At 38.2% G+C, this 57671-nt stretch carries 59 protein-coding genes and 2 pseudogenes (1 of these 61 cut by a window edge); 46 read left to right on the forward strand and 15 right to left on the reverse strand.

Going from position 1 to position 57671, the window contains the following annotated elements:
• From citX to CJZ72_RS05130, 5 genes are all read left to right on the forward strand, one after another.
• Positions 1–187, forward strand: partial view of a citrate lyase holo-[acyl-carrier protein] synthase gene (gene citX / locus CJZ72_RS05110; RefSeq protein WP_214280501.1) — the final stretch only. It extends 392 nt beyond the left edge of the window; only the last 187 of its 579 coding nucleotides appear in the window; its start codon lies off the left edge, out of view; the stop codon is at positions 185–187.
• Positions 150–1544 (forward strand): oxaloacetate decarboxylase subunit alpha, encoded by a 1395-nt coding sequence (locus tag CJZ72_RS05115; protein WP_081133682.1) that lies wholly within the window; start codon positions 150–152, stop codon positions 1542–1544. Before citX ends, CJZ72_RS05115 begins: the two co-directional genes overlap by 38 nt.
• Positions 1545–2204: 660 nt before the next feature.
• Positions 2205–3050, forward strand: coding sequence for an aldo/keto reductase (locus CJZ72_RS05120; protein WP_081133683.1), 846 nt, complete (start codon positions 2205–2207; stop codon positions 3048–3050).
• A gap of 37 nt (positions 3051–3087) precedes the next feature.
• Complete coding sequence (locus CJZ72_RS05125; protein ID WP_081133684.1) at positions 3088–3882, forward strand: SDR family NAD(P)-dependent oxidoreductase; 795 nt, start codon at positions 3088–3090, stop codon at positions 3880–3882.
• A 339-nt stretch (positions 3883–4221) separates the two neighbouring features.
• Positions 4222–5250: an FUSC family protein gene (locus CJZ72_RS05130; RefSeq protein WP_081133685.1), complete on the forward strand. Its 1029-nt coding sequence runs from the start codon at positions 4222–4224 to the stop codon at positions 5248–5250.
• Between the two features lie 163 nt (positions 5251–5413).
• On the opposite strand, the pseudogene CJZ72_RS15040 reads toward CJZ72_RS05130, so the two are convergent.
• Positions 5414–5545 (reverse strand): annotated as a pseudogene (locus CJZ72_RS15040) (DUF3788 family protein); the annotation flags it as partial.
• 63 nt (positions 5546–5608) lie between these two features.
• A complete protein-coding gene (locus CJZ72_RS05140; protein ID WP_081133686.1) occupies positions 5609–6451 on the reverse strand; it encodes a helix-turn-helix domain-containing protein in 843 nt (280 codons plus the stop codon).
• Between the two features lie 204 nt (positions 6452–6655).
• Here CJZ72_RS05140 and CJZ72_RS05145 point away from each other — a divergent pair, with 204 nt between their 5' ends.
• On the forward strand, positions 6656–8281 hold the full coding sequence (locus tag CJZ72_RS05145; RefSeq protein WP_095443668.1) for an ATP-binding cassette domain-containing protein: 1626 nt from the start codon (positions 6656–6658) through the stop codon (positions 8279–8281).
• A gap of 63 nt (positions 8282–8344) precedes the next feature.
• On the opposite strand, the gene CJZ72_RS05150 is transcribed toward CJZ72_RS05145, so the two are convergent.
• The 3 genes from CJZ72_RS05150 to CJZ72_RS05160 all read right to left on the reverse strand — a co-directional run bounded on the left by CJZ72_RS05150 (position 8345) and on the right by CJZ72_RS05160 (position 11349).
• A complete protein-coding gene (locus CJZ72_RS05150) occupies positions 8345–9409 on the reverse strand; it encodes a hypothetical protein (RefSeq protein ID WP_095443669.1) in 1065 nt (354 codons plus the stop codon).
• 165 nt (positions 9410–9574) lie between these two features.
• On the reverse strand, positions 9575–10642 hold the full coding sequence (locus tag CJZ72_RS05155; protein ID WP_095443670.1) for a hypothetical protein: 1068 nt from the start codon (positions 10640–10642) through the stop codon (positions 9575–9577).
• Positions 10639–11349, reverse strand: coding sequence for a hypothetical protein (locus CJZ72_RS05160; protein ID WP_081133690.1), 711 nt, complete (start codon positions 11347–11349; stop codon positions 10639–10641). The genes CJZ72_RS05155 and CJZ72_RS05160 overlap by 4 nt, the downstream gene beginning before the upstream one ends.
• Before the next feature lie 160 nt (positions 11350–11509).
• Here CJZ72_RS05160 and CJZ72_RS05165 point away from each other — a divergent pair, with 160 nt between their 5' ends.
• Positions 11510–11731, forward strand: coding sequence for a helix-turn-helix domain-containing protein (locus CJZ72_RS05165; RefSeq protein WP_081133691.1), 222 nt, complete (start codon positions 11510–11512; stop codon positions 11729–11731).
• A gap of 105 nt (positions 11732–11836) precedes the next feature.
• On the opposite strand, the gene CJZ72_RS05170 is transcribed toward CJZ72_RS05165, so the two are convergent.
• From CJZ72_RS05170 to CJZ72_RS05190, 4 genes are all read right to left on the reverse strand, one after another.
• Positions 11837–13672: a beta-glucoside-specific PTS transporter subunit IIABC gene (locus CJZ72_RS05170; RefSeq protein WP_081133692.1), complete on the reverse strand. Its 1836-nt coding sequence runs from the start codon at positions 13670–13672 to the stop codon at positions 11837–11839.
• Between the two features lie 137 nt (positions 13673–13809).
• Entirely contained in the window at positions 13810–15258 is a 1449-nt protein-coding gene (locus CJZ72_RS05175) for a glycoside hydrolase family 1 protein (protein ID WP_081133693.1), read from the reverse strand.
• A 1-nt stretch (position 15259) separates the two neighbouring features.
• The gene (locus tag CJZ72_RS05180; RefSeq protein ID WP_081133694.1) at positions 15260–16054 is read right to left on the reverse strand and encodes a MurR/RpiR family transcriptional regulator; all 795 of its coding nucleotides are present in this window, start codon (positions 16052–16054) and stop codon (positions 15260–15262) included.
• Between the two features lie 1363 nt (positions 16055–17417).
• Positions 17418–17948, reverse strand: coding sequence for a hypothetical protein (locus CJZ72_RS05190; RefSeq protein ID WP_157728884.1), 531 nt, complete (start codon positions 17946–17948; stop codon positions 17418–17420).
• A gap of 196 nt (positions 17949–18144) precedes the next feature.
• Here CJZ72_RS05190 and CJZ72_RS05195 point away from each other — a divergent pair, with 196 nt between their 5' ends.
• Both CJZ72_RS05195 and CJZ72_RS05205 read left to right on the forward strand, forming a co-directional pair.
• Complete coding sequence (locus CJZ72_RS05195; RefSeq protein ID WP_095443672.1) at positions 18145–18603, forward strand: helix-turn-helix domain-containing protein; 459 nt, start codon at positions 18145–18147, stop codon at positions 18601–18603.
• 1596 nt (positions 18604–20199) lie between these two features.
• On the forward strand, positions 20200–20475 hold the full coding sequence (locus CJZ72_RS05205; protein ID WP_081133702.1) for a hypothetical protein: 276 nt from the start codon (positions 20200–20202) through the stop codon (positions 20473–20475).
• Between the two features lie 791 nt (positions 20476–21266).
• Here the strand turns inward: CJZ72_RS05205 and CJZ72_RS05210 are convergent.
• The 3 genes and pseudogenes from CJZ72_RS05210 to coaA form a co-directional block, all read right to left on the reverse strand.
• Positions 21267–21810, reverse strand: a pseudogene (locus CJZ72_RS05210) (transposase); the annotation flags it as partial.
• A gap of 368 nt (positions 21811–22178) precedes the next feature.
• Positions 22179–23744, reverse strand: a complete 1566-nt coding sequence (gene guaA / locus CJZ72_RS05215; protein ID WP_081133703.1) for a glutamine-hydrolyzing GMP synthase — start codon at positions 23742–23744, stop codon at positions 22179–22181.
• Between the two features lie 59 nt (positions 23745–23803).
• Positions 23804–24727, reverse strand: a complete 924-nt coding sequence (gene coaA, locus CJZ72_RS05220) for a type I pantothenate kinase (RefSeq protein WP_016177173.1) — start codon at positions 24725–24727, stop codon at positions 23804–23806.
• 216 nt (positions 24728–24943) lie between these two features.
• Here coaA and CJZ72_RS05225 point away from each other — a divergent pair, with 216 nt between their 5' ends.
• The 12 genes from CJZ72_RS05225 to deoD all read left to right on the forward strand — a co-directional run bounded on the left by CJZ72_RS05225 (position 24944) and on the right by deoD (position 37841).
• On the forward strand, positions 24944–25549 hold the full coding sequence (locus CJZ72_RS05225; protein WP_081133704.1) for a class I SAM-dependent methyltransferase: 606 nt from the start codon (positions 24944–24946) through the stop codon (positions 25547–25549).
• A gap of 280 nt (positions 25550–25829) precedes the next feature.
• Positions 25830–26846 carry a LacI family DNA-binding transcriptional regulator gene (locus tag CJZ72_RS05230; RefSeq protein ID WP_081133705.1) on the forward strand — a complete coding sequence of 339 codons (1017 nt, stop codon included), beginning with the start codon at positions 25830–25832 and terminating at the stop codon, positions 26844–26846.
• Positions 26847–26986: 140 nt separating this feature from the next.
• Positions 26987–28288 carry a pyrimidine-nucleoside phosphorylase gene (locus tag CJZ72_RS05235; RefSeq protein ID WP_081133706.1) on the forward strand — a complete coding sequence of 434 codons (1302 nt, stop codon included), beginning with the start codon at positions 26987–26989 and terminating at the stop codon, positions 28286–28288.
• 15 nt (positions 28289–28303) lie between these two features.
• Positions 28304–28966, forward strand: a complete 663-nt coding sequence (deoC, locus tag CJZ72_RS05240) for a deoxyribose-phosphate aldolase (RefSeq protein WP_016177176.1) — start codon at positions 28304–28306, stop codon at positions 28964–28966.
• A gap of 16 nt (positions 28967–28982) precedes the next feature.
• A complete protein-coding gene (locus CJZ72_RS05245) occupies positions 28983–29381 on the forward strand; it encodes a cytidine deaminase (protein ID WP_179135124.1) in 399 nt (132 codons plus the stop codon).
• Positions 29382–29446: 65 nt separating this feature from the next.
• The gene (locus tag CJZ72_RS05250; protein WP_005880842.1) at positions 29447–30535 is read left to right on the forward strand and encodes a BMP family lipoprotein; all 1089 of its coding nucleotides are present in this window, start codon (positions 29447–29449) and stop codon (positions 30533–30535) included.
• A gap of 642 nt (positions 30536–31177) precedes the next feature.
• Complete coding sequence (locus CJZ72_RS05255; protein WP_081133707.1) at positions 31178–32740, forward strand: ABC transporter ATP-binding protein; 1563 nt, start codon at positions 31178–31180, stop codon at positions 32738–32740.
• On the forward strand, positions 32733–33866 hold the full coding sequence (locus tag CJZ72_RS05260; protein ID WP_005880838.1) for an ABC transporter permease: 1134 nt from the start codon (positions 32733–32735) through the stop codon (positions 33864–33866). Before CJZ72_RS05255 ends, CJZ72_RS05260 begins: the two co-directional genes overlap by 8 nt.
• Positions 33866–34822 (forward strand): ABC transporter permease, encoded by a 957-nt coding sequence (locus tag CJZ72_RS05265; RefSeq protein ID WP_005880836.1) that lies wholly within the window; start codon positions 33866–33868, stop codon positions 34820–34822. Before CJZ72_RS05260 ends, CJZ72_RS05265 begins: the two co-directional genes overlap by 1 nt.
• 98 nt (positions 34823–34920) lie before the next feature.
• Positions 34921–36087, forward strand: a complete 1167-nt coding sequence (gene deoB / locus CJZ72_RS05270; RefSeq protein WP_005880835.1) for a phosphopentomutase — start codon at positions 34921–34923, stop codon at positions 36085–36087.
• Between the two features lie 208 nt (positions 36088–36295).
• Positions 36296–37114, forward strand: coding sequence for a purine-nucleoside phosphorylase (locus CJZ72_RS05275; protein WP_081133708.1), 819 nt, complete (start codon positions 36296–36298; stop codon positions 37112–37114).
• A gap of 19 nt (positions 37115–37133) precedes the next feature.
• Positions 37134–37841, forward strand: a complete 708-nt coding sequence (deoD, locus tag CJZ72_RS05280; RefSeq protein ID WP_005880831.1) for a purine-nucleoside phosphorylase — start codon at positions 37134–37136, stop codon at positions 37839–37841.
• Between the two features lie 68 nt (positions 37842–37909).
• On the opposite strand, the gene gpmA is transcribed toward deoD, so the two are convergent.
• The 3 genes from gpmA to rpiA form a co-directional block, all read right to left on the reverse strand.
• Positions 37910–38596: a 2,3-diphosphoglycerate-dependent phosphoglycerate mutase gene (gene gpmA / locus CJZ72_RS05285; protein ID WP_081133709.1), complete on the reverse strand. Its 687-nt coding sequence runs from the start codon at positions 38594–38596 to the stop codon at positions 37910–37912.
• Positions 38597–39105: 509 nt separating this feature from the next.
• Positions 39106–39687 carry a recombinase family protein gene (locus CJZ72_RS05290; RefSeq protein WP_005880827.1) on the reverse strand — a complete coding sequence of 194 codons (582 nt, stop codon included), beginning with the start codon at positions 39685–39687 and terminating at the stop codon, positions 39106–39108.
• Between the two features lie 131 nt (positions 39688–39818).
• Complete coding sequence (gene rpiA, locus CJZ72_RS05295; protein WP_095443673.1) at positions 39819–40502, reverse strand: ribose-5-phosphate isomerase RpiA; 684 nt, start codon at positions 40500–40502, stop codon at positions 39819–39821.
• A 312-nt stretch (positions 40503–40814) separates the two neighbouring features.
• Here rpiA and rpsL point away from each other — a divergent pair, with 312 nt between their 5' ends.
• The 25 genes from rpsL to CJZ72_RS05420 all read left to right on the forward strand — a co-directional run bounded on the left by rpsL (position 40815) and on the right by CJZ72_RS05420 (position 57644).
• Entirely contained in the window at positions 40815–41228 is a 414-nt protein-coding gene (gene rpsL / locus CJZ72_RS05300; RefSeq protein WP_002294318.1) for a 30S ribosomal protein S12, read from the forward strand.
• Positions 41229–41317: 89 nt separating this feature from the next.
• Entirely contained in the window at positions 41318–41788 is a 471-nt protein-coding gene (rpsG, locus tag CJZ72_RS05305) for a 30S ribosomal protein S7 (protein WP_005880823.1), read from the forward strand.
• Positions 41789–41879: 91 nt separating this feature from the next.
• A complete protein-coding gene (gene fusA, locus CJZ72_RS05310) occupies positions 41880–43967 on the forward strand; it encodes an elongation factor G (RefSeq protein WP_005880821.1) in 2088 nt (695 codons plus the stop codon).
• Positions 43968–44140: 173 nt separating this feature from the next.
• On the forward strand, positions 44141–45328 hold the full coding sequence (tuf, locus tag CJZ72_RS05315; protein ID WP_005880819.1) for an elongation factor Tu: 1188 nt from the start codon (positions 44141–44143) through the stop codon (positions 45326–45328).
• A 191-nt stretch (positions 45329–45519) separates the two neighbouring features.
• Positions 45520–47007: a BglG family transcription antiterminator gene (locus CJZ72_RS05320; RefSeq protein WP_095443674.1), complete on the forward strand. Its 1488-nt coding sequence runs from the start codon at positions 45520–45522 to the stop codon at positions 47005–47007.
• Complete coding sequence (locus CJZ72_RS05325; RefSeq protein WP_016177183.1) at positions 46991–47476, forward strand: PTS sugar transporter subunit IIA; 486 nt, start codon at positions 46991–46993, stop codon at positions 47474–47476. The genes CJZ72_RS05320 and CJZ72_RS05325 overlap by 17 nt, the downstream gene beginning before the upstream one ends.
• Positions 47477–47498: 22 nt before the next feature.
• Positions 47499–47813, forward strand: coding sequence for a PTS fructose transporter subunit IIB (locus CJZ72_RS05330; RefSeq protein ID WP_005880814.1), 315 nt, complete (start codon positions 47499–47501; stop codon positions 47811–47813).
• A gap of 14 nt (positions 47814–47827) precedes the next feature.
• Positions 47828–48907, forward strand: coding sequence for a PTS fructose transporter subunit IIC (locus CJZ72_RS05335; RefSeq protein ID WP_081133711.1), 1080 nt, complete (start codon positions 47828–47830; stop codon positions 48905–48907).
• Positions 48908–48925: 18 nt separating this feature from the next.
• Positions 48926–49777 carry a class II fructose-bisphosphate aldolase gene (locus CJZ72_RS05340; RefSeq protein WP_081133712.1) on the forward strand — a complete coding sequence of 284 codons (852 nt, stop codon included), beginning with the start codon at positions 48926–48928 and terminating at the stop codon, positions 49775–49777.
• 15 nt (positions 49778–49792) lie between these two features.
• The gene (locus CJZ72_RS05345; protein WP_081133713.1) at positions 49793–50692 is read left to right on the forward strand and encodes a ketose-bisphosphate aldolase; all 900 of its coding nucleotides are present in this window, start codon (positions 49793–49795) and stop codon (positions 50690–50692) included.
• 359 nt (positions 50693–51051) lie between these two features.
• A complete protein-coding gene (rpsJ, locus tag CJZ72_RS05350) occupies positions 51052–51360 on the forward strand; it encodes a 30S ribosomal protein S10 (RefSeq protein WP_005880808.1) in 309 nt (102 codons plus the stop codon).
• Positions 51361–51390: 30 nt separating this feature from the next.
• Positions 51391–52020 (forward strand): 50S ribosomal protein L3, encoded by a 630-nt coding sequence (rplC, locus tag CJZ72_RS05355; protein ID WP_095443675.1) that lies wholly within the window; start codon positions 51391–51393, stop codon positions 52018–52020.
• A gap of 27 nt (positions 52021–52047) precedes the next feature.
• Positions 52048–52671, forward strand: a complete 624-nt coding sequence (rplD, locus tag CJZ72_RS05360) for a 50S ribosomal protein L4 (protein WP_081133714.1) — start codon at positions 52048–52050, stop codon at positions 52669–52671.
• The gene (gene rplW, locus CJZ72_RS05365; protein WP_002290449.1) at positions 52671–52961 is read left to right on the forward strand and encodes a 50S ribosomal protein L23; all 291 of its coding nucleotides are present in this window, start codon (positions 52671–52673) and stop codon (positions 52959–52961) included. Before rplD ends, rplW begins: the two co-directional genes overlap by 1 nt.
• 39 nt (positions 52962–53000) lie before the next feature.
• Positions 53001–53834 carry a 50S ribosomal protein L2 gene (gene rplB, locus CJZ72_RS05370; RefSeq protein WP_005880801.1) on the forward strand — a complete coding sequence of 278 codons (834 nt, stop codon included), beginning with the start codon at positions 53001–53003 and terminating at the stop codon, positions 53832–53834.
• 42 nt (positions 53835–53876) lie between these two features.
• Positions 53877–54155 carry a 30S ribosomal protein S19 gene (gene rpsS / locus CJZ72_RS05375; RefSeq protein ID WP_002288655.1) on the forward strand — a complete coding sequence of 93 codons (279 nt, stop codon included), beginning with the start codon at positions 53877–53879 and terminating at the stop codon, positions 54153–54155.
• A 22-nt stretch (positions 54156–54177) separates the two neighbouring features.
• Positions 54178–54525 carry a 50S ribosomal protein L22 gene (gene rplV / locus CJZ72_RS05380; protein ID WP_002288657.1) on the forward strand — a complete coding sequence of 116 codons (348 nt, stop codon included), beginning with the start codon at positions 54178–54180 and terminating at the stop codon, positions 54523–54525.
• Between the two features lie 13 nt (positions 54526–54538).
• Positions 54539–55195 (forward strand): 30S ribosomal protein S3, encoded by a 657-nt coding sequence (gene rpsC / locus CJZ72_RS05385; RefSeq protein ID WP_005880799.1) that lies wholly within the window; start codon positions 54539–54541, stop codon positions 55193–55195.
• Positions 55196–55197: 2 nt separating this feature from the next.
• Positions 55198–55632: a 50S ribosomal protein L16 gene (gene rplP, locus CJZ72_RS05390; RefSeq protein WP_002288661.1), complete on the forward strand. Its 435-nt coding sequence runs from the start codon at positions 55198–55200 to the stop codon at positions 55630–55632.
• Positions 55622–55810, forward strand: a complete 189-nt coding sequence (gene rpmC / locus CJZ72_RS05395; RefSeq protein WP_002288664.1) for a 50S ribosomal protein L29 — start codon at positions 55622–55624, stop codon at positions 55808–55810. Before rplP ends, rpmC begins: the two co-directional genes overlap by 11 nt.
• Positions 55811–55834: 24 nt before the next feature.
• Positions 55835–56101: a 30S ribosomal protein S17 gene (rpsQ, locus tag CJZ72_RS05400; protein WP_005880796.1), complete on the forward strand. Its 267-nt coding sequence runs from the start codon at positions 55835–55837 to the stop codon at positions 56099–56101.
• Between the two features lie 57 nt (positions 56102–56158).
• On the forward strand, positions 56159–56527 hold the full coding sequence (rplN, locus tag CJZ72_RS05405) for a 50S ribosomal protein L14 (RefSeq protein ID WP_005880793.1): 369 nt from the start codon (positions 56159–56161) through the stop codon (positions 56525–56527).
• Positions 56528–56563: 36 nt separating this feature from the next.
• On the forward strand, positions 56564–56872 hold the full coding sequence (rplX, locus tag CJZ72_RS05410; protein ID WP_005880792.1) for a 50S ribosomal protein L24: 309 nt from the start codon (positions 56564–56566) through the stop codon (positions 56870–56872).
• A gap of 28 nt (positions 56873–56900) precedes the next feature.
• Positions 56901–57440, forward strand: a complete 540-nt coding sequence (gene rplE, locus CJZ72_RS05415; RefSeq protein ID WP_005880790.1) for a 50S ribosomal protein L5 — start codon at positions 56901–56903, stop codon at positions 57438–57440.
• Positions 57441–57458: 18 nt separating this feature from the next.
• Positions 57459–57644: a type Z 30S ribosomal protein S14 gene (locus CJZ72_RS05420; RefSeq protein WP_002356214.1), complete on the forward strand. Its 186-nt coding sequence runs from the start codon at positions 57459–57461 to the stop codon at positions 57642–57644.
• Positions 57645–57671: the final 27 nt, after the last annotated feature.

A 57671-nucleotide genomic window follows, 5' to 3' on the forward strand; every position in this document is an offset into this window, starting at 1 on the left:
TCTTACCCGTGAAAAATTGGGATATCCTAAGCGAAAATGTTTGCTTTGTACAGAAGAAGCGAAAGTATGCGGCCGTTCAAGAACGCATACGGTGAAAGAAATGCAGTACGCAATCCAAGCAATCGTAGACAAAGAAAGGAGACGATTTTATGAAAAAAATCCAGTTCATGGAAACCGTTTTACGTGATGGCCAACAAAGCTTGATTGCGACACGCATGCCAACAAGTGACATGTTGCCTATCTTAAAAACAATGGATCAGGCAGGGTACCATTCTCTAGAAATGTGGGGAGGGGCGACCTTTGATTCCTGCTTAAGATTTTTGAATGAAGATCCCTGGGAACGATTACGAACGATTCGTAAAGAAGTAAAAAACACAAAATTACAGATGTTGCTGCGAGGACAAAATTTATTAGGGTATAAAAATTATGCGGATGATGTCGTGCGTGATTTTGTTGAAAAATCGATCCAAAATGGGATAGATATCATTCGAGTATTTGATGCATTGAATGATACCCGCAATCTACAAACTGCGATCGTCACAGCAAAAGAAGCAGGCGGGCATTGTCAAGCAGCTATTTCTTATACGACAAGTCCGATCCATACAGTCGATTATTTTGTCCAATTGGCAAAAGAAATGGCGGATACAGGCGCGGATTCTATCTGTATCAAAGATATGGCTGGTGTATTGACGCCACACACTGGTTTTGAATTAGTCAGCCGTATCAAAGAAACGATTGATCTACCTTTAGAAGTCCATACGCATGCGACCAGTGGAATTGCTGAAATGACGTATCTGAAAGTCGCTGAAGCAGGAACTGATATCATCGATACGGCCATTTCTTCTTTTGCTGGCGGAACAAGTCAGCCTGCTACGGAATCGGTAGCGATGACGTTAGCCGAAATGGGCTTTGACACTGGTTTAGATATGGACAAAGTGGCGCAGATTGCTGAACATTTCAATCCTGTACGCGACCGTTTTAGAGAAGAAGGCCTCTTGAATCCCAAAGTGAAGGACATCGAGCCTAAAACGTTGATCTACCAAGTTCCAGGTGGTATGCTCTCGAACTTGCTTAGTCAATTGACCGAACAAGGACTTCAAGACAAATATGAAGATGTTCTGGCAGAAGTACCAAAAGTTCGCGCAGATTTGGGTTACCCGCCACTTGTTACGCCACTTTCTCAAATGGTAGGTACGCAAGCACTGATGAATGTGATCTCTGGGGAACGCTATAAATTAGTGCCCAGTGAAATCAAGGATTACGTCAGAGGGCTTTATGGAAAATCTCCAGTACCGATCAGTGAGAAAATCAAAGAACTCATCATCGGTCAAGAAGCAGTTGTTACTGTTCGACCTGCTGATTTGATTGCACCACAACTACCGGAATTTCGTAAGGAAATTGCAGAATATGCGAAAACAGAAGAAGATGTTTTGATGTATGCTCTATTTCCAAAACAAGCCAAAGATTTTCTAGGGCGCAGAGAAGACCCATTTTACGATGTACCTCTTCAAACAGTAGAAGTGAAGATCGATTTTTCGGCATAAACATAGCATAGACGATCAACTTTCATAAGAGTCCTAAACAGTAGGGGTTCACTGAGAAATATAAAGGGATTCACGAAAAATCACTTTTCAAACTTTTGTGAATTTCGGTTTTTGAAGGCTTCTGCTTCCATCATCTATTCGTGCTTAGAGAGGTCGAGACAAAAGTCGTTTCGGTTTGAGAAATTGGAGAGAAAAACGAACAATACGCTTTTTGTATTGCTCGTTTTTTTTTTTTTTTGAAATTTTCGAAAAACCTGAATTTTGGACGCCGGTTATTTGAGAGAGGCTGGGACAGAAGTGTTTAACTCCGAGAAATAAGAAGAAATGAGCGAAAATTGCTGTTCAAATTTTTGTGAATTTCGGCTTATTTCCGAAGGAGTTGCTTTTTGCTCCCGCCGTTTATTCGAAAGTCTGTAGCAAACCTGATGTTTAGATTTGTCCATATTCTCTTTTTCATATGTATACACATATTAAAGACATGTACTCGAATTTTCGAAAAGTGCGTGGTGCTGTGAACATCAGTCAAAAGTAAGCTGCTTGATCTCATATTTCTTCTACAGTTACTTTAAAGTGCCTATAGTACTTAAAAGTGCGTACTTCCTAAAAAGGTAGATTGTCTTGTATAATTGTCAATCACAGTCCATGAGAGGAGATTCAGTGATGATTAAAAATTTACAAGATACAGTTTTATTGAATAATGGGAAGAAGATGCCTGGACTAGGTTTAGGTGTTTTTCAAATACCCAATGAACAAACAGCTGCTATCGTTTCTGAAGGCATCAAAACTGGGTATCGCTTGATTGATACCGCTGCTGTTTATGGAAATGAAGAAGGAACAGGTCAAGGGATCAAAGAAGGACTAGCTGCCACAGGTTTGAAGAGAGAAGATCTATTCATTACTTCAAAAGTTTGGAATGCTGGTCTTGATTATGAAGAAACACTAATTGCTTTTGAAGATAGCCTAAATAAGTTAGGATTGACCTATATCGATTTATATTTGATCCACTGGCCAGGAACAGATGACCAATATATCGAAGTATATAAAGCCTTAGAACACTTATATGAAGAGGGAAAAATCAAAGCAATCGGTGTAAGTAATTTTGAGATCCATCATTTAGAAAAATTACTTTTAGAAACCACGGTCAAACCCGTTGTCAATCAAGTAGAGTTACATCCTCGGTTGAATCAACAGGAACTACGAGCTTTTTGTGCGGCAAATGATATTTTGATTGAAGCCTGGTCCCCATTGATGCAAGGAAAAATCTTAAAAGAACCAGTCTTACAAGAAATCGCAGAGAATCATCATCGCTCAGTCGCCCAGATCGTCTTGCGTTGGGATATCCAACATGAAATCATCGTATTGACGAAATCAGTAAAAACGGAACGTTTGATCAGCAATGCTGCATTATTTGACTTTGAATTGACAGAAGCAGAGATGCAAATGATCGATGAATTAGACCAACACCTACGTGTCGGTCCAGATCCAGACACATTTGATTTCAAGTAGACTGCACAAGCTATTTTTGAGAAAGGGGTAATCGATCATGGAAATGGGTTTAAGTAAAAAACTGGTACTTGTCACAGGTTCGACGAAAGGAATCGGAAAAGCAATTGCAAAAGAGTTCGCAAGAGAAGGCGCCGATGTAGTCATCAACGGAAGAAAAGCAGAAGATGTCGCAAAAGTCGTTTCAGCACTGAAAGAAGAATTTCCACAGACGAGTCCTCAGGCAGCACCATTTGATATAACAGACGAAACTGCACGAAACCAATTATTGGAACAATTTCCAGAAGTAGATGTATTAGTCAATAACATGGGGATTTTTCAGCCAATGGAATATGAAGCAATCACTGATGCTGTTTGGAATCGATTTTTCCAAACCAATGTTTTGTCTGGAAATGCATTAGCGAAACACTATCTGCCTAAAATGCTAGAGAAAGACTTTGGCCGAATCATCTTTATCGCAAGTGAAGAAGCCATCATGCCTTCAGGGGAGATGCCTCAATACAGCATGACAAAAACAATGAATCTATCACTAGCTAAGAGTCTTTCTAAATTAACAAAAGCCACGCATGTTACGGTCAACACGATCATGCCAGGTTCTACGTTAACGGAAGGGGTAGAAGCTATGCTGGAAGAGATGTACGCACAATCTGATCTGCCAAAAGAAGAATGGGAAGCTGATTTTATGAAGAACCATCGACCATTATCACAAATCCAACGATTGATACGTCCAGAAGAAGTAGGACGTTTCGTGACATTTGTCGCTAGCCCTTATGCTTCTTCTTTTTCTGGAGAAGCTCTACGGATCGATGGTGGTCTAGTGCCAACGATATTTTAGACGCCCTGTATTTTTGGGAAACTAATCGCGTATTTTTAGGATTTCAAACAGGAGAACAGAAAATTTTTTCCACCATACCACTCTTTTGCAGAATGTACTGTGGATCCAAAGCCGTTTTGTGCTACGAAAAAGAGGTTTTTGAAACATTTTTTAATGTTTTGAAGACTTCTTTTTTATATTTGTAGCTATCCAAAAATCGTTAAACAATAAGAAGTAAGAACATAAGCAACAAGCAATGTTAAGAAAAAATAAAGAAACGTCTGTTATACTAAAGAAAGCATCTGTTTTCAGATACATAAAGTTACCATTCATTAGTTACCTTAGACAAGGAGTGATTCATTGCTTAAAACGTATTTTCGATTCAACAAAATAAAGGATAACCCTTTTAGGATCATGAATTTGATGATTCTTATTTTTTTGGTGTTATGGCTAGGGTATATCAATCATAATTTTTTGATTTCTAGCTTTTCTTCACTAGGACTTTTTACATTTTTCTATTACCAAAATATTCCATTGAAAGCTTTACTCAAACGAATGTTTCTCATTGGGTGCGGGTTACTCATTGCGTTCATGCTAGGTGTGTTATCCACCTATGTCCTATGGCTTGAACCATTTGTCGTAGCTGCGGTTGCTTTTTCGAGCCGTTTCATTTTACGATTGTTCCATATCTCCAAGCCTGGGGGGTTATTTTTTGCGATGTTGTCTGCAATGGGAACGAGTATGACCTTGCCAATTGCGCAACTTCCTCAAATTTCTCTGTTCTTCTTTATGGGTGTTGTATTTTCTTTGATTGCGGCGATCATCACAAAATTATTAGATACTCGTCCAGAACAAGTGATCGAAACGACAACATTAAAAGAACGTTTCCACCAAGATCCGCTAGTTATAATCGATTCTGTGTTTTATAGTGCGGCCCTTTTTCTTTCAGTCTATGTTAGCCATGGCTTGAATCTGCACAATCCTTACTGGCTAACACTTTCTTGTGCATCGATCCTACTAGCAGAAAATTTAGATGCGATGAAACACCGGCAAGTCCAATACCTCATTGGTTCAATGCTAGGTTTGATCGTTTCTGCTATTTTGTCATTGATCCCTTTTACACAACTAGAAACGATTTTTTTAGTGACATTTCTTTATGGTATCTCTCAATTTTTAGTTGCAAGGAATTATGCAGTCGCAAATATTTTTCTGAATCCAATGGCACTGATGCTTTCGACCCTCATGCGAAATGTGTATTTATTTTCTTTGATCGAATATCGTTTCTTAGGTATTTTGCTGGGAAGTTTCATCGGGCTAGGAGCGGCATGGGTAATGAATGTCGGTTTACGACACTACTTAGCCGTTGTGAGAAATAGCCTGAAAGAATGAAGGTAAGATAAAGGTAGTAGGTTCAAGGAAGAGATTCACGAAAGAATATTTTCGACTCTATGTGAAGGGCGTCTTTGATCCACTACATCAAAATTATTTATAAAAGCAAGAAAAAGCGTGGGATAAAAGTAAGAAACACTTTTGTCCCATTTTTTTTAAAATGAATAAACGGTGGGAACAGAAGCAACTCCTTCGGAAATAAGCTGAAATTCACAAAAATTTGAAAAGCAATTTTCGTGAATTTCTTCTTATTTCTCGGAGTTAAACACTTCTATCCCAACCTCTTTTTTTTGATTCAATTCAAGAGATATTCATACAGGGACTGTCCACTAAGAAAACACCCCGCTTTTTTGTTCCATCAAGAGATACCAAAATGGATCGTGGCGCTTTCCTTGATCTTAAGCAAAGTATGACAAGTTTTGGGATCGTATTTTTTTAAAAAAGTAATGACTTCATTTAATTGTTGCGTTTCATTGGAAAGAAAAGCAGTAAAAAAATCAAAATACAATCGAGTAGTGAGGGAAAGTTGTGCTTCAGTAAACCACTTTTGAAAAGAAAGATGCAAATGACGGGCTGAATGGATATCCTTTTTTACAAGTAAACATTGGATCATGTTTATATAAAGAAAACCAATCAATTCTTTGATTTTAGCTGGGAAAATGCCCCAAAGGTGATGGATTGACTGCCTGACCTTTGTCAACAATTCCTCAGTTACCGCATCTTCATCTTCTAAAAACAAAAATAGAGTGATGGTTACTAATTCTAAGTCTGTAAGTGTAAAAAAATCCGACTGAATAAAATATGCTTTAAAGTACTCAAGTGGTGCTCGATCCAAGAATGGTTTGAGTGAGCAAGCGAGGGCATACGCAGTGGAGGCAAGGAACCGCTCATGGTTTAAATCGGATAATTTGTTTTGCTCGTAGACTGTCATCAATTTTTCCAAGGTATGCAAATCAAGTTGATAGTAGACAGATAGAAGGCCATTTAATTCGAGTGTAGAAGACGGTTTACAAAAAAGTAGAAACTCTTCAAAAGTAAGCGTCAAGCGTTCCAATATCAGATGAAATTTGGTTATTTCGATGGAATACTCACCACGTTCCAATTTTGCACAAAAGCTTCGCGAAACAATTCCAGAATAGATTTCTTTTTGTGTCAGCCGTTTCTCACAGCGGATTTTCTTGATGATAGGTCCATAATGCATCGAATCCCTCCTTCTTATTTAAAGTATAGTATACTACACAATTTTAAAAATTCTAACGTTGATAGAAATGCTATATTTTTGTGAAGGGGGAATGATTATGAATAAATTCAAGATTGGAACAGAAGTAGCTACACATTTTTTTCAGAACAAATCGGCACGCTGTTTCTTTATTCTAACTGTTTTTGTGACAAGGAGGGATGCTGCATGCGATTGATCCTACAACGATACCCAACCAATGTGATCAAAATGGTTTTTTTAACTGGTATCCTTTCAGGACTGCGAGTCCTACCAAGCTACTTACTCGTCTATGCAACAAATGCTATTTTTAAATTCGATGTGAAAGCTTTTCTTTTTTGGGATGGTTTTATTTTGTTTCTGTGGCTTGTCTTTATCGTATTTAACTATTTTATTGCGACATATCAAGAAAAATCGATTCAACAAATCAGTACATCCTTGCGCTTAAGTGAAGCAAAGAAAATAACACAACTCTCGCCAAATCAATTTAAAACTATAACAGCCGAAGGATATATTTCTAAATTATCCAATGATATCAACCAAATCGAACTACAAGGATTGACTAGTTTATATGGGATCATCGCCAATCTATGGTTGATCTTCTTTTCTACTTTAGCACTCTGTCTGCTAAATCTGTGGTTGGCAGCTGCAGTTCTTATTTTGTCAGGCTTGGTTTTATATCTACCGAATCGATTTGAAAAGCAATTGGTATTTATTGGGAAAAAACTTTCAACTAGTAATTCACGATTTATGAAAGAAACGACCAATATCTTAAAGGGATATAACGTGTTGCGTTATAGTAACATTCTAAAAATCATCCCCGAAAAAATAAGCATATTTTCAAACAATCTTGCCGAAGATAAGGTTGAAATCGCTAAAGTCAAAAATAAAGTGACAAGTTTTCTAGTATTTTCTAGTTTAGTCAGTCAAGTTTTAGTCGATATATTGACGGGCTATCTAGTTATTATTGGTCAAACTACGCTAGGGGCGATCAGTTCTAGTGGAAATTTAGCTGCGAATATTTTTAATTCCATTTCACTAACAGGACAACAGTTTGTCCAACTGAAATCTGCTAATCCAGTTGTCGCAGATTTTTTTGAAGAGGTTGAGCCGGCAAAAGAAAAAAAGCTTTTACCAGATTTCAATACAGTGAAATTAGAACAAGTTACTTTTGGCTATAAAGAAGACAAGCCCATTTTAAAAGATATCAATCTCGTCATTGAAAAAGGGAAAAAATATTTATTGATTGGAGAAAGCGGCGGAGGTAAGAGCACGTTGCTGAAACTCATTTCTGGAGAATTGACGAACTATCGTGGAAAGATCTTATTGGATGAGAAAGAACTACAAGATGTAGATACTTCTGCTTTTCTACAGTATATTTACCAAAATACGTACTTATTCAATGCTACCTATGAAGAAAATATCACTTTGTGGCAGGATCATCCATCTGCTGCACTTGAAAAGGCAATGAAGCGGGCAGCAATTGACTTTATAACGGAACCAAGTGATTTGATCACAGATAATGGGGAAAATGTATCTGGAGGACAAAAACAGAGAATAAGCTTGGCAAGGGCGTTTATTCAAGAAAAAAACTTCATTTTAATGGACGAAGGCACTTCTTCATTAGACCGGTCGAATGCTTTAATCATCGAAAACCTATTACTAAGTGACCCAAACTTAACGGTGATCATTGTCAGTCATCATCCTTTTCCTGAAAATAAAGATAAATTTGATCAAATAATTACAATTGAACGATGGCAAGATCAACTTAAACATGAAATGACAAATGGTGATCCTAAACCTCAATCTAATTAAAAAATAGAAGCAGCCGAGAAAAGGTGATCTTAAAAGTCATCTTTTCTTGGTTGCTATATAGACTTATTTCTTCACTTGGAAATCATAGAGATGCTCATTATTGCGCCATAAAGTAGAATGAACGGTACGCTCTTTTTTTTCGTTGAAAGTCGTTAAATTCAATGTCCAAATGTCAATGTTATTTTCTTGATCATAGCTTGCAATAGCGATGTTTTGCTCATCTATAGGATCAACAAAGAAGACTCCGGTTAGATCGATAGTGATTCGGTGTTGTTTGCTGATTTTTCCGGTTTCTAAATCAATAAAATAAATGGTGCTATCACTAGCGAGATACACCAACTGATCATTATAGATAAAGCCACCATTTGAGTAAGGAAATCCTGAGTTATCGATAGTTATGTCTGGTGATAAGTCTGTAAAGGTACATTGTTTTTCTTCCATAGAATAATGAAAGAGTTTGCTTTGATAATTTTTAGCGGAATTGAAGGCAATGCCGTATAGTCCATCTTTGTAGACAACCAAGTCATAGACAAAAATGTATTCATGATGTTCATCATGTGGAAAAGAGCTAGCGAATTGGGTGGTTAACTCTCCTTTAACTAAGGTATGCTGATAGAGAAGGATAGCTTCTGTATCTTCATGTAAAGTATATATTTGTTGGGAATCATGACCGATCCCGATAATGAATTTGTTTCTATTGAGGTGTTTATCACCAACATAAAAATGATTGCCATAAGAACCATCGTCTGAATAACCATGATTGAAAATTTTGACAACTGTTTCTTCAATCACCATTGTGCTAATACCTGTATGCTCTTTTGTGGTGCGTTTTGTTTTCATCACTTCATTTGTTTCCGGTGTATAGATATAGTCATATTGACGGTCAGAGGTGTGGATTTGATGATTCAGTTGCGTAAAGCTGCCTAACTCCAGCCCGCTAGTTTTTAATAGCATCTGATTTTTTTCACCAACTCCGATCAATCTACCAGAGGTCAAATATTTATCCATTGTTGTGGAGAAATATAAAAAGTAGTCATACGTACTAGCATTTTTTTGATTGGTAGTATAAAAGGTACAGCTAGATAAAAAAAGAAGAGCACCGGATAGTAGCAGAAGGTATTTTTTCATAGAATCCCACCTTTCTGAAATGCTATTTAAGCTCTTTTGTTTGCAGCAGTGTACAGAAAAAGAAATAAGGAATAAATTTGTTATTCGCTTCTTTTTATTATTTCTGCTTTAAGCATATTGATTGCTAATCACGTGAGTGGGTATTTTTTAAAGAATGGAGTGTGGTTATTTACTTACTTGGAAATCATATAAGTATTCATTGCTACGCCACAAAGAAGTGTCTATTGTACGTTCCTTTTTTTCTTTGAAAGTTGCTAAATCGAGTGTCCATATATCAATGTTATGTTCTGCATTATAGTTTGCGATTGCAATCATTTGTCCATCAATGGAATCAATAAAAAAGTGTCCAGTTAAATCAATATCAGTGTAATATTTTTTGTTGATCTGTGCGGTTTCTAAGTCAATAAAGTATATGGTGTTGTTTCCAGAAAAATAGACGAGTTGGTCTTTGTAAATAAAGCTACCATTTGCTGAAAAAAATCCTACGTCTTCAAATTTTATCTCTGAAGCTAAATTTTTTAAATTGTGCATATGATCCGTTAGAGAATATTGAAATAAGTAGGGATTACCAGAAGACAAATCAAAAACAACAGAGTATAGGGTATTATGGTAAACTGCCAAATAATAAGAAAAATGATAACTTTCTCTTTCGGAATTAGGGAATGTGCCGATGAACTCGCTGATTAATTCGTCTTGATGGAAGTAGTGACGACTAAGAGATAATTCATTTAAGTCTGTTTCACCTAGAGTGTAAATATTGTTTAGGTCATTCCCCACGATGTAGATGTATTCCTTTATAAGATAATTTTTCTGATTCATATATATATGCGTATGATATTGTCCTTTCTCCGAATACCCATGATTAAAAAGTTTAATAACTGTCTCTTCAATCGCCATTGTTTTAATGCCGGTATGCTCTTTAGTTGCTCGCTTTACTTTTTTGATTTTCCCAGTTTTAGGCGTATAGATATAATCATATTGTCGATCAGAACAATGAAGTTGCTGGTCCAATTGCGTAAAACCGCCTAGCTCCAAGCCGCTTGTTTTTAACAACACTTGGTCTTTAGCGCCAACTCCGATTAATCTGCCAGAAGTCAGATAGTTGTCCATCGTGGTAGAGAAATACAAGTAGTAGTCATAAGTAGTAGTATTTTTTTGATCGGTAGTATCAAAAGTACAGATAGATAAAAAGAAAAGAAAAGCACCGAACAGTAGCAGAGGGTACTTTTTCATAGAATCACTTTATAGGTCCTTGTATAACTAGAGTCACGGATATCAATTGGATAAACACCTGTCCCTCCATTTCGGTCGATATCGATTCCCGCCTTTTGGATGTAAGCACTCCAAAGCAGTTTTGAACAATTTTTAGCACCAGTATGCGCAGTTTGCCGGTTAGTCACAAAGTTGTAAGAATAGGCATCTTTCCCAACACGCGAATTTGCCCAATCTGCAGCAGCATTTCTCTTTGCTTGCGTCGTATTCACAAGTTGCATGACTGCATTTTTTTCAACATTTCTACTCTTGTAAAATATTCTTCTCACGCCAGTGGAGGGGATAGATTCAACGATGGAATCTCTTGTATGATAAAGTCCTACATGCCCATGCTGAATACCTAAGGTGGAGGAAGGCGTATAAAAAATATCCCCCTTTCGATCAGCAGAAGTCAAATAACGGTTTCCTGAACTGCCACCGCGTAGTCGTGATACTCCTTGTTCTTCTGCTATCGTCTGTTCTAATTCATTCAAGGCGAGGTCGATCACCTCTGTCTCTGATGTACCCATGCTTTTTGCTGTTTCTTCGATTCCCTCCATTAATTCTTCTCGGGATAAACCTGGCTGCAATTCCAACAACTGATCGATTTTTGATGTTTCTGTGGCACTGACGAATGTTCCGCTCAATGCTAGTCCTAAAGTCAAACAAGCAATCAATAGTTTCTTCATAACTCTTTCCACCTTTCCTAATTATATTTACAAAGAAAGCGTATACTATTTAAAATAAAATAAAAAGAACCAAAGCGTTGCTTTATTCTTTCGATTTCTGTTTTTTCGGTATACTGGTAATAAAAAGGGAGAAGAAAAACAAATAAGGGAGGCAAAAATGATGGAATTTGCACGTTGGTTACGTCAGAAAAGAGAAAAAAACGGCTATACTCAAACTTTTGTAGCGAAACAATTACATATTTCCAGACAGGGAGTATCAAAATGGGAAAACGGGAATGCTCGACCGTCTTACGAAATGTTACATAAAATTTTTTGCTTGTATCAGTGTACAGAACAAGAAATCAAAGTGTTATTTGATAAAGTTGGTGAGAATAAAAAGTGACACCAATGGAAATGAGACAGGCATTAGCACCAAAAAAGATTATAGAGAACGGTCAGTCAGCCATCTCTCTATAATCTTTTCGTTGTTCTTCACGCCAGTTATTCTCTAATTGACAGAGAATAAATAATCTTCTCGTTGTACTTTTTCTTGTACAGTTTTAGCAAATGGTTCATGATCAGCTGTGTTCGTGACGATAATCGGTGTCGTTAAATCATAACCGGCAGCAGAAACATTCTCTAAATCAACGGTGATCAAAGCATCTCCTGCATGGACGTATTGGTTTTCTGCCACGTGCAATTCATAGAATCGCCCATTTAATTCGACTGTATCCATCCCGATATGGATGAGAATCTCTACGCCATTATCTCCCCGTAAGCCAATCGCATGTTTGGTTGGTGTGGTCATGATCACATAGCCATCAATAGGGGAGCAAACTTCTCCTTCTGTAGGAAAAATAGCTAACCCATCTCCCATCATTTTATCTGCAAACATTGGATCGTTGACTTGTTGTAAGGGTACGACCTTTCCTGTAAGTGGACTTGAGATTTTCACTGCTTGAGAGGCTTGTTGCAGTTTTTCTTTTTTTATCGTTTGTTTTTGCAAAAGGATCGTGACGACAAAAGATAGGAGCATTGAAAGTAGAATCGTAAGGATAGAAAACCAAAAATTACGATTCAAACCTGAACCATCTGTTGGGATAAATGTAGGGATCGCGGCAATCCCTGGCGAAACGACAGCGTATTGTTTTAATTGGACCAGCCCAGCCAAAATGCCTCCAATTCCGCCACCGATGATAGCACCGAAGAAGGCACTACTGTAATTGATCAATACTCCAAAAATCGCAGGTTCTGTTACACCCATGATCCCCGTGATACCAGCAGATAAAGATAAGGAACGTTTATCTGTGTCCTTTTCTTGAAATGAAATGGCTAGTGCAGCTGCACCAACTGCCACATTTGCTGCTAGCATGGCAGGAAGAACGAAAGAATCATAGCCATAATCTCCCATCATGGCAAAAACCAGTGGGAATAATGCTTGATTTGTTCCGGTCATTACTAGTAATGGTGTTACTGCGCCAACGATACCGACAGACAACCATCCTAGATGTTCATACATGAAGCTTAATCCGTCAGCAATGAAGCTACCGACGATGTTACCTAGAGGTCCTAAAACGATCAAAGTGACAGGTACGGTAATCAAAATCACTAGTAGAGGTTTGAGAAAATATTTGATCGCTTGTGGGATGAATCGATCACCAAGTCGGTCAACCAAAGCCATGAACAATACACCAAAGATCACTGGAATAGTGGTTGTATTATAGGTAGTAGTTGGGACAGGAATACTCAAGAAATCTAAATTTGCGATACCGTCAATGGAGGCATGGACAAGAATTGCGCCCAAAAACATACCTAGCATTCCATTGATCCCCAATTTTTTCGCCGCACTGTAGCCGATAAAAATCGGTAAATAATAAAAACCAGCATTATTAACAGCATTTAAAATCGTATAAGTGCCACTTTCTGTACCAATTCCAAAAAAAGTAACACCAATATTCAGAACAGCAGAAACCAAACCAGCTGCAACTAAGATTGGAAGGACAGGAACAAAGGTACCGCTAATAAAGTCAACAATTGCTGATCCATACGCTTTGATACTTTTTTTTGTAGGAATCTCAGCTGATGGCTCTTTTTTTTGATCTAATTGTGCAGAAAACAACGCATAGACTTTTGGAACATCTGGTCCAATCACTAATTGGATCTCATTTTCTCTTTTAACAATTCCCATGATCAGTGGATTTGTTTTTAGTTTTTCTTCTTCAAGTTGAGATACATCGGCTAATTTTAAACGTAGTCGGGTTGCGCAGTGGTTGGCGCTGATCACATTATTGATTCCACCGATATTTTCAAGAATAAATTGAATCAGTTCATCATATTTCTTCATTGATTCCACCCTCATTTTTATGGATATTAAACGCTTTCAACATTGAAAGAGAAGAGGGATGGATCACATAATGTGTGCGTTAAGATCTATAGAAGTTTTGGACCACACGATATGCTCTCTCATCCTCATCTGTTTTTCTATTCTTCTTTTGCTTCACTTACTTTGGCACCATTTGAAGCAATCACTTCTTTGTACCAATAAAAAGAATCTTTCGGAATACGTTTCAAATCAAAGACTTCTTCGTCCGTTGTATTGATATATACTAAGCCATAGCGTTTAGCCATACCGTTACCGGTACTTAACAGGTCTGTAAATGACCAAGGATTGTAGCCAAATACTTTGGCACCATCTTCAATTGCTAGGCCGATTTGATAAATTTGTTCTTTTAAAAATTTGATGCGTTCAGGGTCATGGACTTTGCCATCTGCGGCTACTGATTCATGAGCACCATAGCCATTTTCAGTGATCACCATTGGTAAATGATAATGATCATCCATATAACGCATCAAGTACCGCATACCAACAGGATCAATCTCCCAATCCCAGTCAGTTGTTTCCACATATGGATTTTGTGTTTGAGCATAGATTCCTGGATAGTTAGGATAAACAAAACCACCTTTTTCTCCGGTTTTATTCAATCCTAATGCTTGAGCCTTTGAATCAAAAGGAGATTCTTTTGCAACGTTACTACGGTAACAATTGATACCAAAGAAATCGATCTTTGCCTTAGCCACTAATTCCATATCGCCAGGGCGGATGTCAGGATCGATATTGTATTCTTTCCAGTAACGTTTGATAAATCCATTGTATTCGCGATTTGCATTAAAATCATTCCAGATTTTTTCGGTTAATTCCTCTGCGTTCATTGCAGCGATTTGATCCTCTGGTTTACAAGTTTCAGGATAGAAAGGCACCATACCAGGTACAGGACCGATTTTGCCATCTTCAACAAGTTCGTGGCAAGCAATCACCGCTTTTGCATGGCAAAGATTCATAATATGATTTACCTTCCACTTGTCTTCGAACCAAGTGTCAGGATATTTACAAACACCTAACCAGTCACCATAGACGATCTGCATATTCTGTTCATTGATCGCTAACCAATATTTCACGCGATCACCAAATTCATTGAAACATGTACGAACATATTGATCGAATGCATCAATGATTCCTCGACCATACCAGCCGTTGAACTCTTCATCTACCCAAACAGGCATATCGTAGTGATACAGTGTGACGATCGGTGTGATACCATTTTCAATTAGTTCGTTGATTAGATTGTTGTAAAAATCGATTCCTAGTTGATTAGGAACGCCAGAATTATCAGGATAGATTCTAGGCCAAGCAATTGAGAAACGATAGGAGGTGAATCCACATTCTTTCATCAAAGCCACATCTTCTTTGTAGTGATGGTAGTGATCTGCAGCAATTGAATTATCCGTAAATGGTTTTTTTGTTTGACTATTCAAATCAATGATTGCTTGTGCTCGGCCATCTTCCGCCACGGCACCTTCTACTTGCCAGGCTGCACTTGAAGCGCCCCATAAAAAGTCTTTAGGAAATGTTGGTTGTTCTTTGTAATGCATACTAGTTTCCTTCTTTCTTATACTTCAATAAGTAACCGTTGAACAATAAATCAAGAACAAACTGAATGCCGTAGGTGTAATAGAGTAGATCATTGATCTCTGCTTCGTGGTGTTGTGCACTTAGATGATACAATTTATCAAAATATTTATTGTATATCGGATTACGATTATTCGTGAATAAAACTTTTTTTGCCTCTATCTTAGTCAGCTCATCTGCGAGTGTCGAAACGAATAATCCAGAAATCGAAAAAAGAATAAGCAATGATCGGTCTTTTGAGAAAGTACTACTCGCAAGTTCTTCTTTCGAAGTAATCAAAGTGATCCGTTTTCCGAAAATAATCATTCGCTGTTGAAAAGTACTCACTGCGCCGGCAATATTACTGGAACAAACGATAACAACTTGCTGGCTTTCATTGATCATTTTAACGAGACGATTGACTTCTTGTGTGTTGAATCGAATGCTCAATTCTTCCATTAGAGAAGTGATATTCATCACTAGTTTATCTAGAAAGTGATCGTAGCCATAAAATTGTTCAAACTCAAGTACGCCATCATCAAACTCTTGTGCGTGCGCTTTCATATCTGAGAAATTTTCATAACCGAGTAATTTTCCAAAACGACGTACTGAAGCTCGGGAAACATGATTTTCTTCAGCAATTTGATAAATGTTCCACTGCTTGACGTATTTGAAATTTTCCAAAAAGTACTTTGCTAGTTCATATTCCACTGACCCTATTTCATTTTCATTCACGATACGGTTTAATTTGTAGATTAGATTCAAACGATTATTATCCATTTTTATGATCTCCCTTGGCCAAGTTAGATTCTGTCTTAACTATAGCGAAATTTATTGAGTAATGGGGTGCAGATTGTGTCCCCAATAGAAGAGGACAGACAGGTCAGACTTATTTGGCTTAGTTTATCAAATAATAGTGGAATTTGCTTCTTTTAAGACGAAATTGATAGCTGGGATGCGTATAAGGGGCGAAAAGGAGGTAGGAAATAAGTAAAAGATAAGCGTAACGTAGGGATCGCTTACGTGTGATGAGCCAGAGTTAGATAAGTTCGTTCGTAAAGAAAATAGTTAGGGAATCGGTTCATTCCAAGTGAGAATAGGCAACAATGGTAAGCAAAATCTGGTTTCGTGGAATAAAGAGATGTGGGGATGATAGGGGAAATGAGCGTGGGATAAAAAGCAGTTTCTTTCTGATTTTTTGTCCTACTTTTTGATTTTAATCTACATAAAAAGCACACTACCTTGCAAAATTAAAGTGTCTAAATTCAATCAAAGTCAGGGGGAGTGATTTGCCTAACATCAATATATTAGAGTTAACTCTAGTAACATGGAACATGTAGATAGCGATGATTAATTGAAGTATTTACGACTTGCGACTGTGGTACAAAAAAGTTTGGCTTAGTTTATTAATGAATATTAAAAGTCTGAGCTAGTGGTATAATGGGTATAGCACTAACTCAGACTTTTTAGTAATTTAAGAATCTGTTTCACTTTATTGAAATATTTTATTTAAAGTATTCTGTTAACGCTTTAAATCCAGTGATAATAAGGATCCCACATAAAAGAAATAATAGAATAATCAATCCCACAAAAAGAATAGTGGCTTTGATTTCTTTTGTCGAGTAAATTAGAATGTATACTAGAAAAGCTAAAATAAATAGTGATATGACTAGTTTTAATTTCATTTCATGAGCTCTCTTTCAAAATTGGTAATTTTAATCAATTTTATTTCTCCTGATTGGTTCAAATGTATCATACTGGGTACTTCAGATACTTTTATTTCAGATAAGTAATTTATTTCTGATTTTGAACATCTGTCTGTATCTATATAATAAATTTTATAATTGGAAGGAATATTATTGTTCAATTTAAGAATAAAATTCCGACAATCTGGACAAGTAGATCGACCAACATATATATATATGTTTCTTCTTCAATATTTGAGGGTATGCCCTTTTTAAGTTCTGTTACAGTGACCATAGAAAAATTTTTTGTGATTTTGATATAAATTTCTTTCTCGATATTTTCAAGTGTTCTACTTAATTCTGTATCAGATTTGTGACTTTTTATTTGGTCATTTCTGCTACAGCCAGCAATACAAAAGCATAAACAAATGGGGAATACGGTAATCAAGAAAAATTTTTTATAAGAATCCATTAGCTGTACAGAAAGATTTGATCATACTATATTGTTTGTATTTTCTACAACCAGAACTAATGCCCCAAGTTAGGAAGTATTCAGTCATTTTTGTAACCACTACTGTGCCAACTATCACACCTACAGCTTTGATTGCTAAAATCAGTAATACCGGCAGTACCCGTTTTTGAGATCCTGTTTTACTGATATAGGTATCTTCCACATTTTTCCATAAACTACCAGCTTTTTCTGCATTTTGAAACTGCTGTTCCGTAAAGTAGCCGTCACTAACAATGTCATGGCTTAATATCCATTGCTTTGTTTCATAATCATACGTTGAATATTCCATTATTTTAGAAAACGCTTGCTCTATTTCGCCATCATTTTCTAGAATAAGGTTCATTTTTTCGACATTGCCATCTATCTCTGTAGCTAATACTTTTGTAGCAGGGAAGATACAATTAAAGAGAAAAATTCCGGTCATAAAAATCATGAGGCTTTTAAAATAGTTGATACGATTCGTCATTGTTAACACCATCCTATTATTTTTTTGCTTTACGTAAGGCATACTTCAAGTATGTAGAGAAATAGGCAGGAAAGTATAGAAATAGTTGATTGCATTTCGCAATTATTCATTGCTTTTTCATAATTTAATGAATAATTCAAAGATTAGAGTTGAAAATTATTGTTAGAAAAATAAACTATTTATAAGAGATTAAGAATGGGAGGTTTTTATGGAAATTGGAAGAAAGTTGAAGATGGAACGAAAAAAAGCAGGAAAGTCTCAACAACAAATAGCTGATCATTTATTAGTAACACGACAAGCTATTTCTAATTGGGAAAATGAAAAATCAAGACCCTATATAGATACATTAATAAAGATTTGTGAATATTATAAAATATCTCTTTCTTACTTTACTTCAGTTGAGGATAGTCAACCGATTCAAGAATCAGAAAATCTAGAGGTAGAAGAAATATCGTCATCCACTGATTCTGAAACTGAAAAAAGTAAGATCTATAAAAAAATGACTCCGTTTATTTTACTTCTGAGCATAATAATTACACTTGTAGCTATGCTCCCAGCGAAAATAAATATTCCATTTCTATTTTTCTTTTCGTTAGGAATTATATTTTTATTGGTATCATTATTTGTATATTATTTAGTGAAACAATTCTTCGATTCAGAAAAATAGGAGTAGGTTACTAATCTTTTTAAGAACACTTAATTTAGTTTGCGTTGGAGCTAAAAAAGTTAGTCCTAAGAAATATTCAGTAGTAAAAATGAATACAGGATGTTTTGTTTTTGTGTTAATAAAAGAATGATATATCAAGAGTTTTTTATAACAATACAAATTAAACAGAAAGCGTTTACGCAATAGGCTTGTAAAGGTATAATTGCATTGTTCAGATTTAAAAACAACGATTGGGTTATTTGTTTTATCTAGGAGCTTTTACTTTTTATCATTAAGAAATGCTTCTAAGTTTAGGAGGGGAACAGTAAAAGAATAACAAAATGAGAAGTATAAATAAGCTAGCAAATTTACTATTATCTAATATCTTTAAAGATTTGAATAACTGACACTACTATCTATGATAATTTCTTATAAGTGATTTATGAAAAAATTTTCCAACTGAGTTAGGGGGTATGCATAAAGGTGAATAATCTAATTTGTATGAGTAATCTTGGTATGGAACAAAAAGGTAATAATATTTTAAAAAATATAAATTTAGAGATTAAAATTGGGGAATTCATTTTTTAGTAAAAGTATATGAAAATTAGATCATTTTGATAATCAAAAGCAGTAAAATAATTTTTATAGTATGAAATACCCAGTGCAAAATGAGTGAGTGAAAAGAAAAATATTTTATGCTAAACTAATGGGAAATAATTTATACTAAAAATAGCCAAACTATGATGGGATGAGTAGGCTATGTAGGAGAAGGTTAAATGGTTTCTAAAGGAACATTTTTGATTTTAAACTTGATAGTACTATTCTTTTTTATTCATAGATTTGGTTTTACAACATATAGTATATCAAGGATTACTATTTGTATTTTTATCTATATCGTATTATATATCGTCACTAAAACAATACGACAAAATAAAAAAGTAGAAGAAAAACAAAATAAATAGAAAATTTTTAGCAAATGAACGTAATTAATATCTAGCAAGCTACTTGCACTTAAAAGGACAGCGATCATTCACAAACCACCCGAAGTCGTGAAAGCTATCGAAGAAAAATTCCATCCCGATGAGTTTAAAATACAAGTCATAATAGCCTAGGAATCTAAAATCGAAGATGCGAATAAAGTTGCTGCTGGTTTAGGTATTGGTATCACTGTATCGGCGTTAATCTTAGAGCCAATCGCTTCAATTTAGCTGTAGTTCTAATAGCACAAAATAGAGGATATGATTGCTCTATGTCTCGGTGTGTCAGGTCAAAATAGAATTCCATATGGGGGATATCTCAATGAATAATCTTATATATATAATCTTGTTTGCTATTTCGTTATCACTTTTACTTTTCTTCGATTATTTCAAAAATAAAAATCCAAAATTTTTTAAGTTCTTACTATTTATCATTACTGTACTAGCTGTTATATTGATGACAGATTTTATTTAACTTATCTCAAAAAGTAGCGAACCATATTATTTTTCAGTAATATGCTTATTATTCGTATAAACAATACAAAATGAAAAATTATGATTATTCTATTACTTTTTAGAAAGCGCTTTTAAAGCACTCTTAATCTAAAAGGAGGGATATAAAATAAAAAAAACCTGTTTTATGCTATTTTTTTGTTGTTTTTGTATAGGAATCCTGTGGTATATAGTTGGTAATGAAAATGAAAAGAAGGTTCATGGAGTTGTGACAACTGTTTCTGCGGGCGAGTTCGTATTTGAAGATGAAAAACAGAACGAATATAATATTCAAAAAAAAGAATTTGATTTTACAAAAAAACAATTGAAAGCAAAAGATAAGATCATAATAAAGTTTGAAGGTGAAATTTTAGAAATCTCTCCTGCCAAATTTAAAAAAGTAATAAATATAGAAAAAGATTGATTATATTTATAAAATGGATTCATTGCTCTTTTTCAAGGCGGTAGGGTTAACATTAAAATACCTGTCCGTATGGTAGGTCATTTATCCCATACTTGGCATCTGCAGAAAAAGAGAAAAATACATAATATAACTAACGTTCCTTCTTTGATTAGAATAACCAATGAAAAAACTTTTGTATTTTATGATACAAGAAAAGTGAGGATGAATTAGAAATTTTTATGATTAATGATGAGTGAATCTAAGCGTATCAAATGGCTTGCAAACACAAATGAGGTGATTCTTAATTGCGCACTGGAAAAATGATTTATATATTTTATTTATTATTAGTACTTATAGCAGTAAGTCTCTTTTTTCTAAAAAACGCTTTATTGATCAAATTTGGTGCTGTTGCTTGTTTTTGTTTGTTTTGGCTGATCGTTAGTTGGCATAGATATAGAAGCAATAACTAATCGTGTATCACTTCATTACTGTTTTCGTCATAAAAAGTTGCGCCGGTAAAAATCTACTCCGATGCTTTCTAAGTCACTTGCTTCTTTAGCCGTATCTGGTTTCATAGTTTTAAATACATATGTACTAATGCTCGTTGTATTTTTTTCAAAATTTAAAGGATCTTGCTATTTTTGGATATTAGTTTCTAATGCTTAAATTTATCTTCAAAAACATTCGCAAATGTAATTAAAGTTTCTTAATTTAGGAGATGATTTTATGGGAGATCTATTTTTAAACATATTCTTAGTTGCAAAGTTTATTTTTATATTATTAGTGTTCATTGCTCTTGTGTTGTCTATTATTTATTTGGTTAAAAATGTTTTGCCATGACGAATCATGATCCGTAGTTTGAAAATGTAAAAGCTGCGAAAACCATACGCATTGCGTTTTAATAATTTGATATGATTGTTTAAACATTCCAACGGTCCGTTTGACTAGCTGTAGTGAAGCGCATTTTGGATCTGTGGCAGAAACTTTTTAAACGTTCACAAAGTGGTTGTATAGGTTTCAGGCAGATCGCTGACTTCTCTGTTTAAGCAGTCCTCAAATAGTGACTGATCTCTTTTCTTTACCGCATAAAGAACGTCTTGGTATAACTGATAGCCTTGGCGTAGGTTGGGAAAAGCTGCTAACAGTCGATCGACAATCTCACTTTCAATCAAATAATCTTTAAAACTGGCACGCCAAACCCGTTTTTCGTAGTTTAACTTTGCTTCTTCTTTTTTTTAGGAGTTTCCAATAACGTTTCATTTTTTTCCTTAGTCCTCGTTGATAGTGAGAAGTTCCTTTAAGTCGTGCAGTGGTTCGATGATTCAAGAAAGTTCTGCCAATATGTTGGACGATGTGTACATTCCTCTGACATGTACTGAAGAGTGCCTTTGTAAATCAAGCAAATTTGCCCTTTATATTTTTCTTTAGTTAAATAATTTTCCTCGAAATGGATATTTAGGTCTAGAATATTTAGGGTATCTTTGATAAGCCGAGTATGAGACGTCTTGAATCCTCCTATGAATTGGTAGCCAAATTAATTCTAAAGGATTTCAAGGTGTCTTTTCTATATTTTTTTATACAAAAAAGATGTTGGCGAAGTTCACCAACATCAAATAGTATAGAACCAAAATAAAGAATAGTTGAGGTACTGTGACAAAACTGTGAGCACGACAAAAGAAACACGCTAGAAATCCTATAGCATAGGCTTTCTAGCGTGTTGTTTCTTATTCCCACTCCACAGTTGCAGGTGGTTTAGACGTAATATCGTACACGATACGGTTGACGTGTGCCACTTCGTTGACGATACGTACAGAGATTTTTTGCAAGACGTCCCAAGGGATGCGAGCAAAGTCAGCTGTCATGCCATCGATGGAAGTAACAGCGCGGATACCGACAGTGTAATCATACGTACGGCCATCGCCCATAACACCAACAGAACGGATACCTGGTAAGACTGTAAAGTATTGCCAGATGTCACGATCTAATCCAGCCGCAGCGATTTCTTCACGCAAGATTGCATCAGATTCGCGGACGATTTCTAATTTTTCTTCACTGATTTCACCTAGTACACGGATACCTAGACCTGGTCCAGGGAAAGGTTGACGCCATACGATTGAATCGGGCATACCTAATTGTGTTCCTAATTCACGGACTTCATCTTTGAAGAGTGTGTTCAAAGGTTCGATCAATTCAAATTGCATATCTTCTGGAAGACCACCAACGTTGTGGTGAGACTTGATTGTTTGAGCTGTCTCAGTACCACTTTCGATCACGTCAGTATAAAGTGTGCCTTGTGCCAAGAAAGCAACGCCTTCTTCACCAGCTAATTTTGTTGCTTCATCATCAAAAACATACACAAATTCATTTCCGATGATTTTGCGTTTTTGTTCAGGATCAGAAACACCAGCTAGTTTATCTAGGAAACGTTTTTTGGCATCGACTTTGATGATGTTCAAGCCAAATTTACCGCCTAGGCTTTCCATTACTTGTTCAGCTTCGCCTTTACGCAATAGGCCATGGTCAACGAAGATCGATGTTAATTGGTCACCGATTGCTTTTTGTAAAAGAACGCCGACAACACTAGAGTCTACGCCGCCTGAAAGACCAAGTAAAACTTTTTTGTCGCCTACTTGTTGACGGATTTTTTCGATTTGCATATCGATGAAGTTATCCATTGTCCAGTTGCCTTCGCAATGGCAGACATCAAATGCAAAGTGACGTAATAATTCGATCCCGTATTCGGAATGACGCACTTCTGCATGGAATTGGATACCATAGAAGTTGCGTGTTGTATCTTGGATTGATGCAATTGGGCAATCTTTGCTTGTTCCGACGATTTCAAAACCTTCAGGAACTTTTGTTACCAAGTCACCATGACTCATCCAAACAGTTTGTTGTTTTGGTGTTTCATTGAACAACACAGCATCGTCAGCAGTTACTTCTAAGAGTGCTTTTCCGTATTCGCGGTTTTTGGCTGGTTCAACTGATCCACCTAATTTATAAGTGATCAATTGCATACCATAACAAATCCCTAATACTGGAATTCCTAAGTTAAAGATCTCTGGATCGATTCCAAAAGCATTTTCATCATACACACTGTTTGGTCCACCAGAAAGAATGATCCCTTTCGGATTCATTGCTTTTACTTCTTCTGCAGTAATGCGGTGGCTCAATAGTTCGGAAAAGACTCCCAAATCACGGATGCGTCGTGTAATCAATTGGTTATACTGGCTACCATAATCTAATACGATAATCTTTTCAACGTTTGTCATATCGGCAACGTTTGTCACATTTATTACCCCTATCCCTTTAAATTTTATCTCAAAATAGATGAAACTATTTTAAAATGCTAATATTTTCGCATGAAAATCGAATCGATGATATGATTTTCAGTTTTATGGAGAATTATATCTGCTCTGCTGCGAGTAGGCAAGATATATTCGTTTAAATTCTTTAAATTCACATTTTTCCATACTTCTTTTGCCATTTTGAACGCATCTTCGCGATCACCGATAGCAAATCGATAGTAATAGTTTTGTGGATTTTGAAAAGCTGTATCGAGCAAGGCACCGAAACGATCAAGGTACCATTTTTCGATCAGTGATGAATCTGCGTCAACGTAAACGGAAAAGTCAAAAAAGTCGCTGACGTAAATTTGTTGGTTGGCTGGTAGTTGAAGCGTGTTGATTCCTTCAACGATCAGAATATCTGGTTGTTGGATCAACTCATATTCATCAGGAATGATATCATAGACGTCATGTGAGTAGACTGGGACTTTGATTTCTTCCTGACCGGATTTGACTTTATTTAGGAAGTCAATGAGCATTTCCATATTGTAACTTTCTGGGAATCCTTTACGATCCATAATCCCTCGTTCTTTTAAGACCTTGTTAGGGTAGAGAAAACCGTCAGTTGTAATCAACTGAACATTTCTCCGCTTAAAGGTACGAGATAAGATTGTTTGCAGTAGGCGAGCAGTGGTGCTTTTACCAACGGCGACACTTCCGGCGATCCCAATGATGAATGGTGATACCTCCACGTATTTATGAAGAAAAAGACCTTTACTCAAAGTAAGAGATTCAAATTCTTTCATATAAAGATAGATCAGATGAGCAAGAGGAACATAAATGTCTCGAACATCTTGCATCGAAATACGGTCATTCAAACTCTTGATTTTATCTAATTCATCTTGGGTCAATGGTGCTTGCCCGTTACGATAAAATTCACGCCATTCTTCTCTTGCGACACGGTAGTAATTCATTGGATCATTCATAATAGCCTCATAGCCTCCTGCATTCTCCCATCAATGGATTTATTTTAACACAAAACATTCCTAAACCCCACCACTTGGGAGGAAAGCTTTGTCTTTTTTGGGTATTTTTCCATAGTCGGAAGAAAAAATAACTCTCAAGGGTTCTAGTCTGACTTGCACCTCTGTACATAAAACGATAGACTATGGACAACTAACAAAGTAAGAAGGGTGGACATTATGACAAACCACTATTATTCAGAAAACCCCGATACAGCCCATGATTTTGAGGAATGGCCGTTTGATTTAAAAGGAAAAATATTCCGATTTGTGACTGATTCTGGCGTATTTTCACGTGAAACAGTCGATTACGGTTCACGTGTATTGATTGATGCATTTGACTGGGAAGAATTACCAAGTGAAGGGAAGATATTAGATGTTGGTTGTGGCTATGGACCAATCGGATTAGCCATTGCTTTTGCGAGTCAGCGAATGGTGGAGATGGTCGATATCAATTCACGGGCAGTTGAGTTGGCACAGGGGAATGCCAAACGGAACCAAATTAAAAATGTGGAGATCCACCAATCAAATATCTATGAAGATGTTCAAGAAGAAGGCTATGCTGCTATTGTCAGTAATCCACCTATCCGTGCAGGGAAAAAAGTGGTCCATGAAATATTGACGGAGGCGTATCCACGATTAAAAACAGGTGGAACATTGACGATCGTGATCCAAAAGAAACAGGGAGCACCGAGCGCACAGAAAAAAATGCTAGAAACTTTTGGGAATGCGGAGATCATTACCAAAGACAAAGGCTACTACATTATCAAAAGTGTGAAAGAATAAATGAAATAATGGGATATCGTGACTATTCATCGTTTTTTGCTCTTTTTAGAAAAGTAGCGATGTGAATGGATATAAATTTTTTTGCTATGAGTAGAATATTTTGAGAGATGATTTATACAGATTTAGGAGGCTGAGGCATAGAATGTCTCGGCTTTTTTTGTTTCGTTGAAGCTTAGATAAAAAAGGGGAAGTAAGTAAAGCATTCTGTCTATTTTCTAGCTATTCTTTTTGAAAGGGTTTTGGTAAACTAAAAAAGAATTTATACAAAGGGGGAGAAGAAGTGAAATTAACGATCAGAGATATCGCAGAGATGGCTGGCGTTTCTGTGACGACTGTCTCACAGATATTGAACAATAAAGGAAGTCGTTTTAGTGATAAAACCAGAAAAAAAGTATTGGAGATCGTGAATGAGCATCACTACAAACCTGATTATTTTGCCTCCAATGTGATCAATCGTCATTCTAAGACGATCGGGATGATCGTGCCTGATGTGACCGACTTTTTCTTCTCTAAATTGATTGAAGGGGTCGAAAGTTATTTAAATCCGTTGGGGTATGTGATCATGCTGTGTAATTCTCGGCATAGTCAGGAGAATGAAATCAAATATTTACAAGAACTCTCTCATCGTTCAGTAGATGGTATCTTATTGGCTACTCCAAATGTCTTGCCTGATGCGTATTCTTTAGATAGTGGGTTTTATACGAACATGCCGATCATCTTGATCGATCGGGGACTAAACCGTAGAGACAATGGTCGCTTGCTTGTGAAAGAATATGAAGGGGCTTACCAAGCGGTATCGTTGTTCATTGAAAATGGACATACTAAGATCGGTATGCTGAAGGAAACAACTGGTTACTATCAATTGGAAGAGCGGTTCAATGGATATCGCCATGCGCTAAAAGATCATGGTATCCCTTTTAATGGCAAGCTTGTTGAACAGGGTGAATTGACGGTACAAGGTGGTTATGAATCTTCCAAGAGATTGCTACGCCACAAAGATATTACTGCGATTTTTTGTGGGAATGATGCGATGGCGATTGGTTGTTACCAAGCAATCGATGAGTTAGGAAAAAAAATCCCGGAAGATATTTCAGTCATTGGATTTGATGGGCTAAAACTTTCTGAATATATGATCCCAAAATTGACAACGGTTAAACAACCAAGTTTTGATATTGGTTTTTATGCTGCTCGCTTTTTGATCGACACGATTGAATTTCCTCAACGCAAAGTTCCGAACAAAGTCTTTGAAACAAAATTAATTATTCGTGAGAGCATAAAAACATTGACAACGGGCTAACTGGGCGGTATATTGCTTATGTAAGTGTTTACAAAGGCTAAGTATAGCCCTTTGCATTTTTAGTAAACTGGTTTACTAAAGTGGTTTACCTTTTATAAAAATCCTGTATAATACCGAATGAAGACAAGGAGGATCAGGCAATGCGAATGGTGGATCTGATTGAAAAAAAGAGGGACGGAAACGAATTATCAACGAAAGAAATCGACTATATTATTACGAATTATACGAGTGGTAACATTCCTGATTATCAAATCAGCGCATTGCTAATGGCGATCTTCTATCAAGATATGACGGATCGAGAAATTACTGACTTGACACTGGCAATTGCACATTCAGGGGATGTGATCGATTTGAGTCCATTAGATGGGATCAAAGTCGACAAACATTCGACTGGTGGTGTGGGAGATACGACAACGTTGATCTTAGCGCCGTTAGTAGCTAGTGTGGGTGTGACAGTGGCAAAAATGTCTGGCAGAGGACTTGGTTATACAGGCGGAACGCTAGATAAATTAGAAGCGATCCCAGGGTTTAAGATCGAACTTTCTGATGAAGAATTTATCCGGATCGTCAATGACAGCAAGGTTGCGGTTATTGGTCAATCAGGAAATCTTGCACCAGCAGATAAAAAGTTATATGCCTTACGGGATGTGACGGCGACAGTTGACTCGATTCCTTTGATCGCAAGTTCGATCATGAGTAAAAAAATCGCCGCGGGAGCGGATGCAATCGTATTAGACGTCACTACTGGTGATGGGGCATTTATGAAGAACATCGAGGATGCCCGACGATTAGCGAAAACAATGACCAGTATTGGTAAACTAGCGAATCGACAAACAGTCGCAGTGATTTCTGATATGTCTGAACCATTGGGTGAGGCAATTGGCAACAGTCTGGAAGTCGTCGAAGCTATTGATACATTAAAAGGCAACGGGCCGGAAGATTTGGTGGAAATGTGTTACGCATTGGGAAGCCAAATGATGGTATTAGCAAAACAAGCGGCTACGATCGATGAAGCAAGAGTACAACTTAAAGAAGCGTTGGAATCTGGCAAAGCTTTGTTGAAATTCAAAGAAATGATCCAAAATCAAGGGGGCGACCCAAGTGTGGTGGATCAGCCTGAACGATTGTTGACAGCGAAGTATGTAAACGAGCTTCCTGCGAAAGAAAGTGGCATTGTGTCGAAACTTGTTGCGAATGAGTTGGGGATTGCCGCAATGATGTTGGGAGCTGGCCGTAAAACGAAAGATGATGCTATCGATCATGCGGTAGGGCTTAAATTAAATAAAAAAATCGGCGATCCTGTCCAAGAGGGCGAATCTTTATTAACGATCTATAGTAATGAAGAAGATATCTCTTCTGTGAAAGAATTGCTTTATCAAAATATTGAAATCAGTGATTCGGCTGAGAAGCCTACTTTAATACACGACATTATCACAGAATAAAAAGGAGAGAAAAAAATGGAATTGAATCGAATGATCGACCATACAATTTTAAAAGCAGATGCTTCAGAAACGGATGTCATGCGTATCATTGAAGAAGCAAAGAAATATCATTTCTATTCTGTCTGTATCAATCCAACATGGGTTTCTTTAGCAAAAGAAAATCTAAAAGGTGAACCGGTAGCGGTCTGCACGGTGATTGGGTTTCCTCTAGGGGCTAACACATCAGAAACAAAGGCTTTTGAAACAACAAATGCCATTGAAAACGGCGCAGATGAAGTAGATATGGTCATCAATATTGGTGCATTGAAATCACAACAATATGGAAAAGTACAACAAGATATCGAAGCAGTAGTTGAAGCAGCCAAAGATCGTGCATTAGTGAAAGTGATCATTGAAACAGCGCTACTAAACCATGAAGAAATCATCAAAGCTTGCGAACTTGCGAAAGCAGCTGGAGCAGATTTCGTCAAAACATCTACTGGTTTTTCAACTGGTGGTGCCAAAGTAGAAGATGTTCGATTGATGCGTCAAACTGTAGGCCCAGAAATGGGTGTGAAAGCATCAGGTGGCATCCATAATGAAGCGGAAGCTTTAGCAATGGTTGAAGCTGGAGCAACACGGATCGGTACTAGCGCAGGCGTTTCGATCATGTCTGGCTCAACAGGTGAAGGATACTAATTTTAAGGAGAAGCTTATGTCAGAAGTGAAACAAGAGTGGATCGATACTGCAATAGAGGCCTTGGATAAAGCCTACGTTCCATATTCCCATTTTCCTGTAGGCGCATGTTTAGTGACTAAATCAGGGCGAACGTATCAAGGAATCAACATCGAAAATGCATCATTTGGCTTAACAAATTGTGCCGAGCGTACAGCATTCTTCAAAGCAATTTCTGAAGGAGAAAGGTCATTTACACACTTGGTTGTGTCTGGGCATACACCAGATCCGATTTCTCCTTGCGGTGCTTGTCGGCAAGTCATGGCTGAATTTTGTTCACCGGATATGCCAGTAACTTTGATTGGCGATGACGGTGTCATGAAATCCACAACTGTGGAGGGATTGTTACCTTACGCATTTACAGAAAAAGATTTATAACTCACGTTCATTCAGTCAGCTGACTGTTGAAAAATAAAACAATTATTTTAGGGGGCTTTACAGAAATGAAAAAAGCAAAATTATTTGGTTTAGGTGCTGTAGCGTTATCTGCTGGGTTATTATTGGGCGCATGTGGCAACGGCGGCGATTCAGACTCTACTGATTCCACTGGTGGAGGCAGCTCTTCAAAAACAACAACTGCAGCATTGATCACAGACACAGGTGGTGTCGATGACCGTTCATTCAACCAGTCAGCTTGGGAAGGACTAGAAGCTTGGGGGAAAGACCATGATCTTTCACGCGGAAATGATGGATTCCAATACTTCCAATCATCAAATGAATCAGATTATATTCCAAACATCGACCAAGCCTTGAATGCCGGATTTAAAACAATTTTTGGGATTGGTTATAAATTGAAACCTGCAATCGAAGAACAAGCTGGTTCTAATCCTGAAACAAACTTTGCGATTATCGATGACGTAATCGAAGGAAAAGACAATGTCGTGTCAGCAACATTTAAAGATAACGAAGCTTCTTATCTTGCAGGGATTGCAGCAGCATACACAACTGAAACAAATACTGTTGGATTTATCGGCGGGGTAAAAGGTGAAGTAATCGACCGTTTTGATGCTGGATTTAAAGCCGGTGTTGATGCAGGAGCGAAAGCTTTGAATAAAGATGTAAAAGTCTTGAACCAATATGCAGGTGACTTCTCAGCACCAGATAAAGGTCGTTCAATTGCACAAGGTATGTACGCTCAAAATGCGGATATCATTTTCCATGCTTCAGGTGGTACTGGTAACGGTGTATTCCAAGAAGCTAAATCATTGAATGAATCTGGCGACAAAAAAGTTTGGGTAATCGGTGTTGACCGTGACCAATCTGACGAAGGCGACTACACTTTAAATGGCGAAAAGAAAAACTTCACATTGACATCTACACTTAAAGGTGTGGGAACTGTTGTAGAAGACTTAGCACAAAAATCAGCTGACGGTAAATTCCCTGGTGGCAAACACACAGTTTATGGATTGAAAGAAGACGGTGTGGGTATCACTGAAGGTCAACTTTCAGATGAAGCGAAAAAAGCAATTGATGAAGCAAAAGAAAAAATCATTTCAGGAGATATCAAAGTACCAGAAACTCCTAAAAGCTAATTAAGTTTTATTCGATAGAGGTCGGGACAGAAGTGTTTCACTCCGAAAAATAAGAAGGGATTCACGGGAATTGTTTTTCACATCTTTGTGGATTTTCAGATTATTTTTCGAAGGTGGTGCTTTTGTTCCCGCCATTTATTCATAGAGTGTGAGGCAAAAGTATTACTTACTTTTGTCCCATATTCTATGAATAAATATATTTTGATCTATTGTTTCTTTATCAAGGTGTTGTAAGAAGTGGGTTGTTTTTGACGACTTGTCATTGGAGCAAAGCGACCTTTTCACAACCTCTATTAAACGGTGTTCAAGAAGCTGTCCTTTGGCAATAAATCCAAAAAACTCAAAATATGAGAAGCTATTTCGAGTTTTTCATCTTTATTGCTCAGGACAAAGCGCTTCTTTCACAACCTCTATTAAACGGTGTTCAAAGGCCAACTCCTTGAAATAAGCCTGAATTTTTAAAAATATGAAAAGCTATTTTAAAAAATTCTTTCTTATTATTATCGGAGTAAAGCGGCCTTTTCACAACCTCTTGATAAGGGAACAATCCCCTGAAGTATTTTGCTTCATTTTAAGATTTATATAGAAATAGAAATCTTTGTTAATCGTTGCCTAGACAGAAATCGTTAGGATGTGAAAAATGTGGTTCAAGAAAATATTGTCATAGAAATGCGGAATATCACCAAACAATTTGGTACATTCAAAGCAAATGACAACATCAATTTACAAGTGAGAGCTGGTGAGATCCACGCTTTGCTTGGAGAAAATGGTGCCGGGAAATCAACATTGATGAATGTACTATCGGGTCTTTTAGAACCGACTTCAGGTGAGATCCTGATGCATGGGAAAGAAGTGAAGATTACAAGCCCAACAAAAGCTAATCAGCTAGGTATCGGAATGGTCCATCAGCATTTTATGTTAGTGGATGCTTTTACGGTTACAGAAAATATTGTTTTGGGTAGCGAACCTAGCCGAGCAGGGGTGCTTAATCGCCGCAAAGCTCGTGAAGAAATCAAAAAACTTTCAGAGCAATATGGGTTGTCGGTTAATCCAGATGCCTATGTTCGTGATATCTCTGTAGGGATGGAGCAGCGGGTCGAAATTTTAAAAACACTTTATCGTGGAGCAGATGTATTGATCTTTGATGAACCAACCGCTGTATTGACTCCTCAAGAAATTGATGAATTGATTCTTATCATGAAAGAGTTAGTGAAGGAAGGCAAATCCATCATTTTGATTACGCACAAATTAGACGAAATCAAAGCTGTAGCTGACCGTTGTACTGTTATCAGACGTGGACAAGGGATCGGTACAGTCAATGTGAAAGATGTCTCTTCTCAACAATTAGCAGATATGATGGTTGGACGTACGGTTTCATTTAAAACAATGAAGAAAGAAGCACGTCCCCAAGAAGTAGTATTGTCCATTGAAAATCTTGTAGTCAAAGAAAATCGAGGACTAGATGCAGTCAAGGATCTTAGCTTAGAAGTACGGGCTGGTGAAGTACTAGGGATTGCGGGTATCGACGGGAATGGTCAATCTGAGTTGATCCAAGCATTAACAGGCTTGCGAAAAGCAGAAAGCGGCACAATCCGCTTGAAGGGTGACGATATCACCAATAAGAAACCGCGTAAAATCACAGAGTCTGGCGTAGGTCATGTGCCTGAAGATAGACATAAATATGGACTGGTACTAGATATGACTTTAGCTGAAAATATCACTTTACAAACGTATTATCAAAAACCATATAGTAAGAATGGGTTACTGAATTACTCGGTCATCAACGAGCATGCACGCGACTTGATCGAAGAGTACGATGTACGGACAACAAATGAAGTCGTACTGGCAAAAGCACTCTCAGGTGGAAATCAGCAAAAAGCGATCATTGCACGTGAAGTAGATCGTGATCCAGATTTGCTGATTGTTGCGAATCCTACTCGAGGGCTAGATGTAGGAGCCATTGAATTTATTCATAAACGTTTGATTGAACAAAGAGATAAATTCAAAGCTGTTTTATTGATTAGTTTTGAGTTGGAAGAAATCTTGAATGTGTCGGATCGAATCGCCGTGATCCATGAAGGGAAAATCGTCGGTATCGTCGATCCAAAAGAAACATCTGAAAATGAACTAGGATTACTTATGGCGGGCTATTCTTTGGAAGAAGCAAGAAGAGAGTTAGAAAAGGTTGGTGGCGCACATGAATGATCGCAGTGAGAAGTTTCGTAATCTGCTAGTACCGGTATTTTCAGTAATTTTAGGATTGATCTTAGGCGCTATTTTGATGGCTGCTTTTGGATTTAAACCAATTCAAGGTTATTCTTCGATGTTGAATGCTTCACTTGGTTCACAACGAAGTATCGGAGAGACATTAAGACAAGCAACGCCATTGATTTTTACAGCGTTAGGTTTCTCGGTAGCTAACTCTGCGGGCTTCTTTAATATCGGGCTTTCAGGACAAGCGCTTTGCGGTTGGATCGTTAGTGTCTGGGTAGCATTGGCATTTCCTGATCTGCCAAAAGTGGTTTTATTGCCGCTTTGTGTGATCTTAGGAGCCTTAGCAGGAGCAATGGCAGCAGCTATTCCTGGTTTGCTACGTGCCTTTTTCGGAACAAGTGAAGTAATTGTAACGATCATGATGAACTATATTTTACTTTATCTTAGTACATTCGCCTTACATGACGTGATGCCGGAAAGCTACCGTTCTAGTTTGGATTCATCAAACTTAGTTGGACAAAATGCCTCATTGAGAGTGCCTTGGCTTACTCAAATGTTCGGTGGTTCCCGTGTAAATGCAGGATTGTTTTTAGCACTTATTGCTTTGTTCCTCGTTTGGTTGCTTATGAAGAAGACAACGCTAGGATTTGAAGTGCGTTCGGTCGGATTGAATCCTTTTGCTTCGGAGTATGCAGGGATGAGCAGCAAGCGTACGATTGTTTTATCTATGGTGATTTCAGGCGCTTTAGCAGGGCTAGGCGGAGTAGTTGAAGGACTAGGAACATACCAAAACTTCTTCGTTCAAACCACTTCACTATCCATCGGGTTTGATGGGATGGCGGTTTCGCTATTAGGTTCTGGATCAGCAATTGGAATCCTTCTTTCAGCGATCTTGTTCAGTATCTTGAAGATCGGTGGACTGGGAATGCAGACAGGTGCAGGAGTGCCATTTGAGATCGTGAATGTTTCGATCGCCTTGATTATTTTCTTCGTCGGAATCAATTTCTTGATTCGCTTTATCATGGCGAAACTATTCCAAGGAAAGAAACAAGCAGCAATCGTTGCAACGGTCGAGTCGAACCCAACAAGTCAGAATAAAGAAGGAGGAGAGCTCTAATGTCAACAGTCGAATTGATTGCTTTGATCCTTACATCTACACTCGTTTATTCAACGCCTTTGATCTTAACCTCTTTAGGTGGAACTTTTTCTGAGCGCAGTGGGATCGTTAACGTAGGTTTAGAAGGTATCATGGTCATGGGTGCATTTAGTGCGGTTGTTTTCAACTTGACGATGAGCCCTGAATTAGGTGCAATGACGCCTTGGATCGCTATCCTAGTCGGTGGGGTCGTCGGTGTCTTATTCTCCTTGCTGCATGCAGTAGCAACGGTTAGTTTACGTGCAGACCACATTATCAGTGGTACGGTCATCAACTTGATGGCTCCCGCATTAGGTGTATTTTTAATCAAAGCATGGTATGGTAAAGGTCAAACGGATAACATCTCCGTAAACTTAGGGTATTTCTCCTTCCCAGGTCTATCAGATATTCCTGTGATTGGACCGATATTCTTTAAAAATACCTTTTTACCAGCTTATTGTGCGATCTTGATTGCTGTTCTTGCGTGGTTTATCATCTTTAAAACCAAGTTTGGACTACGTCTACGTTCGGTTGGTGAGAATCCTCAAGCCGCAGATACACTAGGAATCAATGTATATGCGATGCGTTATTCAGGTGTATTGATCTCAGGTCTTCTAGGAGGAATGGGCGGTGCTGTTTTTGCACAGTCTATCTCAGGTAATTTTTCTGCCGGAACAATTGTTGGACAAGGGTTCATTTCAATGGCAGCAATGATTTTTGGTAAGTGGAATCCGCTAGGCGCAATGGCCGCTTCTTTATTCTTCGGTTTTGCGCAAAGCTTAAGTATCATCGGCGCACAATTGCCAGTGATTTCTTCAATACCGCCAGTTTTATTACAGATCGCGCCTTATCTATTAACGATCATCGTTTTGGTCATTTTCTTAGGAAAAGCATCTGGGCCTAAAGCAAACGGTAAAAATTATATCAAATCAAAATAAACTTTTAGTGCATAAAAAGGGCGGGTTACGGGAACTATTTTTCGGCTCGTCCTTTTTGATTTATATAGTTAAAAAATAAAAGGAAAGAAGGAATATTCATGTTTAAACGCGTACATTTGATTGTCATGGATTCAGTTGGAATCGGAGAAGCACCCGATGCAGAAAAATTTGGTGATAAAGGTTCAGATACACTAGGCCACATCGCAAAAGAAGCAGGTTTGACCATTCCTCATTTAGAACAATTGGGACTAGGAACGATTCGTCCATTAGAAGGAGTAGAAGCTGTAGCTGATCATCAGGGGTATGCGACAAAATTAGAAGAAGTGTCTGTTGGTAAAGATACGATGACAGGTCATTGGGAGATCATGGGTCTAAATATCAAAACGCCATTTCGTGTGTTCCCTAATGGATTTCCAGAGGAGCTTCTAAAACAAATCGAAGAATTCTCCGGTCGTAAAATCGTTTGTAACAAACCATATAGTGGAACCGCTGTTATTGATGATTACGGCGAACATCAAATGAAGACAGGCGATTTGATCGTGTATACCTCAGCAGATCCAGTTTTGCAAATTGCGGCACATGAAGAAATCATTCCTTTAGAAGAATTATATAGGATCTGCCAGTTTGTCCGTGACATCACGAAAGATGATCCATATATGATCGGTCGGATTATTGCTCGTCCTTATGTCGGCGAACCAGGCAACTTCACACGGACAAGTAATCGCCATGATTACGCACTAGATCCATTTGGTCACACGGTATTAGATTCATTGAAGGATGCAGGCAAAGATGTAATTGCTGTTGGAAAAATCAACGATATCTTCAATGGTCAAGGGATAACAGAATTTGTTCGCACGAAGAGCAACATGGATGGTGTCGATCAATTGCTAAATGTCATGAAAAAAGATTTTACAGGGATCAGTTTTACGAACCTAGTTGATTTTGATGCCTTGTATGGTCATCGTCGTGATGTAGTAGGGTACGCACACGCGATCGAAGATTTTGATTTACGAATACCTGAATTATTGGATGCAATGACAGAAGATGACTTGCTGATGATCACGGCTGACCACGGAAACGATCCAACATTCCCTGGAACAGACCATACACGGGAATATGTTCCATTACTTGTCTACAGCAAAAAAATGAAGGAACAAGGCAGCTTGCCTCAAGGATACTACTCTGACATTTCTGCAACGATCGCAGAGAACTTCGATGTTCCAGCAACTGAAAATGGCGAAAGTTTCTTGAAACTGTTGAAATAATCAAAAAACGAGCGTGGGACAAAAGTAAGAAACACTTCTGTCCCAACCTCGATTCAAGAAGAGTTCATGTAAAGGATTTTGTAAAAGAGCCATCTTGCTTTAAATGATAAAAATCAGCTGTTGAGAATGTGGAGACCATTTGTTTGAACAAAATGAAGAATTCTACAAATGATCAATAGAGAAAAATTTTTAAAATAGGAGAAAGTAAATGACCCAATTAAGCGAAATGTTACAAGAAACGACGCAATTTATTCAGTCACAAGGAGTAAAAGAAATCGATTTTGGTTTGATCCTAGGTTCAGGATTAGGTGAATTAGCAGAGGAAATCGAAGAAGCTATCACGATTCCTTACGATCAGATTCCCTTCTTTCCAACATCAACAGTTGTTGGGCATGCAGGTCAACTTGTTTACGGCACGTTATCAGGAAAAAAAGTATTAGCGATGCAAGGACGTTTCCATTTTTATGAAGGCCATTCGATGCAGACAGTGACATATCCCGTTCGTGTCATGGCAGCATTGAAGGCACACTCAGTGATAGTCACAAATGCTTGTGGTGGGGTGAATGAATCTTTTGCTCCTGGCGATCTAATGGTGATTACCGATCATATCAATTTCACGGGCCAAAATCCATTGGTTGGACCAAATGATGATGAAATCGGTCCGCGCTTCCCGGATATGAGCGATGCGTACACAGCTAGCTATCGTGAAATCGCACAAAAAGCAGCGGAAAACTTAGCATTGAATCTAAAAGAAGGCGTATATATGGGATATTCTGGTCCAACTTATGAAACACCCGCAGAAATCCGGATGTCACGAACAATGGGGGCAGATGCTGTCGGTATGTCTACGGTTCCGGAAGTGATTGTAGCGGCACACAGTGGTTTGAAAGTATTAGGGATTTCATGTATCACGAATCTTGCAGCAGGAATGCAAGCAAATCTGAATCATGAAGAAGTAGTAGAAACTACACAACGTGTCAAACAATCTTTTAAAGCACTGATCAAAGAAGTGCTAGTGTTACTATAAAACAAAAGGAGCAAGGAATATGAGTGTGCATATCGAAGCAAAACCGGGAGAAATCGCAGATAAGATCCTACTACCAGGAGATCCATTACGGGCAAAGTATATCGCTGAAACATTTTTAGAAAACCCTGTATGTTATAACGAGGTTCGTGGAATGCTTGGCTTTACAGGTACGTATAAAGGAGAACGAGTTTCTGTGCAAGGAACAGGAATGGGGATGCCTTCTGCAACGATTTATGCCCATGAACTGATCCATTCATATGATGTGAAGAAATTGATCCGAGTAGGGACTTGTGGCGCATTATCAAAAGATGTCCATGTTCGCGATTTAGTTTTGGCACAAGGAGCAGCTACTAGTTCTTCCATGATCGAAAAGAATTTCCAAGCATTTCATTTCCCGCCAATCAGTGATTTCGATCTACTATTAAAGGCGTATGGACTAGCGAAGGATAAAGGGTATAGAACACATGTTGGCAACGTACTTTCAGAAGATACGTTTTATAAAGATGATCTGACTGAAACATTCAAATTAGCTGAACTAGGTGTTTTAGGTGTTGAGATGGAAGCAGCTGCCTTATATTATTTAGGTGCAAAATATCATGTTCAAACACTGGCGATCATGACAGTCAGTGACCATTTGATTACTGGAGAAGAAACATCCGCAGAGGAACGCCAGACAACATTCAATGAAATGATCGAAGTTGGTTTGGAAACAGCGATTGCAAAATAAAAAGAAAAAAACCTTAGGGATCAACGGGTAAGTTGATTTCCTAAGGTTTTTTGACCTATAATTTTTGATTATAAGTAGTATTTTTTAGCAACTGTTAAATCATCGTTTAATTCATAAACAAGTGGTTGACCAGTTGGGATTTCAAGATCCATGATGTCTTCATCAGAGATTCCTTCAATGTGTTTTGCTAAAGCACGTAGAGAGTTACCGTGTGCAGCTACTAAAACAGTTTTGTTGTCTAGTAAAGCTGGAGCGATTTCGTCTTGCCAGAATGGTAAAGCACGTTCCAAAGTAACTTTTAAGTTTTCGCCACCAGGAATATCGCGTTTGTCTAACATTGCATAACGACGATCGTTTGCAGCAGAACCTTCGTCACTTTCGTCCATTAATGGAGGAAGAGTGTCGTATGAACGACGCCAGATGTGTACTTGGTCATCTCCGTATTTTTCAGCTGTTTCTTTTTTGTTCAAACCTTGTAACTTACCATAATGACGTTCGTTTAAGCGCCATGATTTGATTTGAGGAACCCATAATTGATCTGAGTATTCTAAAATCAAGTTACATGTTTTGATTGCACGAGTTAAAACAGAAGTATAAGCAACGTCAAATTCGATTCCAGCTTCTTTGATTTTGCGTCCGCCTTCTTTTGCTTCTTCGATTCCTTCTGGTGCTAAGTTTACGTCAGCCCAACCAGTAAATTGGTTTAATGCATTCCATTCACTAAGACCATGACGAGAAAAAACTAATTTTGGCATGTTTAGCTCTCCTTTAAGATAGGTTTTATTTCTGAAAATTTCAGTTCTGCTTTATTGTACAATTTTTTTGCCTAGATTTCCATTGAAAAATGAAGTTAGTTCCTTGAGAAAAGGATCAATAGAAGATAAAAGAACAAAAAACAGCGTAATACGCACTTTTTACATTTCGAATCACCTGATGAGAGATCCATTCGTAAACGAGGGTACCATAAAAGAAAAACAACGAAATTTTATAGAAGTAAACAGGAAATAATAAGTACACCGCATCATTGTTAGAACGAATCTTCTCTATGTTTACGAGTCTTTCTGAAAAAAAGGTCGCTACATAAAAAAGAAGTATCAGAACATCTTCACATGTTCTTGATACTTCTTTTTTAGAGCAGAGTCTCTTGCCTCGGATAACCATTGCTCATAGTATGATCACGGCACTAAGTCCGAGAATCCTTCAACCTCACTAAGTGGAGAGATTCATTTTTTCTATTTCAGTCAAAATGAGTTGGCACAATCGGTTAAGATAACTGCTGGATCTCTTTTTCTGGGAGGTTGATATATTTATAACACGTTCCGACTGATACGCCACATTTTGAAGAAATCAATTGAATCGTTTCTTTTTTCTCGTAGTAAAGTCTGCGGATTTTTTTGATTGTTTTTGGATCGATTTTTGGTCGTCCGCCAATTTTTCCTTTTTTACGTGCTTCGTCGAGGCCTACTAAAGTGCGTTCTTTGATCAATGAACACTCCATAGTAGCTAAGCCTTCCATTAACTGAAAATAAATTTTTCCCATTGGTTCACGAGTATCGATTTCTTCGTGAAGACTGACAAGGTGTAACCCACGGTCTTTGAATAATTGCGTTAGTTCTGTTAATTGTCGGGTCGACTTTCCTAAACGATGCAGCTGGCAGATCACTAAAGTATCACCTTGGCGCATTTCTTTGATGACTTTTTCTAAACAAATGTTATCAGACATGGCATCCTTCGACTCATATGTCTCGTGAAAAATTTCTTGACAACCAAAATTAGAGAGTTGTTCAACCTGTGATGTTAGATCAACATCATTTATGGTTGTGCGTGCATAACCAATAATCTTCATGGTGATTCCTTTCTAGCAATGATTTTCTGACTATCTATGACAGTAAGAATGTAGCATAAAGTCTTTTAAAAAGATAGTTTTTTATGTTTGTTTAAACGCGTCGTTTTTTTACAGAAATCGTAAAAAAATTTCTATTTTTGAAAAGGGGTATCGGTCACTGTGACGCCTCCATCGGCACCGACGATGACTTTTGTCACCATATTCAAAAATAGTCCATGTTCGACTACACCAACGAGTTGGTCAAGATATGTTGCTAAGCTTTCAGGATCTTCAATGACATCAAGATGAAGGTCAATGATGTAATGACCGCCGTCAGTGACTAAAGTTTCACCAGTTTCAGTTGATCGGAGCACAGGATTGTAGCCTTTTTTAGTGAAGATACGCATCAATTGTTGTGAACCGTAGGGAATGACTTCTACAGGAAGAGGGAACTTGCCCAGTTTAGCCACCAGTTTCGATTCATCAACGATCCAAATGATTTGTTTTGAATAAGTTGCTACGATTTTTTCGAAAAGAAGTGCTGCGCCGCCACCCTTGATTCCTTGGAAATCTTGGCTGATTTCATCCGCGCCGTCAATCGTCAAATCGACCTCTGTAACTTCATCAATACTCTTTAAAGGGATGCCGAGTGTTTCAGCTTGTTCTTTTGTTGCATTTGAAGTAGTTACACCAGTGATCTTCAATCCTTCTTCACGCATTCGACGGCCGATTTCTTCTACCATATAGTAGGCAGTTGAGCCTGTACCTAATCCGACGATCATTCCGTCTTTTACAAATTTTGCAGCTTCGATACCAGCTAATTGTTTTAGATTCATTTTTTGCTTCCACCTTTTTTTGAGTCTGATCTTTCATAGCTATTTTATATGGAAACCGTATAAAAAGATACCAAACATTTGGAGTATTTTGTTGGTTTGAAAAAAAAGTACAACACTAGTTGACATCCTTTTTTATTCATGATATTCTAACCAAGGTGCTTTATCTACAGGTCTCTATTTAAGAGGCGTGCTGACTGTTTATCAAAGCATATTTGATAAAGATGCATAGATTGCATTTATTTTTTATCGCAAAAAAAGAACCACCTGGATGTGTGGAACTAGACGCGAATAGTGGGAAGGAGGAAACAAGGAATGCCTACAATTAACCAATTAGTACGTAAACCTCGTAAATCAAAGGTGGAAAAATCAAATTCACCTGCTTTGAACAAAGGATATAACAGCTTTAAGAAAACTCAAACAAACGTGAACTCTCCTCAAAAACGTGGGGTAGCAACTCGTGTGGGTACTATGACACCTAAAAAACCGAACTCAGCTTTACGTAAATATGCTCGTGTTCGTTTGTCAAACTTAATTGAAGTTACTGCTTATATCCCAGGGATTGGTCACAACTTACAAGAACACAGCGTGGTACTATTACGCGGTGGACGTGTAAAAGACTTACCAGGGGTACGTTACCACATCGTTCGTGGCGCACTAGATACTGCTGGTGTAAACGATCGTAAACAAAGCCGTTCTAAATACGGTACTAAAAAACCTAAAGCTTAATTTTAATTATTAAACAAATGAAACTTGCTTCTACTTAATAAGTAGCGGAGCAATTACTATGAATATTATTTCGGAAGGAGGAGTTACGGATGCCACGTAAAGGTCCTGTTGCAAAACGTGATGTTTTACCAGATCCTATTTATAACTCAAAATTAGTAACTCGCTTGATCAACCGTGTAATGGTTGACGGAAAACGCGGTGTTGCAGCTAATATCATTTATAACGCCTTTAAGATTGTTGAAGAATCTACAGGTAACGACCCACTAGAAGTATTTGAACAAGCAATGAAAAATATCATGCCTGTTCTTGAAGTTAAAGCTCGTCGTGTTGGGGGTTCAAACTATCAAGTACCAGTTGAAGTTCGCCCTGAACGTCGTGTGACTTTAGCGCTTCGTTGGATTGTTAACTACGCTCGCTTGCGCGGTGAACATACAATGGAAGAACGCTTAGCAAAAGAAATCATGGATGCTGCAAACAACACTGGTGCTTCTGTTAAAAAACGTGAAGACACTCATAAAATGGCTGATGCCAACCGTGCGTTTGCTCACTATCGCTGGTAAGATCCTCTCTGCGTGGTCGGTTTTATACCGACCATCAGAAAGTATCCTTATTTTTAGCAACTAGATAGTAAAGAGAGGAGAAACAAGGAGAATGACCAGAGAATTTTCTTTACACAACACTCGTAATATTGGTATCATGGCCCACATCGATGCTGGTAAAACGACTGCTACTGAACGTATCTTGTACTATACTGGTAAAATCCATAAAATTGGTGAAACTCATGAAGGAGCTTCACAAATGGACTGGATGGAACAAGAACAAGAACGTGGGATTACGATCACTTCTGCTGCTACAACAGCACAATGGAAGGGTCACCGCATCAACATCATCGACACACCAGGACACGTAGACTTCACAGTTGAAGTTGAACGTTCATTACGTGTACTTGATGGTGCTGTAACAGTTCTTGATGCACAATCAGGTGTTGAACCTCAAACTGAAACAGTTTGGCGTCAAGCAACAACTTACGGTGTACCTCGTATCGTATTCGCAAACAAAATGGATAAAATCGGTGCTGATTTCTTATATTCAGTATCAACATTACATGATCGTTTACAAGCAAATGCTCATCCAATCCAATTACCAATCGGTGCGGAAGATGACTTTACAGGTATTATCGACCTTGTAACAATGAAAGCCGAAATCTATACAAATGATTTAGGGACTGAAATCGAAGAAAGAGAAATCCCTGAAGAATACCGTGAATTAGCGGAAGAATGGCGCGAAAAATTAGTGGAAGCTGTAGCTGAAACTGATGAAGATCTTACTTTGAAATACTTAGAAGGTGAAGAAATCACTGAAGCTGAGTTAAAAGAAGGAATCCGTCGTGCAACTCTTAACGTTGATTTCTACCCAGTATTATGTGGTTCAGCATTTAAGAACAAAGGGGTTCAATTATTATTGGACGCAGTTCTTGCTTACTTGCCATCACCGTTAGATATCCCTGCTATCAAAGGGATTGACCCTAAAACTGATGAAGAAGTTGAACGTCCAGCAGACGACAGCGCTCCTTTCTCAGCTTTAGCATTCAAAGTTATGACTGACCCATTCGTAGGTCGCTTAACTTTCTTCCGTGTGTACTCTGGTGTCTTGAAATCAGGTTCATACGTACAAAACGCTACAAAAGGCAAACGCGAACGCGTAGGTCGTATCTTACAGATGCATGCTAACTCACGTTCTGAAATCTCTGAAGTTTACGCTGGAGATATCGCAGCAGCAGTTGGTTTGAAAGATACAACTACTGGGGACACACTATGTGATGAAAAGAATCTAGTTATTCTTGAATCAATGGAATTCCCAGAACCAGTTATCCAAGTCGCTATTGAACCAAAATCAAAAGCTGACCAAGATAAAATGGGTGTCGCTTTGCAAAAACTATCTGAAGAAGATCCTACTTTCCGCGCTGAAACAAACGTTGAAACAGGCGAAACAATCATCGCTGGTATGGGTGAACTTCACTTAGACATCATCGTTGACCGTATGCGTCGCGAATTCAAAGTTGAAGCTAACGTAGGTGCTCCTCAAGTATCTTACCGTGAAACTTTCCGTTCTGGCACTCAAGCCGAAGGTAAGTTTGTACGTCAGTCTGGTGGTAAAGGTCAATACGGTCACGTATGGATCGAATTTACACCAAACGAAGAAGGCGCAGGCTTTGAATTTGAAAATGCGATCGTCGGTGGGGTTGTTCCACGTGAATACATTCCAGCTGTTGAAACTGGATTGAAAGATGCTATGGAAAATGGTGTCTTAGCTGGATATCCATTAGTTGATATCAAAGCTAAACTTTACGATGGTTCATACCATGATGTCGATTCAAATGAAACTGCCTTCCGTGTTGCTGCTTCTATGGCATTACGTGCAGCAGCTAAGAAAGCTAATCCAGTTATCCTTGAACCAATCATGGCTGTTGAAGTCGTTATCCCTGAAGATTACTTAGGTGATGTTATGGGACACGTTACTGCACGTCGTGGTCGCGTTGAAGGTATGGAAGCACGCGCTGGCGGACAACAAGTTGTTCGTGCGATGGTTCCACTTGCTGAAATGTTTGGTTATGCTACAACTCTTCGTTCAGCTACTCAAGGTCGTGGTACTTTCACTATGACATTTGACCACTACGAAGATGTACCAAAATCAGTTCAAGAAGAAATCATTAAGAAAAACGGCGGAAAAGCTGAATAATTTCTTAAAACCGGATCGTCCGTTTAACGGATTATCCAAAGAGACTATATTTTTAATATAGTTTCGTGTAAAATAATTATCGATGATATGGGCATGTGGGTGACCGTCTGGTTACCACATACCTATCAGACAAATAAAAAAATTATATTGTATTTTTAGGAGGACATTTTAAAATGGCAAAAGAAAAATTTGACCGTTCTAAACCACACGTTAACATTGGTACTATCGGACACGTTGACCATGGTAAAACAACTTTAACAGCAGCAATCACAACAGTACTATCTAAGAAAAACGGCGGCCAAGCTATGGCTTACGATCAAATCGATGGTGCTCCAGAAGAACGCGAACGCGGAATCACAATCTCAACAGCTCACGTTGAATACGAAACTGACGCTCGTCACTACGCTCACGTTGACTGCCCAGGACACGCGGACTACGTTAAAAACATGATCACTGGTGCTGCACAAATGGACGGAGCTATCTTAGTAGTTTCTGCTGCTGATGGCCCTATGCCTCAAACTCGTGAACATATCCTATTATCTCGTCAAGTTGGTGTTCCTTACATCGTTGTATTCTTGAACAAAGTAGATATGGTCGATGACGAAGAATTACTAGAATTAGTTGAAATGGAAGTTCGTGACTTATTAACAGAATACGAATTCCCTGGTGACGATGTTCCTGTAATCGCTGGTTCAGCTTTGAAAGCTTTAGAAGGCGACGCTTCATACGAAGAAAAAATCCTTGAATTAATGGCTGCAGTTGACGAATATATCCCAACTCCAGAACGTGACAACGACAAACCATTCATGATGCCAGTTGAAGATGTATTCTCAATCACTGGTCGTGGTACTGTTGCTACAGGTCGTGTTGAACGTGGACAAGTTCGCGTTGGTGACGTTGTAGATATCGTTGGTATCGCAGAAGAAACAGCTCAAACAACAGTTACTGGTGTTGAAATGTTCCGTAAATTATTAGACTACGCTGAAGCTGGAGACAACATTGGTGCTTTACTACGTGGTGTTGCACGTGAAGACATCCAACGTGGACAAGTTTTAGCTAAACCAGGTACAATCACACCTCATACAAAATTCTCTGCAGAAGTATACGTGTTGACTAAAGAAGAAGGTGGACGTCATACTCCATTCTTCACTAACTACCGTCCACAATTCTACTTCCGTACAACTGACGTAACAGGTGTTGTTGAATTACCAGAAGGAACTGAAATGGTTATGCCTGGCGACAACGTAACAATGGAAGTTGAATTAATCCACCCAATCGCTATCGAAAACGGTACTAAATTCTCAATCCGTGAAGGCGGACGTACAGTTGGTGCCGGTGTCGTTACAGAAATCAAAGCTTAATTAGATTAAGCCTAAAAAGTTACATCTACTCGGACGTTGAAGTCTGGAATGAAAGATCTCTTGATCTTCATTCCAGGCTTTTTTTATTTTCCCGAAGAAGCTAAATGTTTCAACTGTCCAAATTAATGGACAGAACAAAAAATCAGATAAGAGGAATTTCGATTATAGTTATGGACAAGGGGGGGAGTCAAATGCAGCTAAGTAGAAGAGAAAAAGAAATGATCGAGTGTTTTATCAAACATGGATTGACCCTTACAGCCCAAGAACTAGCTGGATTTGCGAATGTTTCCACTAAGACGATCTATCGGGCAATCAGAAAAATCAATGAGGCATCTAAACATGGAGATATCATTTTGGCAGAAGTCGGTAAAGGGTTCCGTTTAGATTATGCTAACTATTTAAAAGAAAATGTGAAGAATACTGAAAGCAGAAGTAGACAGGGACCTTTGGAAAGAAGAAATGAAATATTGTTAACTTTATTGTTCAAATCACCGAAAAAGTTATTGATCCATGAGTTGTTCCATCCTTATTACATCAGTGATCCAGTAATCAGTAATGATCTGAATAAAATCAGCTTGTTCTTGAAAGACAATGACCTGAAACTCAAGCGTCATGGACAGAGAGTAGGAATCGAAGGGACAGAACGAAATATTCGCAAAGTCGTCAATATGTTGTTGAGCTTCAATTTATTAGAGGATAAACAATCTTTCACAAATAACTACTCGACCAATTCATTTGATATCAACTTTATTACAACGATGCTGGAATATATTGAGCAACAATTGGTCAGCGGAATTGCGTATCCTTATGGGATGAATATCTTTTCACATATTTATATTTTATTGAAACGTTGTCGGGAAGGAAACATTCAATTAGAAGATGAATCTTGGTGCCTAGAAGAGGAAGACCAGAGAATCATTCAATACAATCAAGAACTATATGAGTTAGCACGTGTAGTGATGGATAAAATGGAGAATTATCTAAATATCTCTTTACCAGAAAGTGAGACATTTTATCTCTTTCAATACTTGGTGTCTTCTAGAGTAGAAAATGGCGCAATCAGCTATCAGAATCTATTCAGTGAGGCGAAAGAGATCACGCAATTTTTCTCTATGAATATGAGTCAACTAATGGGGATTGCTATTGATCAAGAATTGTATCAGCAAGATCTATATAACCATATCCAACCCCTATTGTACCGATTGAAACACCATATCATCATCAAAAACGATTTATTGAATGATATCGAATCAGAATATACCCAAACATTCCAACAAGTAGCCTATGTCAGTCAAATGGTTCAACAAGTATTCCATACGAACCCTATCTCAAAAGATGAAATCGGCTTCTTGACCCTTTATTTTGTGAAATACAAAGAACTGATCCCTATAAAAAAAAGAGTGTTGATTATGTGCAGTAGCGGTGTCGGGACTTCTGAATTATTAAAAGTGAAAGTCAAAAAGGCATTTCCTGAATTAGAGATCATTGCTGTTGTATCTGCACGCCAGTATCAAAAAAATCAGACACAGTTTTCTAATATCGACTTGATTCTAACGACTGTCCATCTCACTATTTCTTCTGAAACACCGATGATTTTAGTGAATTCAGTATTTACGAAACAAGATGAAAATCGTGTGAAAGAGAAGTTAGGAGAGATAGAAAATGGGAGTGAAAAATGAAACAGAATTTAGTATTGCTGATGTGATCACCGAGGAGTTGATCTATCTAGAAATGAAAGCGAAAACAAAAGAAGAAGTAATTCGTGAATTGAGTGAATTACTAGAAAAGAACGGTAGTATCACGAATGTTGACGAGTTTTTAAAAGATGTCTTTCAACGTGAAAAAGAGGGGATGACGGGTATTGGAAATGGTTTAGCTATTCCCCATGGCAAATCCAAAAGTGTACTTAAAACATGCTTGGCAGTCGGTAAAGTTTCAACACCGATCAAGTGGGAAACATTAGATGATCAGCCAGTCCAAGTGATTATTTTGTTTGCAGTTAAAGACACAGATGCAAACACCGTCCACATCAAATTATTGCAAAAGGTAGCCATGCTGTTAGCAGAAGAAACGTTTATTGACAACTTGATACATGCAACAACTAAAACAGAATTCATGGCTCTACTAGCAAAAGAGCCATCTGAATAATAAAAAAAGGAGGAAAGTAAACATGAAGATTGTTGGAGTAGCCGCATGTACCTCAGGAATTGCCCATACGTATATCGCTAAGCAGAAACTAGAAAAAGCCGCTAAAAGTTTAGGGCATGAGGTCCACATTGAAACACAAGGAACGATTGGAACCGAAGATGAACTAACAGCAGAAGAAATCGCACAGGCAGACGTGGTGATCCTTGCTACAGATATAAAAATTGGGGGCAAAGAACGCTTCAGTGGAAAAAAGGTCATTGAAATACCAACGAGTATGGTGATCAAAGCACCTAAAGGATTGATAGCGAAAATCGAGACGGAAATCAATAAAACGTAAAGGGGAGAAGTGGAATGTTTCAGCGCTTGCAATTAAAAAAGCATGCATTAACAGCTATTTCGTATATGTTGCCCATCGTGGTCACCGCTGGACTATTGATAGCAATTGGTAATTTGACTGGTGGAAAGGTTATAACAGATTATCAAGCAACCTATACTGTACCAGACGCTTTGGTTTCTTTAGGTGTATTAGGGATGGGTTTATTGGCGCCTGTTATCTCAGCGGCAATTGCTTATTCCATTGCTGATCGACCAGGAATTGGCCCAGGCTTATTTATGGGATTGATTGCTAATGCCATTGGGGCAGGCTTTTTAGGTGGAATGCTAGGCGGGTATTTAGTCGGCTTTTTCGTTTTGTTTTTAGTGAAGCATGTAAAGGTACCAGTTTGGGCACAAGGATTGATGCCGATGATGATTGTCCCACTCGTTTCTACGCTGATCGTAGGACTGCTTTTGTTCTTTGTGGTGGGTCTTCCGATTGTTTGGGCAACAGAAGCACTTACTGAATTTTTACGTGAGTTACAAGGTTCTGGGAAATTTTTATTTGGAGCAATCGTGGGTGGAATGGCAGCTTTTGACTTTGGTGGTCCAGTAAATAAAGTTGCTTCATTATTTGCGGATGGATTATTGCTGGAAGGTGTGCAGGAACCGGAAGCGGTCAAAGTCCTTGCTCCGATGGTCCCACCATTTGGCGTCACCATCTCGTGGGTACTATCAAAAATAGCACGTCAGACAAAATATTCTAAGGAGGAAGAGGACAATATCAAATTAGCTTTTCCGATGGGGTTATGCATGATCACAGAGGGAGTGATCCCTATTGCAGCAGTTGATCCGATACGTGTGATGATTTCTTGTACGGTAGGAGCGGCGGTCGGTGGTGGTCTAAGTATGTCTTGGGGAGTTGGTTCTCCTGTTCCTTCGGGAGGCGTATTTATTATTCCAGCAATGAGTGATCCGTTGAAATTCACTCTAGCGTTGCTCATAGGCTCGGTTGTTTCAGGAATTTTGTTATTTGTACTGAAAAAAGCACCCGCTGCTAGCACATTAGTGGAAGAGGAAGAAGAAATCGATTTTTCTTCGATTAAAATATCCTAACGAGTAAAGGAGAATACCATGTATGTTTCAATGAAAGAAATGCTAAAAAAAGCCAATCGAGAAAACTATGCAGTCCTGGCAATCAATTGCTTTAATTTAGAAACTGCACAAGCAACTATTCAGGCAGCAGAAGAGATGCATGCACCGATTATCATTGATTTGTTACAAGATCATTTGAAAGAACATCTCAGCTATCTTTATCTAACAAAGCCGATCATTCGCATGGCAACAGCGGCAAAAGTACCTGTGGCATTAAACTTGGACCATGGGCAAGATGTGGCTTTTGTAAAACAGTGCCTACATGAAGGGTTCTCTAGCGTCATGATGGATGCTTCGAGGTATGCGTTGCATAAGAATATCGAGATTACTAAAATGATTGTTCAGTTTGCGCAAACATATAATGCAAGCGTAGAAGCAGAAGTTGGCAATATGGGTGCTGTGAACGGCGATCAGTTTACCGATACTAAAATGTATACAGATCCTAAAGAAGCGATTCATTTTATTAATGAGACTGGTGTGGATTGTTTAGCCATTTCTTATGGGTCGAGCCATGGAGAGTATCCCAAAGACTATCAACCTAAGTTTCAGTTTGATATCATCAGCAAAATCAAAGAAGCAACCCATTTACCGCTTGTTTTACATGGGGGTTCAGGAGCAGGTGAGGCGGTGATCTTACGTTCTGTCAAATTAGGTATCAATAAGATCAATGTTGGATCAGATTTTATGAAGGCTCAAAAAAACTCTCTTTTTCAACTATTAAAAGAAAATCAGACGATCGAGTATCCTGACTTGCTCCGTCAAGCATCCTTAGCAGGAAAAGAAGTAGTAAAAGTGTATATCGAACTTTCGGGTTCTAAAAATAAAGCATAAGAATGGAGATAAAAAATGTTAATCAATATGAATCAACTATTAGAAATTGCCAAAGAAAACCACTTTGCAGTAGGGGCATTCAATGTAGCAGACAGCAATTTCTTACGAGTAGTCATTGAAGCTGCTGAAGAAAACGATGCACCAGCGATTATCGCAGTCCATCCGACAGAATTAGATTTTACCAAAGATGAGTTTTTCCAGTATGCAGTTAGCCGAGTGAAAAATAGTCCAGTTCCATTTGTTATCCATATGGATCATGGCGATAATCTAGCCAGTATTATGCGGGCGATCCATTGTGGGTTCAGCTCAGTCATGATCGATGGTTCCTTGTTGCCGTTTGAAGAAAATATTGCTGTGACGAAAGAGGTCGTGGATATTTGCCATAAAATAGGTGTTTCGGTTGAAGGGGAGCTAGGAACGATTGGGAATACAGGAACTTCAGTCGAAGGGGGTGTCTCAAAAGTCACCTATACAAAACCGGAAGATGCAGAAGAGTTTATTGCGCGTACAGGCATTGATACTCTGGCAGTAGCGATTGGCACAGCGCATGGTATCTATCCTAAAGATGTCAAGCCAGAATTGAAGATGGATATCCTTGAACAAATCAAAGAAAAAGTAGCGATCCCGTTAGTCTTGCATGGTGGATCAGCAAATCCAGATGAAGAGATCGAAAAAGCGGTGCAGATCGGTATCCAAAAAGTAAATATCTCCTCTGATTATAAATATGCGTTTTATAAAAAATGCCGTGAGATACTTGCTTCAACAGAGCTATGGGATCCAAATGCCATCTATCCAGAATGTATTGAAGAGGCGAAGAAAGTGGTTAAACAAAAAATGACGCTGTTCCACTCCATTGGGCAAGCGCAACTCTATCGCCAAGCGAATATCAAACCTTGGCGCCAAGAACTGAATTAGCAGACGACCGAGTTGATCCTAGTACTGGCTTTCCTACTAATTAACGAAGATTCTTTCTATTATATATAGAAGGAATCTTTTTTAGATAATACTATATTTTAGTAGAAACCTGCCTAAATGAAAACTTATGAAAACAAATTAGTATTTACAGGAAAAAAGCCTTGCTTTGTGTATTTAGATATATTATAATTACAAAGGTGCGTTTACCAAACGTAAACGACACGGACGTAATCAATGTGATTTCGTCGGCTAAGAAACGAGAGGTTGCGACACGCCCGGACGCTTTGCCACGAACGAGCGTGACGGAAATTTTCGTGGAGCTATGTCTACTTTTCAAAATAGACGAAGGAGGGAACAAGATGGCAAAACAAAAAATTCGTATCCGTTTAAAAGCGTATGAACACCGTATTTTAGATCAATCTGCGGATAAAATCGTGGAAACTGCAAAAAGAACTGGAGCTAGCGTGTCTGGTCCAATTCCATTACCAACTGAACGCAGTCTTTACACAGTTATTCGTGCGACTCATAAATACAAAGATTCACGCGAACAATTCGAAATGCGTACACACAAACGTCTTATCGACATTGTGAACCCAACACCAAAAACTGTTGATGCTTTGATGAAGCTAGACTTACCATCTGGTGTTAACATCGAAATCAAACTATAAAACTAAAATAAAATTAATGGAGGTGTACTCATGACCAAAGGAATCTTAGGGAAAAAAGTGGGAATGACACAAATCTTCACTGAATCTGGCGAACTAATTCCAGTAACTGTTGTAGAAGCTACTCCAAACGTAGTACTACAAGTTAAAACAATGGAAACTGATAGCTACGAAGCTATTCAAGTTGGTTACCAAGATATGCGTGAAGTTTTATCAAACAAACCTGCGAAAGGTCATGTTGCAAAAGCAAACACGACTCCTAAGCGCTTCATTCGTGAATTCAAAAATGTTGAGCTAGGAGAATATGAAGTAGGAAAAGAAATTACAGTAGATGTTTTCCAAGCAGGAGACATTATTGATGTAACAGGTACTACGAAAGGTAAAGGATTCCAAGGGGTTATCAAACGTCACGGCCAAAGCCGCGGACCAATGGCTCACGGTTCTCGTTACCATCGTCGTCCTGGGTCAATGGGTCCAGTTGCACCTAACCGTGTATTCAAAAACAAACGTCTTGCTGGCCGTATGGGTGGCAACCGCGTAACAATCCAAAACTTGGAAGTTGTTCGCGTTGATGCAGAAAGAAACGTAATCTTGATCAAAGGAAACGTTCCTGGAGCTAAAAAATCATTAATCACTATCAAATCAGCTGTGAAAGCTAAATAATAGTAGGAAGAAAGGAGGAACTAAGGAATGCCGAATGTAGCATTATTCAAACAAGATGGAAGCCAAAACGGTGAAATCACACTTAACGAAGAAATCTTCGGAATTGAACCAAATGAAAGTGTTGTTTACGATGCAATCGTTATGCAACGTGCGTCATTAAGACAAGGAACACATGCGGTTAAAAACCGTAGCGCTGTTCGAGGCGGTGGACGCAAACCATGGCGTCAAAAAGGAACTGGTCGTGCTCGTCAAGGATCAATCCGCTCACCACAATGGCGTGGAGGTGGAGTAGTCTTCGGACCAACACCACGTTCTTACAGCTACAAACTTCCTAAAAAAGTTCGTCGTTTAGCAATGAAATCTGTTTTATCAGAAAAAGTTGCTGAAAATAACTTGGTAGCAATCGAAGGTTTAAGCTTCGACGCACCAAAAACAAAAGAATTCAAACAAGTTCTTGCTAACTTATCTATTGACTCTAAAGTATTGGTTGTTCTTGAAACAGGTAACGACTTTGCTGCTTTATCAGCACGTAACTTACCAAACGTTTCTGTAGTAACTTCTGATAACGTAAGTGTTCTAGATGTTGTTTCAAGTACAAAAGTGTTAGCAACACAAACTGCTCTTACTCAAATTGAGGAGGTGCTTGCATAATGAACTTACTAGACGTAATCAAACGCCCAGTGATCACTGAAAAATCAATGCTTGCCATGGATGACAAGAAATATACTTTTGAAGTGGACACTCGCGCAAACAAAACTTTAGTAAAACAAGCGGTTGAAGCTGCTTTTGACGTAAAAGTCAAAAACGTGAACATCGTGAACGTACGTGCGAAATTCAAACGTATGGGCAAATATGCAGGTTATACAAAAAAACGTCGCAAAGCGATCGTTACATTAACCGAAGATTCAAAAGAAATCCAATTATTCGAAGCTGCTGAATAAGCACTTACTAGATAACTCATTAAATTAGGAGGGAAAAACGTGGCGATTAAAAAGTACAAACCTACCTCAAATGGTCGTCGTAACATGACAGGTTCTGATTTTGCTGAAATCACAACATCAACACCTGAAAAATCATTGTTACAACCATTGAAAAACCATGCTGGACGTAATAACAACGGCCGCATCACTGTACGTCACCAAGGTGGCGGACATAAACGCCAATATCGCGTGATCGACTTCAAACGTAACAAAGATAACGTTGTTGCAACTGTTCAAACGATCGAATATGATCCAAACCGTTCAGCTAACATCGCGTTAGTACACTATGAAGATGGAGTGAAAGCTTACATCTTAGCACCAAAAGGACTACAAGTTGGAATGAAACTTGTTTCAGGTCCAGAAGCAGATATCAAAATCGGAAATACTCTTCCTTTAGAAAATATTCCAGTTGGTACTGTTATCCACAATATTGAAATGAAACCTGGTAAAGGTGGACAATTGATCCGTTCTGCTGGTACAAGTGCTCAAGTACTTGGTAAAGAAGGCAAATACGTATTGATCCGCTTGAACTCTGGTGAAGTTCGTATGATCTTAGCTGCTTGCCGCGCTACAATCGGTTCAGTAGGTAACGAACAACATGAACTTATCAATATTGGTAAAGCAGGACGCTCTCGTTGGATGCGCAAACGCCCAACTGTACGTGGTAGCGTAATGAACCCTAATGATCACCCACACGGTGGTGGTGAAGGTAAAGCTCCTATCGGACGTAAAGCACCAGTTTCTCCTTGGGGTCAACCAGCTCTTGGTTACAAAACTCGTAACAAAAAAGCACAATCAGACAAACTTATCGTTCGTCGTCGTAAAACTAAATAATTACTTTGACCATGTGTCGCACATTTTGAGAGGAGGTTCACCATGGGTCGTAGTTTAAAGAAAGGACCTTTCGTTGATGAGCATTTAATGAAAAAAGTTGAAGCTCAAGCAGGGGTTGAAAAGAAAAAAGTTATCAAAACTTGGTCTCGTCGTTCGACAGTATTCCCAAGTTTTGTTGGATATACCATCGCAGTATACGATGGACGTAAACACGTACCAGTTTACATCCAAGAAGATATGGTAGGACACAAATTAGGTGAATTTGCACCAACAAGAACTTATCGTGGCCATGCCGCAGACGATAAGAAAACTAAACGCTAATTTGAGGGGAGGATAAAACCAAATGGCAGAACAAATCACATCAGCTAAAGCAACTGCAAAAACAGTTCGCACTTCACCTCGAAAAGCCCGTTTAGTAATTGACCTTATCAGAGGTAAAAGTGTTGCGGATGCAATTTCAATCTTGAAATTCACACCAAACAAATCTGCTGGAATCATTGAAAAAGTATTGATGTCAGCAGTTGCGAATGCAGAAAATAATTTTGACTTAGATGTTGAAAACTTGGTAGTATCTGAAGCATTTGTTAACGAAGGACCAACAATGAAACGTTTCCGTCCACGTGCAAAAGGATCAGCTTCTCCAATCAACAAACGTACAAGTCATATCACGGTAGTCGTATCAGAAAAATAAGGAGGGATAATCAGTGGGTCAAAAAGTACATCCAATTGGAATGCGTGTAGGCATCATCCGCGACTGGGATGCAAAATGGTATGCTGAAAAAGAGTATGCAGAGTTCTTACACGAAGATCTAAGAATCCGTAAATTTATTTCAACTAAACTTGCTGATGCTGCTGTATCAACAATTGAAATCGAACGTGCTACAGGCCGTGTTAACATTTCAATTCACACAGCAAAACCAGGTATGGTTATTGGTAAAGGCGGATCTGAAGTCGAAAACCTAAGAAAAGAATTAAACAAACTAACTGGTAAAAGAATCCATATCAACATCGTGGAAATCAAAAAACCAGATCTAGATGCAAAATTAGTAGGTGAAGGAATCGCACGTCAATTAGAAAACCGTGTTGCTTTCCGTCGCGCTCAAAAACAAGCCATCCAACGTTCAATGCGTTCTGGCGCTAAAGGAATCAAAACTCAAGTATCTGGACGTCTAAACGGAGCAGATATCGCTCGTTCAGAAGGATACTCAGAAGGAACTGTTCCTCTTCATACTTTACGTGCGGACATTGATTACGCATGGGAAGAAGCAGATACAACATACGGAAAACTAGGAGTTAAAGTGTGGATCTATCGTGGAGAAATTCTTCCAACTAAAAAAAACACTGAGAAAGGAGGGAAATAATCATGTTAGTACCTAAACGTGTAAAACACCGTCGTGAATTCCGCGGAAAAATGCGCGGGGAAGCTAAAGGTGGTAAAGAAGTAGCATTCGGTGAATACGGTTTGCAAGCTGTTGATTCACATTGGATCACTAACCGCCAAATCGAAGCTGCTCGTATCGCAATGACTCGTTACATGAAACGTGGTGGGAAAGTATGGATTAAAATTTTCCCTCACAAATCTTATACTGCCAAAGCAATTGGGGTACGTATGGGTTCTGGTAAAGGGGCACCTGAAGGATGGGTTGCACCAGTAAAACGTGGTAAAATCATGTTTGAAATCGCAGGCGTTCCTGAAGAAGTGGCTCGTGAAGCGTTACGTCTAGCTTCTCACAAATTACCAATGAAAACTAAGATCGTAAAACGTGAGGAAATGGGTGGTGAATCGAATGAAGGTTAAAGAAATCAGAGAATTAACCACTGCCGAAATGCTTGATCAAGAAAAACAATTAAAAGAAGAATTGTTTAATCTTAGATTCCAATTAGCAACAGGTCAATTAGAAAACACTGCACGTATTAAAGAAGTACGTAAATCGATTGCACGCATCAAAACTGTGTTGCGTGAACAAGCTAAGTAATTATGGAAGGAGGCCATTAAGCGTATGACTGAAGAAAGAAATCAACGCAAAGTTTATCAAGGTCGTGTGGTTTCAGACAAAATGGATAAAACAATTACCGTTGCTGTCGAAACAAAGAAAAACCACCCTATCTATGGCAAACGCATGAACTATTCTAAGAAATACAAAGTACATGATGAAAACAACACAGCAAAAGTTGGCGACATCGTGAAAATTATGGAAACTCGTCCATTATCAGCTACAAAACGTTTCCGTTTGTTGGAAGTAGTCGAAGAAGCAGTTATTATCTAATAACACGAGATTTTCCTATATAGATTGAATGCAAAATCTGAAAGGAGGATACACAACGTGATCCAAGCAGAAAGTCGTTTAAAAGTCGCTGATAACTCAGGCGCACGTGAAATATTGACGATCAAAGTCCTTGGTGGTTCTGGTCGTAAAACTGCTAGTATCGGTGACGTGATCGTAGCTACGGTTAAACAAGCAACGCCAGGTGGGGTTGTCAAAAAAGGTGACGTCGTAAAAGCCGTTATCGTTCGAACAAAATCAGGAGCTCGTCGTACAGACGGTTCATATATTAAATTTGATGAAAATGCTGCAGTGATTATTCGTGATGATAAAAGCCCTCGTGGAACACGTATCTTTGGGCCAGTTGCACGTGAACTACGTGAAAACAACTTCATGAAGATCGTTTCACTAGCACCAGAAGTTTTATAATTTTGAGACACTTATCAAAGGAGGTGCGAAACAGTTATGTTTGTTAAAAAAGGCGATAAAGTTAAAGTTATCACTGGAAAAGACAAAAATAAAGAAGGCGTTGTATTATCAGCGTTTCCTAAAAAAGATAAAGTCATTGTCGAAGGTGTAAATGTTGTTAAAAAACACCAAAAACCTTCTCAAGCTGCTCCTCAAGGTGGAATCGTTGAGATGGAAGCTCCAATTCATGTTTCTAACGTGATGGTGATCGACTCTACTGGCGTAGCTGGCCGAGTTGGCTATAAAGAAGTAGATGGCAAAAAAGTCCGAGTTTCTAAAAAAACCGGTGAAGTTTTAGATAAATAATAAGTTTAAGGAAGGAGGGTCTTACTGAATGAACCGCCTAAAAGAAAAATATCTTAAAGAAGTAACTCCATCATTGATGGAAAAATTTGACTATAGCTCTGTTATGCAAACACCTAAAGTTGAAAAAATCGTCATCAACATGGGTGTTGGTGATGCGGTATCAAACGCTAAAAACTTAGATAAAGCAGTTGAAGAATTAACTTTGATCACTGGACAAAAACCAATGATTACAAAAGCTAAAAAATCAATCGCTGGATTCCGTTTACGTGAAGGAATGCCAATTGGTGCAAAAGTTACATTGCGCGGAGAAAGAATGTACGAATTCTTAGACAAATTGGTTTCAGTTTCTCTACCACGTGTACGTGACTTCCATGGTGTAAGTAAAAAAGCCTTTGACGGTCGTGGAAACTATACTTTAGGTATTAAAGAACAATTGATCTTCCCAGAAGTAGATTATGATTTAGTAGATAAAGTACGTGGTATGGACATCGTTATTGTAACGACAGCTAACTCAGATGAAGAATCTCGTGAGTTGTTGACACAATTAGGCATGCCATTCCAAAAATAATTAAAGGAGGCGAACTACGTGGCTAAAAAATCAATGATTGCTAAAAACAAACGTCCTGCAAAACATTCAACACAAGCTTATACTCGTTGCGAACGTTGCGGACGTCCACATTCAGTTTATCGTAAGTTCCATCTTTGCCGTATTTGCTTCCGCGAACTTGCCTATAAAGGTCAAATTCCCGGCGTGAAGAAAGCTAGCTGGTAAAAAGTAAATTCGCATAAGAAGGAGGTA

It is taken from the genome of Enterococcus durans, assembly GCF_002277935.1.
In the GTDB taxonomy this organism is placed as follows: Bacteria; Bacillota; Bacilli; order Lactobacillales; family Enterococcaceae; genus Enterococcus_B; species Enterococcus_B durans.

Bases quoted from the DNA above. Each gene is read 5' to 3' on its own strand.
- CJZ72_RS05175 (WP_081133693.1), bottom strand. From the start codon at position 15,258: ATGCATTACAAAGAACAACCAACATTTCCTAAAGACTTTTTATGGGGC.
- CJZ72_RS05155 (WP_095443670.1), bottom strand. From the start codon at position 10,642: ATGAAAAAGTACCCTCTGCTACTGTTCGGTGCTTTTCTTTTCTTTTTA.
- CJZ72_RS05340 (WP_081133712.1), top strand. From the start codon at position 48,926: ATGTATGTTTCAATGAAAGAAATGCTAAAAAAAGCCAATCGAGAAAAC.
- rpsG (WP_005880823.1), top strand. From the start codon at position 41,318: ATGCCACGTAAAGGTCCTGTTGCAAAACGTGATGTTTTACCAGATCCT.
- CJZ72_RS05345 (WP_081133713.1), top strand. From the start codon at position 49,793: ATGTTAATCAATATGAATCAACTATTAGAAATTGCCAAAGAAAACCAC.
- rpiA (WP_095443673.1), bottom strand. From the start codon at position 40,502: ATGAATCTAAAACAATTAGCTGGTATCGAAGCTGCAAAATTTGTAAAA.
- rplE (WP_005880790.1), top strand. From the start codon at position 56,901: ATGAACCGCCTAAAAGAAAAATATCTTAAAGAAGTAACTCCATCATTG.
- rplD (WP_081133714.1), top strand. From the start codon at position 52,048: ATGCCGAATGTAGCATTATTCAAACAAGATGGAAGCCAAAACGGTGAA.
- fusA (WP_005880821.1), top strand. From the start codon at position 41,880: ATGACCAGAGAATTTTCTTTACACAACACTCGTAATATTGGTATCATG.
- CJZ72_RS05265 (WP_005880836.1), top strand. From the start codon at position 33,866: ATGTCAACAGTCGAATTGATTGCTTTGATCCTTACATCTACACTCGTT.
- CJZ72_RS05330 (WP_005880814.1), top strand. From the start codon at position 47,499: ATGAAGATTGTTGGAGTAGCCGCATGTACCTCAGGAATTGCCCATACG.
- CJZ72_RS05140 (WP_081133686.1), bottom strand. From the start codon at position 6,451: ATGCATTATGGACCTATCATCAAGAAAATCCGCTGTGAGAAACGGCTG.
- CJZ72_RS05235 (WP_081133706.1), top strand. From the start codon at position 26,987: ATGCGAATGGTGGATCTGATTGAAAAAAAGAGGGACGGAAACGAATTA.
- deoC (WP_016177176.1), top strand. From the start codon at position 28,304: ATGGAATTGAATCGAATGATCGACCATACAATTTTAAAAGCAGATGCT.
- CJZ72_RS05225 (WP_081133704.1), top strand. From the start codon at position 24,944: ATGACAAACCACTATTATTCAGAAAACCCCGATACAGCCCATGATTTT.
- CJZ72_RS05335 (WP_081133711.1), top strand. From the start codon at position 47,828: ATGTTTCAGCGCTTGCAATTAAAAAAGCATGCATTAACAGCTATTTCG.
- CJZ72_RS05325 (WP_016177183.1), top strand. From the start codon at position 46,991: ATGGGAGTGAAAAATGAAACAGAATTTAGTATTGCTGATGTGATCACC.
- CJZ72_RS05125 (WP_081133684.1), top strand. From the start codon at position 3,088: ATGGAAATGGGTTTAAGTAAAAAACTGGTACTTGTCACAGGTTCGACG.
- rplP (WP_002288661.1), top strand. From the start codon at position 55,198: ATGTTAGTACCTAAACGTGTAAAACACCGTCGTGAATTCCGCGGAAAA.
- CJZ72_RS05190 (WP_157728884.1), bottom strand. From the start codon at position 17,948: ATGGTGTTAACAATGACGAATCGTATCAACTATTTTAAAAGCCTCATG.
- rpsS (WP_002288655.1), top strand. From the start codon at position 53,877: ATGGGTCGTAGTTTAAAGAAAGGACCTTTCGTTGATGAGCATTTAATG.
- rpmC (WP_002288664.1), top strand. From the start codon at position 55,622: ATGAAGGTTAAAGAAATCAGAGAATTAACCACTGCCGAAATGCTTGAT.
- CJZ72_RS05205 (WP_081133702.1), top strand. From the start codon at position 20,200: ATGCTATTTTTTTGTTGTTTTTGTATAGGAATCCTGTGGTATATAGTT.
- CJZ72_RS05120 (WP_081133683.1), top strand. From the start codon at position 2,205: ATGATTAAAAATTTACAAGATACAGTTTTATTGAATAATGGGAAGAAG.
- CJZ72_RS05170 (WP_081133692.1), bottom strand. From the start codon at position 13,672: ATGAAGAAATATGATGAACTGATTCAATTTATTCTTGAAAATATCGGT.
- CJZ72_RS05160 (WP_081133690.1), bottom strand. From the start codon at position 11,349: ATGAAGAAACTATTGATTGCTTGTTTGACTTTAGGACTAGCATTGAGC.
- CJZ72_RS05250 (WP_005880842.1), top strand. From the start codon at position 29,447: ATGAAAAAAGCAAAATTATTTGGTTTAGGTGCTGTAGCGTTATCTGCT.
- rplX (WP_005880792.1), top strand. From the start codon at position 56,564: ATGTTTGTTAAAAAAGGCGATAAAGTTAAAGTTATCACTGGAAAAGAC.
- CJZ72_RS05195 (WP_095443672.1), top strand. From the start codon at position 18,145: ATGGAAATTGGAAGAAAGTTGAAGATGGAACGAAAAAAAGCAGGAAAG.
- coaA (WP_016177173.1), bottom strand. From the start codon at position 24,727: ATGAATGATCCAATGAATTACTACCGTGTCGCAAGAGAAGAATGGCGT.
- tuf (WP_005880819.1), top strand. From the start codon at position 44,141: ATGGCAAAAGAAAAATTTGACCGTTCTAAACCACACGTTAACATTGGT.
- CJZ72_RS05260 (WP_005880838.1), top strand. From the start codon at position 32,733: ATGAATGATCGCAGTGAGAAGTTTCGTAATCTGCTAGTACCGGTATTT.
- rplC (WP_095443675.1), top strand. From the start codon at position 51,391: ATGACCAAAGGAATCTTAGGGAAAAAAGTGGGAATGACACAAATCTTC.
- CJZ72_RS05115 (WP_081133682.1), top strand. From the start codon at position 150: ATGAAAAAAATCCAGTTCATGGAAACCGTTTTACGTGATGGCCAACAA.
- CJZ72_RS05245 (WP_179135124.1), top strand. From the start codon at position 28,983: ATGTCAGAAGTGAAACAAGAGTGGATCGATACTGCAATAGAGGCCTTG.
- gpmA (WP_081133709.1), bottom strand. From the start codon at position 38,596: ATGCCAAAATTAGTTTTTTCTCGTCATGGTCTTAGTGAATGGAATGCA.
- CJZ72_RS05150 (WP_095443669.1), bottom strand. From the start codon at position 9,409: ATGAAAAAATACCTTCTGCTACTATCCGGTGCTCTTCTTTTTTTATCT.
- rpsQ (WP_005880796.1), top strand. From the start codon at position 55,835: ATGACTGAAGAAAGAAATCAACGCAAAGTTTATCAAGGTCGTGTGGTT.
- CJZ72_RS05275 (WP_081133708.1), top strand. From the start codon at position 36,296: ATGACCCAATTAAGCGAAATGTTACAAGAAACGACGCAATTTATTCAG.
- rpsL (WP_002294318.1), top strand. From the start codon at position 40,815: ATGCCTACAATTAACCAATTAGTACGTAAACCTCGTAAATCAAAGGTG.
- CJZ72_RS05320 (WP_095443674.1), top strand. From the start codon at position 45,520: ATGCAGCTAAGTAGAAGAGAAAAAGAAATGATCGAGTGTTTTATCAAA.
- deoD (WP_005880831.1), top strand. From the start codon at position 37,134: ATGAGTGTGCATATCGAAGCAAAACCGGGAGAAATCGCAGATAAGATC.
- CJZ72_RS05145 (WP_095443668.1), top strand. From the start codon at position 6,656: ATGCGATTGATCCTACAACGATACCCAACCAATGTGATCAAAATGGTT.
- rplW (WP_002290449.1), top strand. From the start codon at position 52,671: ATGAACTTACTAGACGTAATCAAACGCCCAGTGATCACTGAAAAATCA.
- CJZ72_RS05180 (WP_081133694.1), bottom strand. From the start codon at position 16,054: ATGGATAATAATCGTTTGAATCTAATCTACAAATTAAACCGTATCGTG.
- rpsJ (WP_005880808.1), top strand. From the start codon at position 51,052: ATGGCAAAACAAAAAATTCGTATCCGTTTAAAAGCGTATGAACACCGT.
- CJZ72_RS05290 (WP_005880827.1), bottom strand. From the start codon at position 39,687: ATGAAGATTATTGGTTATGCACGCACAACCATAAATGATGTTGATCTA.
- rplV (WP_002288657.1), top strand. From the start codon at position 54,178: ATGGCAGAACAAATCACATCAGCTAAAGCAACTGCAAAAACAGTTCGC.
- deoB (WP_005880835.1), top strand. From the start codon at position 34,921: ATGTTTAAACGCGTACATTTGATTGTCATGGATTCAGTTGGAATCGGA.
- CJZ72_RS05165 (WP_081133691.1), top strand. From the start codon at position 11,510: ATGGAATTTGCACGTTGGTTACGTCAGAAAAGAGAAAAAAACGGCTAT.